Here is a 51,650-nt window from a genome sequence, read left to right on the forward strand (position 1 = left end):
ATGAGCACATTCAGCTAAAGACTGGAGAGGCGCCGCTTGCGCGTCGCCTCTCCACATAACACTCAATAGTTCCTGCCAGGGTCCCTTTTTGTACGGTCCGCACAACCTGGGGCAGTTCAGCTGTTCCCACGGACTCTTTTATGAAGTTCAATTGGAAAGGCTCAGCTGATTACTGTTCATAAAGCTGTTGATACAGTCGATGAAAGGCGGCGCCGCTGGATTGGGGTTGCCCTTCTTCCAAATCAGAGCGGCCCCATCCTCCAGAATTTCGTTTTGACTGCCCTCAAAATCCAGGGGAATAAAGCGCAGATCGTAATTACAGGAATCCTTGTGGAGCAGGAAATGGATGCTTACTCCCATGCCTGCGGCAATGAGCATGAACATAGTGCTCAAAGAGTTGGTTTCTTTCACAATTTTGGGCCGGAAGTTGCCTTTGGCACAGATCTCCTGGATACGGTTGACTGCGCGGCTGGAGTTGCGGTAAATGGAGAGAAAGCTTTCATCCCTGAGTTCGCTGATCCGTACCACGTCACGATTTGCCAGCGGATGGCTGGGTGGTACTACCAGCATCAAAGGGGAAGGGTAATATACCCGGGATTGAAAGCCCTTGGCGGGAACAGCGTAAGAAATCACCACCCCAAAATCCGCTTCTCCGGTGCTCACCGCATCCAGCAATTCCTCCGGGTTATAGCGCCGGATCGACAAGTTACACAGCGGATGGCGTCCGGTAAAATCATTGATGATCTGTGGGAGATAGCGATTCTCGTTTAAGTCTCCTATACCGATTGTTAAGCTGCCTGTGAGGGAAAGGCTGTCTTGCGGATTGTGGGAATTGAGGGCCTCGCATTGCCGGATAAAGTCCCGGCAGATTACGAGAAACTGTTCTCCTGCCTCCGTCAAACGAACGCTTCGGGTACTGCGGATAAACAGATGCACCTTGAGATCGTTTTCCAGGTTGGAGATGATTTTGCTCAGGCCGGGCTGAGAGATATAAAGGCGATTGGCCGCCGTGGTAAAATTCAGGCACTCGGCCACGGCAACGAAGCACTGTATTTCCTGAAGAAACATAACCGGACCCCTCCCATAGTCAAGCGGCGGCAAGGCTCATGATTGATTGTTATTATACCACATGGCGCAAGTTCGTCAAATGGGATTGCGCATCTTCGAGGAAAAGGTACTGGAAAATAGAGGACAAAAAGGAAGCGTAAGATACCGGATGGCGGACAGGTGAGTGATCCGGCAGACCAGAGCGCGCCCCCAAGCCAAGGGGGATGGAGAATGCTGAACCGGCAGGGGTAAACCGCTGGTTCACCTGGATGGAAGGGGGCGGCATCAGACCGCGGCACCCTTTGCCCCACGCCCGTCCTTACCGGACAAAGCGGATTAATAATTTGAAGGAATTAATCTGAACTCATGATTTCGTTTCATTATTTCTCTTTTCAATTGGAAGATGTTATGATGAACGTGCCGAAGGGGATGCTGGATTTGTGCAAAGTGATAAGGAGGGGGTAAATCATGTATTGCGGCTGGCGGGCGAGGATCGGCTTGATCATGCCGGGAAACGGTACCAATCCAGAGTACGAGTTCCATAAATATGCGCCGGAGGGCGTAACGGTAATGACACAGAGAGTGCTTTTTGAGCGCGTAGACCCGGAAGGGCTCAGGGAAATGGGCGGTCGGATCGACAGCGCCGCCAAGCTTTTGGCAACCGCCCACCCGGATCTCGTACTGTTTGGGTGCACCAGCGGAAGCCTGATTGGGGGGTTCGGCTATGATCTGGAACTCATCAAACGGATGGAGGGCCAATGCGGTGCCAAGGCGCTGACCACCTCTTCGGCCGTTCTTATGGCGCTGAAAGCCTTGGGGGCCGAACGGGTCGTGGTCGCTACGCCTTATGTCGACAGGGTCAATGAAATTGAGAAAAAATTTCTGGAGGACAACGGTTTTGAGGTCCTGAACATCAAGGGCCTTCAAAACCTGGATCCGGACCTGATGCCGCGTACGCCTTTGCGGCAGATGTATCACTTGACCAAAGAGGTTCTGAACCCAGCGGCGGACGCCATTTTTGTCAGTTGCACGGGCTTGGGTATTGCCCATGGCATCAATATGATGGAACGAGATTTCGGCCTGCCGGTCGTTACGAGCAATCAAGCTTCTCTTTGGGGGGCGCTGCGCAGCTTGTCCATTAAGGACGATGTGGGTCTTGGAAAGCTGTTTACCCTGTAATGTGCGCAGCAAAACGTTAATTCGGATTTGGAGTGAATTGGAATGGCGCAGGTAGCAGTATTAGGAGGCGGAGGGACAGGCTGTTACATCGCGGCCGAGCTTACGCTGCGGGGATATTCAGTCAACCTGTATGAAGAGAAAGCCTACTGGAGCGAGAATATAGACGGCATACTCCGCAGAGGCGGGGTGAAGATGACCGGGCTGGGCCTCAATGGATTTGCCAAACTGACGCAGATTACGGACGATTTGGCCAAGGCGGTAGAAGGCGTGGAGTTGATCCTCGTCTCCATGGTAGCTTGGCGGCATAAAAAGCTGGCCCAGGAACTGAAACCCCTGGTGAGAAACGATACCGTTATCGTATTTTCTGCCGGCAACTTTGGCTCTATCGTGTTCAAGCAGGTATTTGGACCGGAATGCAAGGCAGTGGTGGGGGAGACGCTGGGCAATCTGTTTTCCTGCCGTATGTTGGGAGAGGGTGTGGGCATTGCCGCAGGGCGGTATCAGGCGAAGATGGTGGCGGCTTTCCCGGCCCGGGATAACAAAAGGCTGATGGAGCGTTTTTCGCAGTTCTATGACTGTGAAGAGGCTAAAAACGTCTTTGAAACCGCGCTCAACGCCCCCAATGTGGTTATCCACTTGGCTGGAGCGGTCCTGAACACCTGCGCGGTGGAACGCAACCCCAACTTCGCGCTGTATCAGGACGGCCTGTCTGCCGGCGTGCTTCGCTGCCAGAAAACGGTGGAGGCGGAAAAGAAGCGGATCATGGATGCCATGGGATACAAGATGGTGATCCATACGGAGCATATGGAACACGTTTCCCAGTATGATAAGTATCCGGAGCTGGACTGTTTCCGCAGTCTGGCAGGCCCCAGCAGCATGAAGCACCGCTATGTGGTGGAGGACGCCACCATCGGAGACTCCATTCTGATGCAGCTGGGAGAGCGGCTTGGCATCCCAACACCCACCGTACATGCGCTGGTCCAGGTCGCCGGTGCGATCAATGGGGAGAACTACTTTGCCAAGGGGCTGAAACTGTGGGATCTGGGGATCACCGGAAGCACCCCTGAGGAAATGAATGGATACTTGTTCACGGGAGATTAAGAAGGTATCATGGTAAAAGAAATAAAAGGAGGAACAAAAATGAAGAAGATCTCGAAAGCTGTTGCCCTGATCCTGACGCTTGCCCTCATGCTCACGATACTGGCCGCCTGCGGCGGCGGTACCACAACACAGTCCCAGGCTCCCCAGACCAGCGCACCCGAGACCGGAGCACCGGAAAGCAGTGCGCCCAGCGGCGCGGCGCAGGATCCGGTCACCCTTCAGTGGGCCTTCACCCCGCCCTCCGGAAGTATGGATGAGAAGTGGCATATGCACATCGGCGACCTGATCAGCGAGTACACCAGCGGCGCTGTGACCTATGAGTACTACCCCAACAGCACGTTGGGCAATGAGAAGGTGGCGCTGGAGGGCGTCCTTTCCGGTACGATCACACAGGCGTCGATTTCGCCCAACGTGATCGCAACGGTCCTGCCGGAGTTCAACATTCTGTGCCTGCCCTTCGCCTTCGATAGTTTGGAGCATTTCAACAAGGTGATTTCCTCCGACGAGTATTATGAAAAGATGAATGAGGTTGCCAATGCCGTCGGTCTGCAGTATCTGGGTGTAGATCTTGCGATTCCACGCAATATTTCCACAGATAAACCGGTGTACACTCCCGCTGACGCAAACGGGGAAGTCCTGCGCGTTATGGACGGCTCCATCTATACCGATATGATGGCCCTGTGGGGCTTCGGCAGTTCGGTTATCTCCTATGGCGAGGTTTATACGGCGCTGCAGCAGGGCGTCGTGGACGGCGTTGAGAACTCCAACGACGGCAATCTGACCATGAAATTCTACGAAGTCGTAGATTACACCACCAATACTTACCATGTCTATCACGGCCAGCACGCTGTGATGAATCTGGATGTCTGGAATTCTCTGACCAAGGAGACCCAGGAGTCTATCCGTCAGGCATGGAAGGACACCTATCCTGCCCTTTTGGAAGAACTGGTTCCTTACGTTCAGGAGGCTTCTGATTCGATTGCCGAGAAGGGCGTTACCATAATCGATCTGGACGAGGAGCAGCGCCAGGCCTGGATCGATGCCTCCCAGCCCTTGTATGAGAAGTACAGCGGCGTGATCGGCGAAGACTTCTATAACTGGTTTATGGAATTTGTGGACTCCATGCGGTAAGGGGTTGCGCAAGGGACAGCGATTAGGGCAGGAGCCGCCTTGCGGCGAACGAGAGGCTCCTGCCCCGGCCGCAACCAAGGCGGCAAAGGCCGCGCTTGGTTGACGCGAGGGGAGATGAGACATATGAACGCCTTGAAGAAGGCTTACCGCGTGTTTTCCACTGCGGAAAAGTATTTCCTGTTTGTGATCTTCTTTTTTGCCACGGTAATGGTGGTCGTTAATGTGCTGGGGCGGAAGCTGTTTGGCTTCAGCTTCAATTGGCTGGAAGAGCTCAACCGATACATCCTGGTGGTCTGCACCTTTATCGGCTCCGCCATTGCCACCAGTGACCGGCTCCACCCACGAATGGATATGGTCGTCGGAATGCTCAAGGGAAAGGCAAAGCTGGTTCTGGAACTGATTGCAGCGGTGGTCTTAACGATTTTCCTCGCCGTGATGACTTACTATGCCTTTGGACAGCTGGGCAAGATGCTCAAGATCAGTGCGATGACCGCTACTTTGCACGTACCGGTCTATGTGTTCTTTGCATTTATTCCGATCGGCTTCTGCGGTATGACGCTTCGCTCACTGATCCATACAATCCTAATGGTCGCGGACTTTCGCAGCTCCGGCAAAGCGGATGCGGATGTGACACGGTCCAAGGAAGGAGCTGAGAAGTAATGGCTGTCATTATTGGCTTTTTTGTCCTGCTGGTGATCGGCGTGCCCATCTATGCTGTGGTTATGATGTGCGCGGCCGGCGGCGTACTGATGTATACGCCCACCAGTTTGCTGGTCATTTCGCAGCAGCTGTTTACCGGTCTGGACTCCACAACGCTTTTGGCGGTACCCTTTTTTATCGTGGCAGGGACCATCGCCTCCCGCGGAAAGACATCCGAGAGTCTGGTCAAATGCATGAATGTGATTTTTGGGCGGCTGCCTGGCGGGCCGGTGATCGCGACCATCGCCACCTGCGCGTTCTTTGCCGCCATCAGCGGTTCCTCAATGGCCACGGTGGTGGCGGTAGGCAGCTTGATGATTCCGGCACTGAAGGAGCAGGGCTACCCGGAAGACATGAGCGTGGGCGCGGTCTGTTCCGGCGGTTCGCTGGGAATCCTGATCCCGCCCAGCGCGCCGATGGTCATGTTCTGTGTGGCTATGGGGACCTCGGTCGGCAAGCAGTTCATGGCCGGCTTTGTGCCCGGGATTCTGCTGGCGCTGGCCTGGTGTGTGTATGTGTTTGTCCGATGCTCTACCAAAAAGTTGGGTTCCCGTGTAAAGTACTCTGCCCGGGAGGCCGTCAAGATCTTTGTGCAAGGCATCCCGGCGCTGATGTTCCCCCTCATTGTGCTGGGCTCCATTTACACGGGCTGGGCTACGCCTACCGAGGCGGCGGCCATCTCTACCGTTTACGTGCTGCTGATCGAGAAGTTCGTCTACCATACCCTGAAGCTGAAAGATATGGTGGGATACTTCTATAGGGGGATCGTACAGTCGGCATCTTTGCTGCTGATCATCGGCACGGCCACTGCCCTGAGCTACCTGATCACCGTCAAGCAGATTCCGGCCCTGGTGGTGGAGGTGATCTCCGGCATGGTCAGCTCCCAGTTCATGCTGGTTTTGGTGGTTATGATCATCCTGTTCATCGCAGGTTGCTTTATGGATACCATTGCACTCATCGTCATCCTGGCGCCTATCCTGGTCCCCCTGCTGAATATGTACAATGTGGATCTGATCCACTTCGGCATCATGGCGATCCTGGCCTCTCAGATCGGCTATATCTCACCGCCCTTTGGGACCAATCTGTTTGTTACCATGCAGGTGTCGGGGAAATCCTTCGGATTTGTGGCAAAATCCATCGTACCCTACATCATCATCCTGATTGCCATGACCCTGTTCATTTGCTTTGTACCTCAGATATCCCTGTTCCTACCCGGCTTGATGAAATGACAGGCCTGTTTGTGCAGTGAGCGTTTGAAGCAGGAGATAGGTCGGCTCGTCCCTGTGGGAAGCAGGCCTGGATGTAGCGGAGATGACCAAGCCTCTGCACCGCTGAGACCAAAAAATCAATTTTTAGGAGGAAGGTGAAGACATGGGCTTCCGTGTCAACGCAGATCAGATCAAAACAAATTATACCGATACCCTCTCCCGGTTTACGGCCGATCTGAAGTATGAGGATATTCCCGCCGAAGTACGGGAACGGGCCAAATTCATCGCAATGCAGACGGTGGGCGTGGGGCTGGCCACGAAGGGCACCCCCATCGCTGATCGCAGTGTAGCGCTGGGCAAGTTTACCGGCGGCGCAGTCAGCGAGGGCGGAGCCACCCTTTGGACCACGGGGTGCAAGTCCTCTGTAGTGGGCGCTGCCTTCTGCAACAGCACTCTGGCCGACGCGCTGGACTGGGAGGACTGTTCCTGGACCGGACATCCGTCCGCCAGCATCATTCCTGTGGCCTTTGCCGTGGCAGAGGCCGAACATAAGAGCGGAAAGGATTACATCACTGCCATCGTGGCGGCCTATGAGGTTTATCAGCGCATTGCCATGGCGGTACAGCCCCCGGAAAATTGGCCAAACTACAAAGGCTGGGGATTGACTTCCTGGCAGATTTTCGCCGGGGTGATCCCTGCCGCCAAGCTCTATGGACTGAATGCCGAGCAGGTCAATCAGGCCATCGGTTTTGGCGCCACCAACTGCACCATTCCAGGTCAGCTCCACCACATCACCATGTCGGACGCGTACCACTACGAGCATGGCTACCGCTCGATGGACGGAGTAGTCAGCGCGATGAACGCAAAGCTGGGAATTTCCAATTATATGGACGCCCTGGACGATCCTTGGAGCTTTGAAAATCATATGTGCGTCTCACCCTTCCCTGAGTGGTACACCAAGGACTTGGGCAAACGCTGGCTGACCATGGAAACTCTGCTGAAGCACTGGCCGGCCAATATGTGGATTCAGACGCCTCTGGAGTTGACGGACAGGCTGCTGACCGAGCATGATATCAAAAAAGACGATATCGCAGAAATCATTGTTGATCCGCCTACGTATCTGCGTATGTACTACTCTCCTGATGGCTATTCCTCCATGATGCAGGCACAGTTCAGCATCCCTTACATGCTGGCCTGCCTGATCCTGGATCATACCCCGGGTGCCAACTGGTGTGACGAGACCAAACTGAAAGATTCGGAAATCCTTGCGCTGGCCGCCGAGATCCACGGCGGAAACAGTGACATGCTCTATATGCCGCAGTGTTTCAAAAACTTCCAAAAGGGACGCCATCCCGTCATTACCGTTACCATCAAGACCTTCAGCGGCAAGGAATATTCCGAGACGATGGAGGGCCACCTGGGTCATCCGCGGATGATGATGACGCCCGAGCAATTCAAAGACCGCTTCCGTATCCAGGCGGCACCCACGCTCAGAGGAGACAAGTTGGAGCAGGTTGCTGACCTTCTGGCCAATGTGGAGCGCTGCGACGACATGGCTAAGGTGGGCGAGCTGCTGCGCTGAGACATACAATAGCGCCAGAAAATACGCACAGCGCGTTTCGTGGGCGCCTGCGGCATGAAACGCCACAGACTTGAAAATGGAGGTTCTACAATGGAAAGCGAGATCAAGAAATACGGTTGTTTTGTCAAGGGCGTGGAACAGAAGTATCCCAACGTTGCGCCCGGCACCCCCATCTACGCCAACGCCGTGGTGGTGGACAACATCGTGTATGTGTCGGGGATGACCGCCCAGAAGTTTGAGGACGGCAGCTGTACCACCAACACCATGCAGGATCAGATGTGGGTGGCCCTGAGCAAGATGAAGCAGGTCTTGGAGGAGGCGGGCAGCTGCCTGGAGAACGTGTTCAAAACGTTTATCATGCTCAAGGACATCAAGGATTACCCGGTCATGCGCGCCACGGAGCTGAAGTTCTATCAGGAATACGCCCCCGAACTGGCGGAGCATCCCGCCGCCAGCACCATCCTGCAGGCGGGCTGCCTGGCCCGTCCGGAATTCCTGGTAGAGATCGAGTGTATGGCGGTGCTCAATAAAAAGAAGGACTAAACGCGCCATAGTTGAGCAGGTTTTGCATGCCGGGATGGAACCGGCATGCAAAACCTGCTTTTACAGGAGGAACTATGAAAAACTATGCCATCGTAGGGTTTGGCTGTGCGGGCTTTCATGCGGCCAGAGCCATTCGGCAGCTGGATCCGTCGGGCCGTATCGCTGTGTTCAGCGATACTGGGCAGCCGCCCTTCAACCCCATGCTGACGACTTACTACGCCTCAGAGAAACTGGAACTGGATGGGGTATTTCCCTTTGGCGGAATGGAAGAAATCCAACGGAAGCTGTCCCTGGAGCTCTATTCTGACATGCGGGTACGTCGTGTTGATACGGCCCATAGGAGCATTGAGCTGGAAGGAGGTCAGATGCGTGGCTTCGACGCCATCCTTATCGCCACCGGTGCCAGCGCGCTGGTGCCGGGGCCGCTGCGGCGGGGGGGCGGAGATTTCTTCCTGATGCGTACGCTGAACGATGCGCAGAGACTGCGCCGGCGCCTGGAGCAGGGTGGAGTGAAGCGTGCGGTGGTCGTGGGCGGCTCGATGGTGGGCATCAAGGTAGCGGAGCTGCTCTACCGCCGCGGCGTGGAGGTGACCCTGGCCGACGGCGCACCCTATCTGTTTCCGCTGGCTGCGTATGAGAGTACTGCCCATGCCATCCAGCAGAGGCTGGAAGAGCGGGGCCTGGACTTAATTTTCCGGGCCCAAGTATCCGCTGTTACGCCGAAAGGGGTGACGCTGGCGGATGGACGGACGCTGGAGGCCGACTTGGTGTGCCTATGCATCGGGACCCGGGCCAATGTGGAGCTGGTAGCAAATACTCAGGTACTGGAGGGAGAAAACGTGCAGATCGAGCGGGGGATCGTAGTCGATGAGGGCATGCGCACCAATGTCCCCGGCATCTACGCGGCCGGCGACTGCTGCGAGGGCGTGAATCTCCAGACCGGAAAGACTGCCGTCATCGGCCTGTGGGCCAACGCGGGAGCTCAGGGAGATTGTGCGGGACGGAACATGGCCGGGCAGTTCTGCCGGTACTATGGGAATATCCTGCACAATATTACGCACTTCTTCGATATGGATTTTATTGGACTGGGCGATCCCAATCTGCCTGGCGAACGCTGCAGTTTCCGGGAAAAGGGGTTTACTGTGGAGGCCATACTGGAGGACGGAAAGCTCAACAGTATAAATCTCTTCGGCAATTACCGCATCAGCGGTATTTTGAAAAACCATCTGACAAAGCGTCTGCTGGGAGGAGAGGCGCGGCTGACTCCGGCCCAGCAGGGACTGCTGGCGGCCGGCGGACTGAGCCGGGCGTTCATCCGGCGCATAGGAGGCGAATGACAGCTATGAGTGAATTGGAGCAACTGGTCCATGCCAAAATCCCGGGCCCGGAGACGGGCATCGAAGTCCGTCATACCATGTGTGATATCTGTACTCCGGGTCCCCAATGTGGTGTAGACGCCTATATAAAGGACGGCGTAGTGATCAAGGTGGAGGGAACTGCCGGCTTTCCTACCAATAATGGAGCCCTGTGTACCAAAGGCGCGGCCAACCGTCAGTACATCTACCGGAAGGACCGTATCCGCACGCCTATGCGCCGGACTGGACCCCGTGGATCGGGCAAGTTCGAATCCATTTCCTGGGACGAGGCGGTCGCCGCCGTCGCTATGGGGCTCAATGGGGTCAAGGCCCGCCACGGAGCGGAGGCCGTGGCCTTCATGACGGGTTACCCCAAGTGGTATCGCCCCTTCCTGCACCGACTGGCCTACTCGTTCGGCAGTCCCAATTATCTCACGGAGTCCAGCACCTGCCATCGTTCGGAGGTCATGAGCTGGCAGCTGACCTACGGCAGCGAGATGCGCCCTGATGTGCTTGGAATGCCGGAGGTGTTGGTGGGATGGGCCTGTAATCCGTTGGTCAGCGCCTACCCCATGGGGCGAAACTACTACCAGTACAAGGAAAAAGGGGGCAGGGTGGTCATCATTGATCCGCGCCGTACGCCCACGGCCGTCCAGTGTGCCGATCTGTATATCCGCCCCCGTGTCGGGACCGACGGTTATCTGGCCAATACGGTGGCCAGGCTTATCATCGAAAACGGCTGGGCGGATATGGACTTTATCCAGAAGCATGTCCACGGCTTCGCCGCCTATCGGGACATGGTCATGGGCTATACGGTGGAGGAGGCGGTGCGTATTACCGGCGTGCCGGAAGGAGAAATCCGGGAACTGGCCCAGCTCATCGGCACGGCAAAGACCGCTATCATCCAGCCCAGCAACGGCCTGAGTCACCACGCAAACGGCCTGCCCAGCCACAGAGCGGTGATCTGTCTGAATGCTCTGACCGGAAATGTGAATAAGCCGGGAACCATAGTTCCGACCTTCGAGACCTTTGCGGATATGGCGGCGGGTTTCCGTACCCGGGAGGATGAGTTCGTAGAAGAACGGTTCCCGCGGAATGCCCGGCCGAAGATCGGCTCAGCACGGTTCCCCTTGTGGTCTGAGATGCTGCCCGAGGCCCAGGGCATGGATTTGGTGCGGCAATGGGAGAAGGGCGAGCCCTATCCCATCCGTGCCATCTATGCCCATGGCGTCAACAACCGTATGTACCTGGAGTCCTCCAGACTGCTGGAAATGGCGGCAGATCTGGACTTTGTGGCAGCAACCGATTTGTTTTGGACCGATTTTTGCCGGTACGCCGATATTGTCATGCCTGCCTGTACCTCCTTTGAGCGCAGTGAGGTCAAATGTTATGGCGGAGGCTTTGTCAACTACACCAGTCCAGCTATTGCACCGCTCTATGAGAGCCTGGATGACGTGGAGATCATGTCTCGGGTGGCCAGCGCCCTGGCGCTGGATGATCCTCTGCTTTGCAGTGGTTATGATACGTGCGTCAAGCATATGTTCCGGGATGTAGACGTGGACCTAGATGCGGTGAAGGCCGGTGGAGTACCCCTGAAGATCCCCTGTCCAAAGACGCCAGACTACTTTTCTGCGCCGCTGGATACGCCCAGCGGAAAAATCGAACTGTACAGTGAGCGGATCGCCAAATATGAACACTCACATGGACTCAACCCTCTGCCCGTATTTGTGGATGGCTACGACAGTCCGGAAAACGGAGAACTTCCCATGACACTGATTACGGGCGGGCGTATCCCCAATGCGGTCCACTCCCGTCTGCACGACGTGCCTTGGCTGCGCAGCCTGCGGCCCGACCCGGCGGCCGACCTGAATCCGGAGGATGCTAAACGGATGGAGATCGGCCAGGGAGATGAGATCTATTTGACCACCCGGGTGGGCCGTATCAAGGTCAAGGCCAATGTCAGTGCCATTTCTGCGCCCGGAGAAGTCAATATGTATCACGGCTATTCGGAGGCCAACGTCAATCAAATCATACCCAGAGATCACCTGGATCCCTATTCCGGCTTCCCGGGCTTCAAGCAGGTCCGCTGCCGTGTGGAGAAGGCGGAGGTACGGAAATGAGCTATATTTTCCTGCTGGATACCAGAAAATGTATCGGCTGCGGCGCATGTGCCGTGGCGTGCATGGACCAGAACGATGTGCAGCCGCAGGAAGGAGACGAGCCCTTTCGCCAGTGCTTTGTCATAGAGCAGGGAAGTGGAAAGGATGCCCCCGTGCGCTACCTGTCCATGGCCTGCATGCACTGCGCACAGGCACCCTGCGTACAGGGCTGTCCCGCCGGGTGCCTGAAGAAGGATACGGATACCGGCTTTACGGTCTATGATCAGACAAACTGCATTGGCTGCCACAGTTGCGCCATGGCCTGTCCCTTTGCCGCGCCCTGCTTTGACCGGGCGGGCAAGATGGTCAAGTGCGACGGCTGTATCGAGCGGGTGCGCCGCGGTATGCAGCCAGCATGTGTACGGGTATGCCCCTATGGAGCCCTGCAGTTGGTAGAGAAGGAGACCTTCGGCGCCGGGCAGAGGGGAAAATCTGCACGCCTGCTGGCTTACACGGCGCTGGACGGAGAGAGGACCGACTCCGAATGAAAAAGGTAGCAGTACTAGGTTGCGGCCGCCTGGGCACTTTGATTGCCGGGGCCCTGGCCCAGGGAAGGGTGGAAGGCGTGGCCCTGTGGGGGGTGTTCGGCCGCACGCAGAGGAGGACCCACGCCCTGGCCGAGAAGTTGTCCTGCCCGGCCGCGGACAGCATCGCATCCCTGCTGGCCTTCGGACCGGATTATGTGATCGAGGCCGCTGCAGGTCAGGTCGTGCGGCAGTATGCCGTGGCCGTTTTGGCCGGGGGAGCCGATCTGATCGCTTTGTCGACGGGTGTATTCAGCGATCCGGTGTTCTATGAACAAGTGGAACAGGCCGCCGTGCAGTATGACCGGAGAGTCCACCTGGTCCCTGGCGTGGTGGGAGGCTTTGATATTATGGCGGCGGCCCGGCTGATGGGGCCGGTGGAGGTCTCCTTCACCAAACGCAAGCACCCCCGCGCATCCGGAGAGGGAGACCCCGCCCTGCGGACGATGGCCGACTTTTGCTCCGGCAACGCGGGGGAACTCTATCGACGGTATCCGGATCATATGAACGTGGCGGTTTCGGTAGCGCTGGCCACCAACGGGGTGGAGGACACGCCCGCATCAGTGGAGCCGGTACGGCCCGGCGAGAATGTCAGCTTCACCACACAACTCTCCGGGAGCTTTGGAAACGCAGAGATTCGAACTGAACTTGGAACCATAGGACCCGATTTAGCCGCATGGAGCGCCTTAGCGGTCCTGGAACGGTTGACACGCCGTATTGTCCTTTAAGCAAAAAGTACTAAGCGGAGCGAACAAAGGGCTCCGTCGTGCATGATTCTCCGCATTCCTCTGCACGCTCAACGGGGCCTGAGCTGCCAGAAAGCGACCGCGCTGGCCGCAGCCACGTTCAGCGAATCCACGTCGTGAGACATGGGGATCCGCACGGTGTAATCACAACAGGCGAGCGTGCGGGGCGACAGACCGTCGCCTTCCGTGCCGAACAGGACCGCCAACTTCTCCTCTGCCATCAGCCGCGGATCGTCGATGGGGACGGAGGATTCGCTCAAAGCCATGGCGGCGGTCTTAAAACCCAGCTCCTGCAGGCGCGCGATCCCAGGCTGCGGCCACTGGGAGGCGTCGCTTCCGATCCTGGTCCACGGGATCTGAAAAATGCTGCCCATGCTGACCCGTACCGCACGGCGGTACAGCGGGTCGCTGCACGACGGGGTGACCAGCACGGCGTCCATATTCAGTGCGGCGGCGGAGCGGAAGATGGCGCCGATGTTGGTCGAATCCACGATCCCTTCCAGGACCGCAACCCGGCGTGCGCCGGAGCATACCTCCTCCACACTGGGCAGGGGGGGACGGCGCATCGCGCACAGCACGCCGCGGGTCAATGGGTACCCGGTCAATTGGGCCAGCAGCTCCCGGGCAGCGGTATAGACGGGGATGGCTCCGCAGCGGGCAATGACGCTCTGGCCCTGTCCATCGATGTGCCTGCGCTCCATCAAAAGGGCGACGGGCTCATATCCGGCGTCCAGGGCCCGCTCGATCACCTTGGGGCTTTCCGCGATAAAGATCCCCTTTTCCGGCTCCAGTCGGTTGCGCAGCTGGGCTTCCGTCAGGCGGGCAAAGAGATCCAGTTCCGGCAGTGTAACGTCGGTTACCTCAACGATCTTAGGCATTGACAGCTCCTTCCGCAGAGTACGGTCCTTCCGTGCGCCGGCCAGCGCGCCGCAGCCGCAAGGCCTCCGGCCCGGCCGGAGGCTTATTCCTTGCCGCCGGAGAGAAGCGCCCAGAGGGCGGCGGGGTTGTCCGCAATGGTCTGGGCGCCGTGTGCGGTGAGAAAAGCGGCGTCCCGAAATCCCCAGCTGACCGAGATACAGGGCAGACCGGCGTTCTGCGCGGTCTGGATATCCACATCGGAATCCCCCACGTAGACCGCCCGCTCCCGGGCGGCGCCCAGCTCCTCCAACGCGCGGAAGACCGTATCGGGGGCGGGCTTTCGGGCCACGTTGGGGGATTCCCCGATGGCGACCGGGATACGCTCCCCCAGATACGTCAGGCACAGTCCCTTGACCGCGCCGTCAAACTTATTGGAGACCACCGCCGTCTGGATGCCCTGTGCCCGCAGCCGGTCCAGCAGCTCCAGAATACCGGGGTAGGGAGCGGTCCTGTGCTCCATATTCAACAGGTAGTGGGCCCGAAAATCAGCCAGACAGCGCGCCTCCAGCTCCGGCGGGGTACCGCGGGGCACGGCCAGATGGAGCAGACGGGCCACGCCGTTGCCCACAAACTGACGGACCTCCTCCAGCGTGCGCGCGGGCAGGCCGTGCAGGGCCAGGGCGTAGTTGGTGCTGTCGGCCAGATCCCCAAGCGTGTCGAGCAGGGTGCCGTCCAGGTCAAAGATAACGGTGTCATAGGGTCTCATTGCCATTCAGAGCCTCCAGTTGTGGGATCGGGCGCCGCGGCGGCGCCGCCGGAAAAACCGCATTGCATCTGCTTCAGCAGGCGTTATTAGAATGTCTGCTGAAGCAACCGCCAAGCGGTTTATTGGTGCGGCCGCCGCCGCATCATTTCATCAAAAGGGCTATTTGTAGCCCCTTTGATGAAATTGAGACATTGTTACAATGCGTATTTCCGCTGGAGTGCCGTATTGCTCCAGCGGAAGGGGCAAGGTTTTCTGGCTCATTTGCCAGAAAACCTTGCGCCTGAACAAAGCCAATTGGCTTTCTTCGGTACGCATTATTATAACACCGTTTTCTTAAGGATGGAAGAGCCGGGCCAGCAGAAACCCAAGCGCCCCGCAGCCGGGAAAGGTGAGCAGCCAGGTCAGGGCGATCCCGCCCGCGACGCCGCGGTTCACCGGGCCGCCGGAGGCCGCGCCCACGCCCAGGATAGCGGCAGTTTTGGCGTGGGTGGTGCTTACCGGCAGTCCTGCCAGCGTACAAAACAGGAGACACGCCGCGCCGCCCAGGTCGGCCGCGAAACCCTCCCCGGGGGAGAGAGACACCATATCCCGGCCCACAGTGTTGATGATGCGCCTGCCGCCGATACCGGTGCCCAAGGCCATCACGCCCGCGCAGAGCAGCATCAGCCAGCCCGGAATGGAGAATACCCCCTCGGCGCGGCCTCCGTCCGTCAGCGCGCAGCCCAGCAGGAACACGCCCAGGAATTTTTGCCCATCCTGCGCCCCGTGGAGAAAGGCCATGGCCGCCGCTCCGGCGACCTGCCCCCGGCGCAGCAGGCCGGCGCCGGGCCGCAGCCGGACCAACAGACGATGACAAAACCCGCCGGCCCAATACCCCAGAGTTACGGACAAGCCCAGCCCCAGCAGGACCCGGCCCCACGCCGCCCCCTGTACGTTGGCCCACCCGCCGGGCATCGCCAGGGCGGCCCCGGTGACTCCGGCCACCAGCGCATGGCTCTCGCTGGTGGGGATGCCGAAGCGCCAGGCCAGCGCGGCCCACGCCACAATGGCGCACAGGGCCGCGCACAGAGCGGACAGAGCGGCCCTGCCATCCCCGCCGAAGTCTGCAATGGTGTATAATGTCTCGGCCACCGTGGCGTTGTATGCGGTCATACCGGCCACGCCCAACAGATTGCACACGGCCGCCAGCACCGCCGCCCGCCGGAAGGGAAGCACTCCGGTCGCCACCGCGGTGGCGATGGCGTTGGGCGCGTCCGTCCAGCCGTTGACCAGCACCACCGCCAGCACCAGCAGGGCGGTCAGCGCCAGAATCGGATCCCCTGCCGCCCGGGCCAGAAAGTCCCCAAAGGAAGAAACCAAACGAACACCCCCCGTCCAGTGTACGGGGGGTGCGGGTGAGATATGAACGGATGGGGGTCGGCGGATCAGAATGCCCAGGATGCGGGCGGCTACCGCGGCCTGAGCGGCATCCAGAGTGGCCCCCTTGAGTTCGGCGCAGGTCTCCGAGAGCGTGATGTGATCAATGGTACATTCGGACAGGTCCACGCCCTTGAGGCAGGTGCGGAAGAAATCGGCTCCGGTGAAGTCCACCCGCTCCAGCTTCAGGCAGCGCAGCCGCAGTTCGGTCAGCACGCTCTCACTCCAGTTGGAGTCCGCAAGCTCCACGTTCTCCCAAGCGCCGCCGGAGAAGTTGGCGTAGCGAAAGCGGGAGCCTGAAATACGGGTCGAGCGGAGACGGCTGCGGCGGAAGTCGCAGCCCTCGCCCTTGCAGCCGGTGAGCGCGCAGTCCCGCCAGTAACTCTGGGCAAAGCGGCAGCCGGAGAAATCACACTCTTCCAGCCGGACGCCGTAAAAGCTGGTCCGGGTGAAATCGCACTGTGTAAAGCGGCAGGCTTCAAAGGAAAGCGCCTTCAGGTCCAGCTCGGAGCAGTCCAGCCCCCGCAGCGTCTCGCCCCGAAAGCGTCCGCCCGCCAGAAGTCCGTCCTCCCGGGCGCGCTCCAGCGCCGCGGAACATGAGGGGGCCATGCCGGTCATCTCCTTTGCATCGTCAATACAGCCCGATGGTCGCCAGAATGCGCTGCACATCCTCGGCCCGGCGGCTCCAGGCGGCCTGGGCCCCATGCTCCCGGCGGCGCAGGCGGGCCCAGTCCCCGGTCTCGGCCAGAGCCCGTCGGCAGAGCCTGGCGTATTCCTCCGGAGAATGCGCGCCGTAGACCACGTCGGGAAAGGGTTCCACCTGTTCGCTCCGGTAGAGGGCCACCACGGGTTTTCCAGTGGAAAGGTACTCATACAGCCGGGAGGGCACCACGTCGTTCTCCGGGTCGCCCCGCCGGGGAAGGTCCAGGCACACGTCAAACCGGGAGAGGTAATCGGGTACCTCTACCGGTGGCACCGGGGACAAAAAGCGCACGTTGGGCAGCCGCTCCAGCGCCCGCGCCGCGGGATTCTCCTCCCGGCGGCCCAGAAAAACAAAGGAGCACCGGGGCAGAAGCTCGGCGGCGCGGAGAACGGGGGTCAGATCCAGGTCATGCCAGAGCGTCCCCGCATACCCCAGCACGGGGCCCTCCAGGCGGCGCAGGGAGGCAGGGCATTGGCAGCCCTCCCGCACGAACATGGGGTGGTTGACGCCGTTGGGCAGCAGGGCAATGTTGTCGTTGCAGGGCGAGAGGTGATCGGCAAGCCCCTGGGAAGCCGCAAAGATCACGTCGGCGGCCAGAGCCAGATCGCTCTCCCAGCGCAGGGGAAGGCCGGGCCAATCCCGGTCGCAGTCATACACCAGGGCCCGGAAGTTCAGGTGCTCCAGCAGGTGTACCGCCTGGGGAGCGGTGCACCAGAGCACGGGTTCCCGGAAGCGGTGGCGGTCCAGCTGCTGCTGAATAAAGCGGGCCTGCCGGCGCCAGACGCCCCGGAACAGGAGCTGATAGCGTTCCTCGACCGCGGGTACCGGGGGGAGGGTATAAACCGTCAGGCCGGGGCGCAGTTTGCGCCCCGGCTTCCGCCAGCGCCTGCCCGGCGGCTCAAAATAGAGCACCTGGGCGCCCTTCAGCCGGGTCATCAGCTGCTGGGTGCGGGTGGGTACGGCCTGCCACGGAGCGCTGGCCAGGCATACATATTGGTTCATGGCCGGGTCACCTCGCCTCCAGAAGCCGCCGGGCGGTCTCCTGGTTGCGGCGCTCCACCTGGCGCAGCCGGTCCACGCCGCCGGAGAGGAATTCCGTATCCCCGATGCGCGCGCAGGCGGCGTCGATGTGGGCGCACAGGGCTTCCAGCGTCACCTGGTCCAGATCGGTATACAGATCCTGGCCGATATAGGACAAAAAGGAGCTGATCTTCTGGTCGTACACCACGCCTACCAGGGGCACCCCCTGTCCGGCGGAAAAGACCAGCGCGTGCAGGCGCATGGACACCACGGCCTGCATCCGGGCAAACAGGCCGATGGTGTGGTCGGAGCGGCCGGTATCCTCCAGAATGTGATAGGGCGCCTTCATGTCCCGGGCGGCCAGCCGGGCGGCGCTCACATCCAGCCGCCGTTCGATGGGCAGAAACACGGGGATCAGGCCGTAGGCTTCCCAGGCGTAGTCCGCCGCCGCGCCGAAGAGCGCGGCCTTCTCTTCAAAGCCGGGCCAGGGCCGCAGGGCAAAGCCGATGTAACGCCCCTGGGGATCCAGTCCCTGCCGTTCCAGCAGGCCGTCCACCACCTGGGGCGGGGCCGCGGGGAGGATAACGGTGGGGTCGGCGGAGAGGACGACCTCCGGCCGGGTGACGCCCATATCCTCCAGCTCCGCCTTGGAGTGGGTGTCCCGCAGGGTGATGGCGTCCACATGCCGCTGGAGCACCCGGGCCGCCCGCCGGCGGTTGGCGGGGGCATGGATGGGGCCGATGCCGCAGCCGTACATCATCACACGGTTGCCCAGCAGTTTGGCCGCAGAGATGGTAAACAAATAAAACCACAGGGAGCGGTGGCTGGTCACGTCCTGCATCAGAGAGCCGCCGCCGTTGATGTAGAGCCGGGTCCTGTGCATCCGCCACAGAAAACGGGGGAAGGCGAAGGTGTAGATCGAGTTGACCCGATAGGTCCGGCGGGTCTCCTCCGGATTGCGGGAGAGGACCCATACCGGAAGATCCGGGTCGATCTGCCGCAGCTCGGTGACGATGGCCTCCAGAATGGCGTCGTCTCCGGCGTTGCCGCGGCCATAGGCGCCGCACACCAAGGCCCCGTCCCGCCGGTAGGCGCGTTCCTTTCGGCGCAGGATGGTCTCATAGATCGTGAGCTGCCGCTCCAGGGTGCTCTCCAGGGAGTAGTCCTGTCTGGCCCGCTGGTAGAGCCGCTCACCCAGGTGTTTCCGCAGGACGGGGTCCCCGGCCAAAGCGGCCAGATGGCGGGAGAGCCCCTCCGCATCCCCGGCCTCGAACAAAAGGCCGTGGATCCCGTGCTCGATCAGATAGGGTACGCCGCCCACCCGGCTGGCCACCGTGGGCAGGGCGGCGCGGGCCCCCTCTGTGAGGGAGTAGGGAAAGGTCTCCGACAGGGAGGTGAGGGTATTCACATCGATGGCGTGATAAAAGCTGTCGGTATCGGTGATCCACCCGGCGAAGCACACCTGCCGCTCCACGCCCAGCTCCCGGGCCAGGTTTTTGAGCATCTCCATCTCATCGCCGTCTCCGGCGATGAGCAGCCGCAGATTGGGACACGAAGAAGCGGCCAGGGCGAAGCCGCGGACCAGGGTGGCCACGTCCTTTACCGGGTTGAGCCGGGCGGCGATACCGACAACGACGGAGTCTTCGTCCGCTTGCAGGCCCACCGAGCGGAAATACTCCGCGCGGGAGAGCGCGGGCGTGCGGGGGGTGAAGTCGATGCCGTTATAGATGGTGAAGAGCCGGTCCGGATCAAACCCGCGGGAAATGAGCAGATCGGTCATGGCGTCGGACACGCCGATGCGGTAGTCCAGCCGGCGCAGGGCAAACGCGTTGATGCTGCCATAGGTCAGACGGGAGAAGGGGCGGCCCAGATAATCCAGCCGCCAGTCCGAGTGGACGGTGGTGACCACCGGCAGTCCCGTAGCGCGCCGCAGCAGGGCGCCCATCATGTTGCCCCGTGCCCCGTGGCAGTGGATGAGCTCATAGCCGCCCGTGCGGATCAGGCGTTTGAGGGCGGAATAGGTGCGCAGCAGATTGCGGCCGGGGAAGACTACGGTAGGGATGCCGAGCGCCCGGGCCTCCTGCGCGAAAGGGCCCTCCATAAAGCAGACCATGGTCACGTCGATGCGCCGGGACAGGTTCTGAAGCAGGGAATGGACGTGGGTCTTGGCGCCGCCGCTGTCGCCGCCGGAAATCAGGTGGATGACCTTCATCAAGAGGACCTCCAAAAAAGACTTGTGAATCAGTGGCCGGATATGGTACAATACCGGAGTGCCCCTGTATTGTACCAAGTATTATGTCAATTTACAACCTCGGAGGATGCAAAAGATGATGGATGAAAAGGGCCGTCTGTTCGGCAAGATCAATATCGTGGACCTGCTGGTGATCCTGGTGATCATCGTGGCGGCGGTGGTGCTGGGCGTGAAGTTTTTGGGCGGGAACAACAGCGCCATCAATCCCAAGACGTATAAGGTTACGTATACCGTGCTGGTGGAGAATGTGGAGCCGGAAGTCTATGAGAATATCCAGGAGCATATCCCCTCCACGCTGATGGCCTCCGGCGAACTGCTCAACGGTCAGGTGACCGGCGTGACCGCCGTGGAGCATGAACAGCGCGCCCGGCTGAGCGATACCGGCAATGCGCTGGTGCTCCCCATCGGGGATGGCAAGCTGGATCTGACCTTCACCATCGAGTGCAATGTGGTCAACGTGATCACCACGGAGATCGGCACCCAGGAAGTGCGTATCGGCAAGACCCATATTGTCAAGACCGATAAGTTCGAGCTGGCCAACGGCACCATCCTGAGCTGCGTCTGGGAGGAAAACTGAACCTGCGGAAGAAAACGAGCGGGGCGGCGGTTTTACCGCCGCCCCAGTTTGGCTGTCTGGAGGAGATCGGATGCCCCAATGGTTTTGGACGGCGGACGGCGCCGTTTTGCTGTGGATCCAGGAGACGCTGCGCTGCGCCCTGCTGGACCCCATTCTGATCGGGTATACCCACATGGGAGACGTGGGGCTGTTATGGATCGCCCTGTCCCTGCTGCTGCTGGCGTTCCGGCCCACCCGAAAGGCGGGGATGCTCGGCCTGCTCGCTCTGCTGATCGGCATGCTCTGCACCAACGTGGTGCTGAAGCATCTGGTGGGCCGGGCGCGGCCCTGGCACACGGTGGCGGGGCTGGTCCCGCTGATCGCGGAGAACGATCCCAACTCCTTTCCTTCCGGCCATACCTGCGCAGCCTTTGCCGCCGCAGGCGCCTGGTGCCGCACGCTGCCCCGCCGGTGGATGAAGCGCGCCGCCGTGGCGCTGGCTGCGCTGATGGGCTTCTCCCGGCTGTATGTGGGGGTGCATTTCCCCAGCGACGTGCTGGCAGGCCTTTGCGTGGGGCTGCTGAGCAGCGCGCTGGCGTGGCTGCTGTGGCGCCGCTTTACCGCCTGGAGGGACTTGGAGCGGAAAAACTGACCATTCGGGGGACGCGCCCCCATGCAACGGCATGGTCCGGTCTTATTTCTCGTACTCCGGGCACTGATACCGGGGCTTGCCCCGGCTGGCCGTTCCATACTCGATGGCCCCGGCCGGGCAGCCGCAGATGCAGGCCATGCAGTGGGTGCAGCGGCCGCCCCAGACGGGCGTCCCGTCCCGCAGCCGGAGGTTGCCCAGCGGGCAGGCGTTTTCACACTTGCCGCAGCGGATGCAGGCGTCGGAAACCGTGAAGGGCTTGGCCCTGACGATAAACCGGTAGAACGCGGCGTTGACAATGCCGGACTTCAGCTTGTCGGTCAAACCGGCCTTGACTGCGGGGAAGTCCCGCCCCGACCGGATGCAGCCGATACCGCGCTCCAGCGCGGGCTGGGCGGCGGCGATGATCTTGCGGGCCTCTGCCTCCTCCGGGGCGTCGAACAGGGCGATATAGTTTTCCGGCATGACGACAGGGAGGGTTCCGCGATGGCGGAGCCCTTTTTTCCTGCAGAGTGCCTGGTTGTACCGCGCTGCATTGCCGATCTCGCTGCCGCAGGTCATGACGAAGTAAGCGTCCCGGCTGCCCGCAAAACTGCCGTTTTGGATCAGCCGGGCGAAAACCCGGGGCAGCTGCCAGCCGTAAGTCGGAGCCGCAAATACCCAGGGCTTCTCCGAAAACAGCTCCGCCGCGATGCCGTCCCGGATGAAGGGAACGGCGTCCAGCAGCGTATCCTCCAGTTGGTCCGCCAGCTGCTGGGCACAGTACCGGCTGTTGCCGGTGCCGGTAAAATAAACGATCAGATGGATCCCTCCTCAGATGACGATTCCCTCGCAGTGGCCGCTCCCATGCTGGATGATCCGGGCCGTCCGCCCGGCGAAGGTCTGGAAGCGTACCTGGAATTTTTCATTGCCGTTGCAGACTTCTCGGGCCCTGTATGCTTTTCCTCCCAAGCGTTCAATACCGCAAGCTGTTCGGGCGTGTGGAACCAGTGCTCGCCGCGCTCCATGACGGTCAGGCCGCAGCCGAACCGGCGGGCGAAGGCGTCCGCCGTATCCCGATCTGTCAGGGTGTCCCGCCCGGCATATAAGATCTCGGTGGCGGCGTTCCATTTCGTGATGGGGTGGGCCCGGACGTATTGCAGATACCGCCAGGAGAGCGTCTCGCCGAAATCAGTGGCGATCTCGCCCTCACGCTCCAGCCGCGTCTCGTCGACCAGGGCCAAGCCCATCCGGTTCCGGATCAGCTGTTCCATGTCCAGCACCGGCGATACCAGCAGCGCCTGCTCCGGCGGCATGTCCGCCAGGGCCAGCAGGGAAAACCACGCGCCGATGCTGTTGGAGCGCAGGCTGATGCGGCCCCAGCGCCCGCGCAGGTACGCCATCACGCCCCGCAGTTCCGGGACGACCTGCCAGGGGACGAAGCCCGATTCCTCTTTCCGTGCGCCGTGTTCGGGCAGGTCAATGGCCAGCACCTGCGCGCCCTTGGGGCAGACGATCTCCCCGAAGGCCGCCCCCTCTTCCTTGCAGCCGCATTTGCCGTGGACGAACAGCCAGACCCGGTCGGACGGCTCGCCGTATAACACGGCGGAGATGCGGCCGAGCAGTAATACGTTCCGTTTCATGGCGCGGCCTCATGGAAGGATTCGCTTTAAACCGGCGACATCCAGTAAATTGACGGTTTGGAACTTTCCCTGATAAAACACCGCCCAGTTATTGAATACGCAGGGCAGCTCCTTTGCTTTTTGCAGCGTATCCACCTGAAGAAAGGATGCCGGGACCCCGTTCTCCTCACAATAGGTCTGGAGCCGCTCCACGCTTTGAACAACAAAGGGACACTGAAAATCATAGTAAACGGTCAGTTCCCTGGGCTCAATTTCCTGCCGCTTTGCGTTTGGGGCGAACTTCGGCATGGTCCCATCAAAGGAAAGCGCCAGCAGCGCATAGCCGTTTTCCGTGGTATCGGCCACCTCAAAGCCATATTTCTTCGCAAAAGTCTGGTCGGAGAGCCAGGCTTTTTGCTTGGCCGCTCCCAGCATGCAGACGCCGGATTTTCCCTGCGCCCTGGCATCCGCCAGGCAATACTCCATCAGCGCCGTTCCGTAGCCCTTTCCCTTTTGTTCGCCGTTCACCCACAGGCAGTACAGGTAGAGGTAATTGTCCCCGGTGACCGGGACCCAAGCCGTCTCCAGGGGTGCGTATTCCACGAACACCGCAGCCCTGGCGTTGAGCTTTCGAAAGACATGCCCCTCCCGCAGGCGCTCTGCAAGCCATTGCCGCTTGGCCTCCACACCCGGATGGGGCTTTTTGCTGCGGATGATACAGCACAAATGCTCACTTGCCAGGTTCTCCGGCGTCAAGTTGATAAAGTCCGCGCACATGTGATCGTTCTCCTCTCCACAGACGGGGGGGGGGGTTCCCCGTTCTTCTGCTGTACAAAACACAATGCAGGAGGACCGTTTGCTTCCAAGGTCGGGTCAACCTGCTTCGGTTCGTTCCGGCCCGCGATGGCGGCAAAGCGGAAACGCACCAAGGCCATCCGTATCCCCAAACCGCTTCTTGCCGCGGCCCCTTTTTCCGGCCCCGCTACCGGGCTCCTCCCGATCCCCGTCCCCCGAACATCCGGAGTGATTTGCCAAGGGAAGAGGCGCATGGGGCTATAGGGTCAGCCGGTTCATTTCATCCTGCAGACGCGCCAGGAACTGTGCGGCAGGAGCGCCGTCCATCTGGGTATGGTGAAATTGAAAAGAGACGGGAAGCGTTGTGCTTAAAAATCGCTTGCGATATCTCCCCCAAAGCAGAAAAGGATTGTTGTAAAAACCTGCATAGAGATTGACCATACCGTCTATTTCATAGCCGGCCAGTGCAGAAGTGCCGATCACCATCCAATCTTCCCCCAGACAATACGCTTCCCCGGTCGCGCAGACTGCTTGGGTCAGCCTGAGATAATCCAGGTTGAATTGCTCCAGGTGGTCGGAATAGGGAATGTCACAGGTGCTTAACTCGCCATCCCGCGTCGTAACGACGGTATTGACGGCGAGCTTGTCATACTGCATGAGCTTATCCCCGACCGGGAGAATATAAAATTCCTCCGTCTGCGCGGCCGCCTTGCCGATGCACCAGCACATGAGCATATGGAACTTACAGCCGCTTTTGCGGCTTACCCGGACAAGGCGCGTTACATCCAGAGTTTTGAACAGCGTCACCATCGGCATGGGCGCTTTCATCCATAGCTCGAACGCCGGAGCGCGTTTTGTCTGTTTCGGATCGATTTCTTTTGCCATTCCGTTTCCTCCGTCAATCAACACGGGCCAAGCCGTCCGGGACGGCGCCGCTTTTTTGCCATGCCCCGCATGCCGATAAAAAACGGCCTGCCGGCGTTTCCAATCTTGCGGGGATGGGCCTGTTTCCACTTTTTGAAACAGGCGTTAATCCTCGCAATCCCGTGACTTGCGCCGCCTCTTTGCCTGAACCAGCGTATAGCTCATGTCGATCAGGTTTTTGATCTCCTCGTTCGAAACCGTGCCGTTCAGCAGGATACTGACCCAGCTGCTCTTGTTCATGTGATACGCGGGCAGAAATCCCGCCTGCAGCCACAGAGAACCAACAAGCAGTGGGGCACATTTCACATTCAGTACCTCCGCGTTCCCCGTGCCGGCCAAACCCAGTTTGTCCCTGGGTACGTCCATCATCACGCCATACCATTTACCGCGGGGCTTCGCAGCACTGCATAGCGGGGATAACGGGCCCACGGATCGTCCGGAAGCGTCACTGCCGCTGCACCCATTCCAAGACCGCCTGTCGATCCATGAAGGAACCACTCCTTATCTTTTTTCCCACAGACCGCGCCGGTCCGGCGCCCACTGTTCCGCCCTGCACTCGATCACCAACTCCTCCAGCGACGAGAGGCTGGCCGCGATGAGGACGATGACCAACGTCCAGCGGGACCCGGTCAGCACCAGCGCAAAGGGGTACAGAGCCAGCAGAACGCCGGTACACTTGTTTCCCCAGGTGTGCAGAAAGCCAAAGCGCCCGAAGCGCAGCCGGGCGGCCAGCGCCGCGGCAAGACGGACCGCCGCGGCGACGCAGATCCACAATGTCAGCCAGGGATCCGGGGCGGCCAGGGGCCAAAGCCGCCATACCAGTACCGCCGTTACCGCCAGATCCGCCGCCGAATCCAGCCGCGCGCCGAACGCGGAGCAGGCATTCAGGCGCCTGGCGGCCAGGCCGTCCAGCACATCGGTCAGGCAGCAGAGCAGGTACAGCGCCAGAAACCGCGTTGAGACCTCGGCGGCCAGCAGCCCCAGGGCCAGCGGGAACCGTGCTGCGGTGAGCAGGCTGGGCAGACGGTTTCTCATGGAAGCTGCCCCAGCACGGCTGTGATATCCTTTAAAATCAGCGGCTGCATGCTGTCGCGGTAGCGGCTCAGGTCGGCGTGCTCAAGCGTCCGGCGGATGCGGGGGATCAGACGGGGCTGGGCCGCGGCGATTTCCGGCAGCGCCTGAATGCACTGCCGGGCGGTAATGGGCTTCTCGTCGGTGACGTGGCGGAAAAATTCGTCCATCAGAGCCTCAAAAGCCTCCGCGCTTGCCCACCGGGCATTGGCGGCGAGAAGGGAAATGGCGCGGTTGCGCACCAGAGAATTTTTGTGGCGGAGGAGCGCTGCGAAATCCGCCAGGTAGGGCGCCCAGCGGCTGCTTTCCCGGCTTTCCGCCGCGATCTGGTCTGCCCAGGCGCGGGCGTCTTTCGCGTCCCTGCTGGTCAGACGGGCGATATAGTTGGATGGTTCCATACTGGCTCCCTCCTATTTCGCACGTGCGAAGTCATGTGCCTCCCGCAGCCAGCCCGTCTGCGCCCCGGGCGGCTGCGCCGCTTCCAATACGATGACGGGGCGGGCCCGGCGGTTGGGATAGGGCGCCGCAGCAGCAGCCGCCCGGGGCGAATCCGTCCGGCAGGAGAGACCGAAGAACAGCAGTTCGCCGGTTGCCGCCGGAATCGCTCCTTTGCTGCCAGTATACCACGCAAATCCTTGCAGGGAAAGACTTGTGTACCGGGCTGTGCGCAAATCCGAGACAAATCTTGCGTTTTGGCAGCGACAGGGTTATAATCACCTCGTGGTCCGGACCCGCGGTCCGGCCAACATCAACGGTTAGGAGATTGCTGTTTGAAACACAACGCCTTGGAGATTGTGGGCTGACCGGGAGGTTTGCCGGACACGATCTCACGAACCTCCCATCATTGCCATGCTACAATTTTGAGGAGGTAACCCCTATGAACCAAGATTACACCATCCGTTTGGAAACGAAAAACGACTACCGCGAAGCGGAACAGCTGACGCGCGAGGCCTTTTGGAACGTGTACCGCCCCGGATGTCTGGAGCATTATGTCCTGCACGTCCTCCGGGACGATCCCGCCTTTGTCCCGGAGCTGGATTTCGTGATGGAGCGGGACGGCAGGCTGATCGGCCATGTGATGTATCTGCGCTCCGAGATCCATGGGGACGACGGACGGGTCATCCCCATCATGACCTTCGGCCCCATCAGCATCGCGCCGGACTGCAAGGGGCAGGGCTACGGGATCCGTCTGCTCCGCTGCTCCATGGAGGCGGCCCGGAAGCTGGGAGCAGGCGCCCTCGCCATTACCGGCAACATCGGCTTTTACGGAAAATCCGGCTTTGTGGTGGCCTCGACCTGCGGCATCCACTATTTTGCGCAGCCGCGGGAGGCGGAGGTGCCCTACTTCCTGATCCGGGAGCTGGAGCCCGGCTTCCTGGACGGCGTCACCGGCGTATACCGTGACCCGGAGGGCTATTTTGTGGACGAGGCGGCCGCGGAGGCGTTCGACGCCCTGTTCCCGCCCAGGGAAAAGCGGAAGCTGCCGGGGCAATTGGTGTAGCGAACAAGGGAGCGGCCCATTCGGGCCGCTCCCTTGCCGTATGGCGCTCACGGTTTCTCTTTTACGGCGATCCAGATCTCGCAGGTATAGTCCGGGTTTTGGACGTCCGCCGAGGGATAGACCTCCAGCTCCACGCCGCTGCCGTACTCGTAATTGCTCTGGGGGAAGAACTCGGTGCAGATTTGCTGATAGGTCTTTTGGAACGCATCGGGCATCTTGCCCTTGCAGGTGAAAACCGCGTAGGTGTGCGCCGGGATCTCGATGACCTCCAGCCCCTCGTCCTTCACCTCGGCCCCGTTGTAGGGCGCGCCGATCCCGTAGGGGAATGCGGAATCGTCCATCTCGCCCGAGAAGCAGATGCCCATCAGGCCGTCGATCAGATGGAAATCGGCATACTTGCAGATGGCCTCTATGGTCCCGTTCCGGCCGCATTCGTTCCAGAATGCCGAAATGTCGGCGGTGGCCATGTCGCCCTGGGGCTTGAAGACCTGTTTTTTCCTGCAGATTACCGGAAACGCGTCCTTCGCCACAATTCTGTAATCCATCGTGTTGCCTCCTGTTAAAATCAATTTGACGGACAACCTGGAAAAGGATTTGACCGTTCCGCCCCGTCGCGCGTCGGTGGGGCTGATGCCGTGGAACCGGGCGAAGGCTCTGGAAAAACTCTCCGGGGTGTCGTAGCCGTACTTCATGGCGATGTCGATGACCTTTTCGTCCGTCTGCTGCAGCGCGCAGGCGGCCAACGTCAGACGCCGCATACGGATGTAGTCCCCCAGTGTAAAGCCGCAGAGCATCCCAAACATTCTCTGGAAATGAAAGGCTGAGGAGCAGGCCTGCTTTGCCGCCTGCTCATAGTCGATCGCTTCCGTCAAGTGGGCTTCGGTGTAGTCCAGCGCCCGCTGAATCCCGGTGATCCAGTCCATGGCAGATCCCTCCTCCGTCTGAATGGATTATCGCAGATTTCGGCAGCAAAAGCCTGACATTCTGTGCTTTGTGTTGTCAGGCCTCGGAACGTTTCACCGCCCGCAGTTCGATGTACCCTCTGCCGCCCCGGGGCTCCAGCTGGATACGGGGATTTTCGTCGTCCCAGCGGTAACCGATGAGGCCCGGGTCGTAGCGGTCCATGGCCTCCTGCACCGCCTGGATCGCCTCGCAGAAGTCCTCCTCCGCAAAGGGCTCTCCCTGGAACATCAGATAGGACGCGGCGGGCAGCCGGATGACGTCGAAGCCTTCGGGGACGGGGCCGTCGTAATCCTGCGCCACTTCCACGCCCTGCACGTAGGAGGAGGTGCCGGGCGTCTGGTAGGGCGGGCGCAGCCACAGGCACACCGGCTCGCCGCAGAGGGATTTTATGCTGGTGAGCACGCCCCACACGTCGCAGCCTACTTCTTCACAGTAGCCCATGTACTCCTCCGCCTTTACGCCCCGCTTGAGGATGACCTGACGCTCAGGCTTCTCCACCACTTGGATGAACACGTTTTTGATCCCGCTCATTTCACATCGCTCCTTATGCAAATATTCCCGGAATTTGACGCCGTAGGCGGTAAAAAGAGCGAGAGGGACCGGGCGCATGGCATATTCCTTGGGGTTGCAGCCGAACTCCCGCAGAAAGGCCCGCTGGTAGCCGTCCACGCTCTCGAAGCCGCAGTCATAGGCCGCGTCGATGATGCGGATGCGCTCGTCCCGCAGCCGCAGGGCGGACTTGGAAAGCCGCAGGCGGCGGATGTAATCGGCAGGGGAGCAGCCGGTGTGCTCCCGGAAGATGCGGCGGGCGTACCAGGGGGAGAACAGCGCCGCCCGGGACAGGCCGGCCAGGGTGATCTCCTCGGCCAGGTGGGCTTCAATGTAGTCCTGCATCCGCTGGACGGCCAGAATCGGTTCCTTCACGCGCTTCACCTGCTTTGACGTGCTGATCCGGATGCGCAGGCGGTCAGGCGAAAATCCTTGGCCCGACCGCGGGGGGCAGGGCTGCGGGGCCAAGGCCCTGCCTCCTCAGGGAAACGCATCCGTGTTTCACCTGAAATACGCATTGTGACAATGCCCGCATGCTCCCAAACGTCTCTGGCGCCCTGCGGCCAAAGCGTATTGCGCTTTGGTTCACAGGCATTATTATAACAAAGAGCAAAGGAATTTTCTCGACGTTTTTTGCTCCGTCAAAAGGCTCTGCTGGGTCCGGGCGTTTTTTCAAACGCGCCGAGACGGCGGAAACCGCATTGTTGTGGCGGAGGGGGCCGGCTTCCTCACGGCGGCGGCGGAACAGACCCATCGGTGCGCGGCCGTTGGGGCGTTCCAGCATATAGGCGCTGCCGTGCCGGCGGAGGTGCGGTTCTTTCAGGCCGGGAAAACAGCGCCGCTCCCAGCGGTGCAGAACAGGCGGAAACTTGCATGGTCCGTTGCATCGTTCCTCTCTGCGCAGACGTTGAAACGGAGATGACGCATGCCGCCGCTCCTTCTGCTGATGGGCCGGTTGGGCGATACCCCCGGTTGGTGATGCCTGCGGCTGCCCCGCCTTTTTTCTATTGTACCATAGGTTTAGGCGTCTGTGCGTACTTTTCCGGCAACTTTATGGCAGGATCTGTTTTGGTACTTCCTCTCCGACCCCTCCAACGCGTTGGAGGGGTCGGAGAGGCCGGGAGCCGAAGCCCCCGGCCTCTCAGTCGCTAGTTATTCACTCCGCATCGGAAACAGGGTTTTCAATCATATTGCCGCCAATGGTAAAGACCACATCAAGCAGCTTTCCCTCACGTGTCTGGTCAAGGGAGCCATAGCCGATATCCATAGCGGAAGTACACCACGCGGTGGGGTCCTCATTCCAGTAGCCCTGCAGCTCGACAACAGCAGGGTCACCGGCCTTAGTGCCGGTGGTGTTAACGGAAGCATCAATTGCGCCTGCCAGCATATAGGCATGGTGACCGGTGCCGATACCTGCGGCGGCGGTGCCGCCCACAGCAACGATTTTGGAGTCTCCGGTGATGTAGATGGTTGTTAAATGGTTTGCGGCTTCATTCGTGTAACCGTTATAGCCGGAGCCGATACCGGCGCCATAGCATCCACCTTTTGCTTCCACCGTGGAATCATTGATTGTAATCGTTGACGTATAGCCGTTAGCATTGATGAGAGAGCCGCCCACACCGGCACTGTCAGTGCCGCCTTGAATATTGGTCAGCGTGCAGCCGTCTATTTCGATAACGGGATTGCTCCAGTATTGGCCGCCGATGGCCGCGGACTTCGCGCCACCCTCTGCCCGCTTTACGGTCGTATTGTTCAGGATAATGGTGTTGCTGGTTGCACTCAGGCCAATACCGATGGCAGCGCCGCCCTCGGGGGACTTTTTGTGCCATGTATCATCTTCATCGCACACGCTCTTTACCCAGCCGCCCTTGGCATACGCAATGGCAGTGCCCTCAATTTTCAGCGTGCCGGTCATGTTGCCGCCGATGCCGAAAGCGTGGTTCCCATAGCCCTCGGCGGTCAGGGAGAGCATATCGTGGATGTAGATGGAGCCAACCGTATCCTTGGCGTTGCCAATACCGCTGCCGTATTTCCCGCTGTTATTTTCTCCGTCGGTCCCGCCATTTCCTAGGGCGGTCAGCGTATCGCCGGTGAGCTCCAAACTGGAGCCGGAAGGGACCTCGATGCCGTCGCCGCCAGTGGCCCCGGCGGCGGTGATGCTGCCCTTAACGGTCAGCATCACCGTCCCGTTGATTACAATGGCGGATTCGACCTCGGTGGAGGGGGCGATGCGGGAACCGTTGGCCGCGCCCACCAGAGTAGTGCTGCCGGTCAGGGTCAGGGAATCGGCGTAGCTTTCGGGGAGTTTCAGGGTCATGGAACCTTCGGCCTCGGACACATCATTGCCGCTCACCGCTGCACCCAGGTTCCTGCCGACCTCATAGCTGGCATTGACATCCTTTGCCCCGTAGAAATTGGTCTGCTGGTCCGCGGTAATGTGGGCATGGAAAACCATGTTTCCGGAAACGGCGGTTTCGTTCTGGGCGCAGCCCACAATTCCGCCCACATCACGGTAGGCGGAGAGGTTCACATCTTTCACGGCGTTCCCGCTGACGGTGTTGCTGCCCTCTCCCAGATAGCCCGCGATGCCCCCAACCTTGTCGCCGTTGTCGTAGGAGCCGGTCAGGTTGTCCGGGGTGGCGCTGATGGTGGAGTTCTCCACAGTACAGTTTTTGATCTGTCCATAGACATACCCGGCGATACCGCCCACATAGCGGTTGCCGTGGATGGTTGCGTTCTTCACGGTCACGCCCTCGATGGAGCCGCTGTTATAGATGGAGCCCGCCACGGCGGCAATCCCGTTGCTGGTGGAACCAGAGGCGGCACCGTAGGAGACGCTGTCAATGGTCACACCATCCAGAGTGAAATTCCTGGCTGTGCCGTTCAGGGCGCCAAAGAAGCCGGTGGCTCCGTATTCGACGGCTGCCTCCACGGTCAGATGGGAAATGGTCTTGCCGCTGCCGTCGAAGGTGCCCTGGAACTTATTTGAGCTGTCCGCATTGCGGCCAATGGGCGTCCACGTCTCGTTATTGAGGTCGATGTCGCTCATCAGAGTCACGGTCATACCGGAATAGGCGGCACCGTTGTTGACGTTGTCCCGGAAGGTTTTAAGGCCGGCCACGCTGTAAATCCCATAAGCGGAGGCCGCCTCGTCGTAGACGATGCCGTTCTCCGTCCAGTCCTTGCCGTCCACAATGAGCTTGCCGGTGCCTGCCGTGCTGTACGCAGCGCCGACCAGGCCGTTATAGTAAAAGTCGGTCACATTTGTTTTCGTCACAACATCATAGCTGCTCAAGGTACCGGTATAAGAGCAGTTGGCCAGGGTAACGTTGGTGTTGTTCTGGTTGTGCCACACACCAGCGATTCCGCCGATCTCATAAGCATCGGAAGAAGAGGAATGATCTGTGTTGCCGGGCCCGGTCAGATAAACGTTGCCGGAGCAGGCGCAATTTTCAAAGCTGTTATTATAATGGGCGATGCCGACGATTCCGCCCACATCGCTGGTGGTCCCGTAGACGTCGATGTTGGAGGTCACATTCTTTACGGCGACGCCGCCCTCGCCCATGAAGCCGGCCACGCCGCCCACATAGGTGCGGTAGTATTCGGAATCCGCCTTGACATAGCTGCCCTGGCTGGCGTTGATGGTCAGGTCGGTCAAGGGGGCATAAGCGTTTTTGCCCAGCATACCGCCTACATAGGCATAACCCTCCACCTGGATCGAGCCGGTCAGCGTGAGGTTGGTGTATTTAGAGGTGTAGGGAGTGCCGGCCACGACACCGACATTCAAGTAGCCCTTCACGCTTGCGTTGCTGATGGTCAGATCTTTGACCTCGCCGTCTGTCGTAAAACCGAACAGTCCAACATTAGTTTCACTCGCCCGGTCAATGGTCAGGTTGGAGATGGTCTTTTCATTGCCGTCGAAAACACCCTGGAAGGAATGGCTTCCGTCACCGATGGGATTCCAGTTTTCCACGTCGCTCAGGTCAATATGATCCATCAGCGTCACGGTCAGGTTTTTATAGGTGGTCCCTTTATCGACCGCATTTGCAAAGTCCTGGAGTCCCTCCAGGGTATAGATGTCCAGATTACCGCTTTCGTCGGCGGCGCTCTTTACCACCATCAGGCCGCCTGCGGTATCCGCCTCAAAGGCCGCCGTCTTGTCGCCGATCTTGACCGTCAGGCCATCGCCCACGGAGGTCAGCTTGACGTTCTCCACCGCAGCATACGCCAGCGTGCCGGTCAGGGTCCTGCCGTTGGTATTGAGGATGATGGCCTTGGAAATGGTCAGATCCACATTCTCTGCATCTGCCAGCAGGACCACGGCGTCGCCGTCCTCGGCGGCGGCAATGGCACTGGATAGATCGGTGTAATAGACCGCGCCCACGCTGGCCACATAGGTCTCGGCTTTTTTTGCGCCGCAGGCGGCGCAGGTATAGGTCCCCACATAGGTTTCGGTGTCCAGCACCATCTCGCCCCAAATGTGGCCGACAGACTCGGAATAGCGGCAGATCTGGCAGTTGTGGACATGCTTGCTGCTGTCGTCGGGATCGGGTGTCCAGTCGTCAAAAGTACAGATCGCCGTTTCCGCTGCGGTGCACCCTGTTGTCTGGCAGGTGCGGCTGTGGGTGTTTGCACTTTCATCATGTGACCAATCGTTCCAGTTATGGCTGCCGGTGCCGGATTCGCTCCTGCGCTCGATGGAGCCGCAGACAGCGCAGGTACGGGTCTGCTCGTCCGTGACGCAGGAAGCCGCAGAGGTTTCCCATGCGCCCCAGGTGTGGTCTGCCCGTTCGATTTCTTGGGTATAGGTGCCGCCGCAGTTATCGCAGGTATATGTCATGATGCCGGTGCTGGAACAGGTAGCCGCTTGGGTTAGTTTGCCCTCGTCCCATTTGTGGCCCAATGCAGGGATCTCGACGCTGTTCTGAACCGCTCCGCAGGCCGAGCAGACCTCATACTTCTCGCCTGCCTCCTGGCAGGTGGCGGCCTTCAGCACAGTCTCCGCATAACTATGTCCGGTGGCCGGAATGGCCTCTGTGTAACTGTCGCCGCAGGAGCAGGTATACGTTTTCACGCCCTCTGTGGTACAGGTGGGCTGGGTGGTTACCGTCCCGATATAACTGTGCCTGTGGCTGGAGCCGCCGGAGGAACCGCCGCCGCTGTTGCCGGACCAATGGGCGTACAGAGTCAGGTCCGCGATAATCGCATCATCAAAATCAAACTTCGTGCCGCCGGTCGTTTTGGTGTACCAGCCGTCAAAGTCATAGCCGCTGCGGGTCGGATTCTTAGGCTTCTCAACAGTCTCGCCAGCATCGACCTTCACAGTCTCGTAAGTACCCTTGCTGCCATAGTTATACTCGAAGGTAACAGTGAACTCACCTTCCGTCTCAATACCGCCCAGGATCTCTTCGCAGAAACGATACAGGATCACTGCGGCCTGTGCGCGGGTGGCGCTGCCTTGTGGAGAAAGGGTAGTGTCACTGGTGCCGTTCACCAGGCCGGAATGATTGGCCCACTGCATGGCGACACGGGCATAGCTGCTGATGCTGGATGCGTCCGAATAGCCGGACAGGTCGGCGGCTCCGCTCACATCATACTCCTTATACGCGGCGTAGCGGTACAGAATGGCCGCCATCTGCTCCCGGGTGATGGGGTCGTTGGGGCCGAACCTGCCGTTCCCATAGCCGCCTACAATGCCGTTTGCTGAGGCCCATTCCACGGCGTCGGTATAATACCGGCCTGCCGTCACATCCGCAAAGGTACCCGATGTGGATACGGCGGGGGTGCCCTCCAGCCGGTGGAGGATGGTCACGATCATGCCGCGGGTGGTCGTGGTGTCCGGGCTGAAGGTCGTGGCGCTGGTGCCGCTCATCAGCCCGTTTTCATAGACATACTGCACTTCATCATAATACCAGTCTGTTGACTGGACATCCCCGAAGGGGGAGACGCTGGCCGCTGCTGCAGATGCAGGCAAAAAGGTCATTGCCATGCAAAGCACAAGCAGGCTTGACAGGAATCGTTTCATGTTTTTCGCTCCTTCATTTGCGTATTTTTTGCCCCGCGCTCCGGGGCTGGGATAACGAATCGATCAGACGCGCTTTTGCATCCTCCGGCGTCTGCCGGGGCGGTTCATTGATCAGGTATTGCAGCGCATCGTTCCACTCCGCCAGACTTGCTTCCTCCGGGCCGATCTTTTTCAGGGCCCGTACCAGCCGCACCTGCTGGATGCCGTCCAGAAACCGCAGGTCGGAAAGATACTCGCATCCAATCCTGACCGCCAGGGCGTCCAACAGGGAAATCGTTACCTTCAGAGTCTCGCCTCCTCCCGCTGCCAGCCGATGGTGAGCGGTTCTGTCTCTACATCCGGCCAAGGGCTTGCCCCGCCGGCAAGTCCATACCGGCCCGGATACCTGCCTGAGTCTCCAGGATCCATTTGCGCAGGCGCCGGGGCTTTCCCCCGTCACAAAGAGCGGACCGGGCTGTATGTCCGCACCCCACGCAAAGTCAATGTCAGCTCCTCCACGGGCCGCGCTCTGGGCCGATGGCTCGGCACAATCGTCTTTACCGTCCTTACTCCTGCCACCTGCTCGCCCTCCCTTATCAACCAAATCAACATTTGGTCCTTTCTCATGGGGCGGATTTGGGGATAAGCGGAGAAACGAGGCAAAAATAAAACGTCTGTTCCCCCATTCAAAGGGGAAACGGACGTGAAAAAGTAAGGCCGCAGAAAATGGAACCGTGCGGCCTGGATTTTTGCACGCAAAAGCCTGAAACTGCCTTGCATTTCAAGGATCAGGATGGTATAATTTGTGTACGATATGTAGCCGAAAACAGCGGGATGTCTGCGGCTTTTGCGGCGAAATGTTGAATTTGCCTATGAGACCAACCCCAGACGGTCGAGCTGCTTCACTTGCTCGGCCCCGGTAGTCAGGAGATAGACGCGCGTGGTTTCGATGCTGGAGTGGCCCAGCACATCCGCCAACTTGGCAATATCCTTGTAGGCCCGGTAATACGTCGTTGCGAATAGGTGCCGCAGGTTGTGCGGAAAGACCTTCTCCGGGGCCACACCGGCCGCCTTACACAGCCGTTTCATTTCCGCCCAGATCTGCCGTCTCGACAAACTTTTTCCGCTTCGGGTGACAAAGAGCTCACCAGAAGCGATTTTTTCTTTTCGGGCGTACTTCAACAGCTTCCGGCACAGCTTATTGGGCAGCAGAATTACCCGGATTTTACCTTTCAGCGTGATTTCCGCCCGGCCCCGCTGGGCGGCCTCCACGGTAAGATACTTTACCTCGCTGACCCGGACGCCGGTACCGCAGATCGCCTCCATCAGCAGGGCAAGGCGCTCTTTGCCGCTGGCCCTGGCCGTATCTACGAGCAGGTCATACTCAGGCCGGGTCAGTTCCCGGGTGGAATCCCGGAACATCCTGCGCTGCACCTTCAGGAACTTTACCCGGAAGTCCCGGCCCTGGAAGCGAAACAGGCTGTTGATTGCGGCCAGCATGGAATTGACCGTGGCGGGAGCATGGTTGGTGGAAACCAGATGCTCCTTCCAGGCAGCCGCAAGGTCTTTTGTCACGGTCCGCTCCTCCAGCCATGCGGCAAAGGACCGCACGTCCCGCAAATATTTTTCGATGGTGCCGGGCGCGTGTTCCTCCGAGCGCAGATACAGGGCATAGGCCGCAATGGTCTCTGGGGTCAGTCTGTTTATATCCATTCAAAAAGCCTCCGATCGTTGTGGTACCTGTATTTTACCGGATTCAAGGGGGACTATACGGATAGAGGTACTGGCTGCGTATGGGGATATGACCGCCAAACAACCACGCTGACCGCTGTACTGGAAAAGCTGACGGCGGAGCGGGCTGAACTGGCAAGCGGCGTGGACAATGAACACCCGGCGCTGGCGGCCGTTATGAAGTACCAGAACATCGAATGTCTGACCCGTGACATTCTGGTGGAGCTGCTAGACCACATCAAGGTTTACGAAAACGGTAATATCAGCGTCCGCTTCAAGTTTGCCGACGAGCTTCGTAAAATCGTCGAGTACATCGAACTCAACGCCGAACCCCACGCACAGGTTGTTTGAGCAGGTTCTACCCCACCGCGACAGCCTGTTTTCCTAATAGCGGTAATCATATGGAAAGAGCACCCCAAATAAAAGACCGCTGCGTTACAACGATCTTGCGTTTGGGATGCCGGGGCGGTTTGAAACATTATGGTTCAAGCCGCCGGGTTCCGTCTTGAACGACTGGAATACGGCTGGCGCAATAAGCGTACCGTTCAAGAGCGCGGCGGTATCCGGGAGAGAGCGCCGTGTTTGGGGAGCCTCCCCGAAAGCGTTTGGCGGCCCGGTCTGCCAAAACAGCGCGTACGGCCACACCCGCTCTGCTGCCCGGCGCGCGGACAGGAAACAGCGGCGGATACAGGCCTGTCTCTGATTCGGACGGGAAACCGTCCAGCCAGGGAGGAAAACGGACGATGAAAGAATCGAAAATTTATCCCCGGACGGGGGATCGCCAGACGGTCTATCTGAAACAGGTCGTTACTGATCCCGGCATCACCGTGGGCGATTATACCATGTACAACGACTTCGTAAATGACCCTGCGGAATTTGAAAAGAACAATGTCTTGTACCACTATCCCATCAACCATGACCGGCTTGTGATTGGTAAATTCTGCTCCATTGCCTGCGGAACCAAATTCCTCTTTAACAGCGCCAACCGCAGCCGGACCTCGCTCTCTACATACTCCTTTCCCATCTTCTTTGAGGAGTGGGGGCTCAGCCGGGAGCGTGTGGACGACGCATGGGACAACAAAGGAGATATTGTCGTCGGCAGCGATGTCTGGATTGGATTTGAGGCGGTCGTTCTGGCGGGCGTGACCATCGGAGATGGGGCCATTATCGGCGCCCGGGCTGTCGTGACAAACGATGTTGCGCCCTATACCATCGTGGGCGGCGTCCCGGCCAAGCCGATCCAAAAGCGGTTTTCCGACGCAGTCGCTTCTACCTTGCTTGCGCTGCGGTGGGGATTGGCCGGAGGAAAGGATCGCCGCCAACCTGAGTGCGATCCAGTCGGGACGCATTGACCAGATCCGGTAAATATTGAAAAGAGCCAGATGAAACGCCGCAGAGCCAAACACGACAAACCGTCGTATTTGGCTCTGCGGCATTGCGTTGCGTTCAATTGCTTAATCGGTCCAAAAGCCCGCCCGGCTAACAGGGTCAATCCGGCGGCGAATGGGAAATAGGGCAGCACATAAATTTTAGGCATCACCGGACAATTCCCCACGCACGTCCTGGCGGCCAATTTGCCCCACAAATGCGTTGCAAAACCTTGCAATACACAAAGTATTCCTGCGGTTTTACGCCTTTTTGCGGCACAAATTTTCGCGCCAATCCGCACGCGTTGAATCATGCGGTAATGCCTTAATTTCGTGCGCCTGCGCGTCGCTGTGTCACGCAAGACCGACTTTGGCAACGGATTAATTTTGTTTTGAAGCGGCCATTTGCAATTATTAATTGTTGAATAGGACAATTAAGTTTAGTATAATCATTTTGAAAGATATAGAAGCAAAGTAGAATTGACCGGGCTGAGCATGAGAGATACTGCAGATGAGCAGGCGGAAAACGGAAGTGTTCAAACAAACTGCATTACACCATTGGTGAATAAACTTTATACAAGATGGACGATAGGAAATGAAGAAAAAAAGAACAATATACGAAAGTGCGATCATCGAAAACGCCCTTGATGTGATTTTTGGGCAGAGCGATGCTGCGTCTGCCATTCATACTGTTCTTGGAATGCTGGGCGAGCATTTCAGCGCTGGCCGTGCATACATTTTTGAGGACGGCATCGATAATCTGGGCGGCAAGAACACCTATGAATGGTGTGCTGCGCAGGTTGCTCCACAGGAAGATAATTTTAAACATGTGAGCTACAAAGATGTTTTAGATTGCCCTATATCTGAATTATTTGAAGAAAACAGCGTCTGGTACCGATCGGACCTTTCAAAAATGGAGGACGGTCCGCTAAAAGAGCTTCTTTTGAACCAGAATATAAAAGCGGTAATTCTTGTTGCGTTATTTGAATATGGGGATTTTGTGGGATTTATTGGACTTGATTTTTGCGACGCACCGAAAGAGCTGTCAAGCGAGCAAATAGAAATTCTTCGGGTTATGGCAAAGATTATTTTTTACGTGATATCAGGAGCAAAATATGCCGAGTTGAGAGGGCTTGCCTCTTCGTTGCAAGAAAGGAGCAGGGACCTAAAGAATCAACTTTCTACCGAAAGAAAAGCATTTTTTGATGTCATGGGGAATAATGCGTTGTTTACGGTGCATTCCGACTTGACAGATGGGCTGATCATTGAAGATATTCTTGCGCCGGATGGAAGCAGCCTTCTTGCAGCCCTGGGGTTCAGTGTTCCTGCCCCCTATGATGAAGAGGGGCGTGCTTTCATCGAGAACAATCAGGTTGAGATGATTACTCCAAATGCCGCCCGCTGCTTTCAACACAAAGAGGCAATAAACATATTTTATGAAGGAATAGGTTCTGCTCCGTATGACATTTATATTGGCTCTACCGATATGTATGTCCGCATGAATGTTATCTTTTATAAAAACCAGGATAACGGGCATATCATGTGCTACTGTATGTGTACAGATATTAGCGAACAATATAAAGAAATCCGGCAGCTCAAAAAGCTGGAAACGATAAATGAACAGCTGAAATATGAATCGACTCATGACGGAACTACAAGGCTATTGAATAAATCAGCTGCGCAAGAACAAATCAAAACTTGCATCAACAGGAAGGACGGCAAAACAGGGGCATTGGTTTTGATAGATATCGATAGCTTTAAATCCATTAACGACCGTTTTGGCCATACTGTTGGAGACAAAGCTATTCTCAGTGTTGCCGAAACAATAAGAAAGAGGTTTCGGCAAACAGATGTATTAAGCCGTTTTGGCGGAGACGAATTTGTTGTTTTCATAAAAGATGTCTCCAATCCTTCGGGGCTCATGGATAGGATTGCAGACTTCTTATCGCATGTGACCGAACTGGTGATCGAAAAAGATAGGTCTGTTTACTTGACCTGCAGTGCTGGGATTGCCATCGCCAAGAATGGTGAAACGGATTTTGATACGCTTTACCGTCACGCAGACACAGCCCTGTACGTTTCGAAAAATAACGGGAAAAATAGATATTATGTATATTCAGAGGAAATGAGGCTTGAGGATGCGTCTGTTGGCTCGGTAGAGCTTAGCCCCCAATAGACTATATACAAAGCAAATAAAATTATAGATGCCAACAAATATGAGGTAAAAGGTCCGGACATTCCAAGGCGGCGGCTGTATACAGCCGCCGCCTTTTGCAAAACGCCCCCGGCTATGTCGATCGGGAAACATAGCGCTACTCCTTCAAAAATCTTCCGTCCTGCCCAAACGTGAAGCGGCCGCCCGCCGCCTCGGCGAAGTGCAGCTTGGCGATGCCCAGGTCGATCCAGTCCATCGCCCGGCTGGCGTCCACCGCCGCCGTGACCGTGCCGCCATCATAGGTAAAGACCGGTTTCTGGCGGTTCACCGCGCTGGGAGCCAGACGCACGGCCTCCATGGCCGCCAGGACCCACGCGGGCGCGGTTTCATAGCCCCGCAGCCGCTGGGATACCGGCTTTCGTTTGCGGCTGAGGGCATGTCGAATCAGCTTCTCCTTCGTGGACTGCTCTGCCACATGGCCCACCGTTATCACGCACAGCATGGTTTCCCCATTGGGGATTGCGAACTGCCCCCGGTCAAAGGTGCCGCCGACCCAGCAGGTGCCAAGGCCCATGTCCGTCAAATCCAGCATCAGCTGCTCGCCGTAATAGCCGAGCTTTTCGGCTAGGTCAGGCAGGTCCGCCGCCCCCTTCAGAACGATGACGGAGCGCACGCCGGAGAACATTCCGTAGCTCTTTCGCATGGAGGTGAACGCCTTCCCGGCGTCCTCCGCAAAGGCGAAGGCCAGCCCGGATTCCCGGTTCAGTCCGTCGACCCCTGCGCGGATGTCCTCCTGCAGCTCCGCCGCGATGGGCGTTTGCAGATAGCTCCGCCTGGAGATGCGATTGCGGATGGCCGCTCTCATATAATGATCCCCTCGCAGTGGTCGATCTCGTGCTGGATGATCTCCGCCGTCCAGCCGGTGAAGGTCTTGAAGCGCACCTGGAACGCCTCGTTCTGGTACCGCACCTTGATGGACCGGAACCGTTTCACCGTCCGGGCACCGGTGAGGGACAGGCAGCCCTCCTCCGCCTGATAAGGCCCGGAGCATTTGACGATCTCCGGGTTGAACAGGACCATGTGAGTGCCCCCGTTGTCGAAGGCGATGATGCGCTTGTTCGCGCCGATCATGTTGGCCGCCATGCCCACGCAGCCATCCTTGTGAGCTTCCAGCGTTTCCAGTAAATCCTGCGCCACGCAGAGGTCGTCCGCCGTAGCCGGCTTGGCCTTCTGGGCGAGAAACGCTTCGTCCTTGCAAATTTCCCGAATCATATACGGTCTCCCCCGTGTGTTTATTCTCCTGCCAGCCACTTCAGGGCGCTGAAGGCGTGGAGCGCCGCGCCCCGGGTCAGAATGTCCTCGTTGAATACGACGTTTTCATTGTGCATGGGTTTTCCGAACCGCGGGTCCTCTGCCGCCGTACCGGCGCCCAGCAGCAGATAGGCGCAGGGCAGCTCGTAGGTGTAGGACGCGAAATCCTCCGAGCCCATTCCGCCCTCGTCCAGGGGGTAGACAGAGCGCTCCCCGAACAGCTCTCCGGCGAACCCCGCCATGCTGTCCACCAACTCCGGATCGTTGATCAACGGCGGCGCAGAGGCCAGCTCCTCCGCCGCAGCGCTGCCCCGGAAGGCCTCCGCCGTACCCTTGGCGATGACCCCGATGCGGTGCATGATCTTCGCGGAGAGCTCCCGATCAAAGGTGCGGATGCTGCCCTCCAGCACAGCCTCCTGCGGAATGATATTGGGGGCCTCGCCGCCGCTGAATTTCCCGATGGTCACAACAGCGGGCGTCTTTGCGGCGATCTCTCTGGCGGTGATGGTCTGGAGCGCCAGATAGACATGGGCGGCGATGTTGAGGGGGTCCACGCCGGTCTCCGGCATGGCGCCGTGGCAGCCCACGCCCCGGACGGTCACACGGAACAACGTGCAGCCTGCCATGAAGGTTCCCCGGCCGCACAGCACCAGACCGGAGGGTGTGCCGGAGTTGACGTGCAGCGCCAGTCCGGCCTGAGGTCTCGGGTCGTTCAGAACCCCTGCCGCCAGCATGGCCTTGGCTCCCGTAAAACCCTCCTCATCGGGCTGGAACACCAGCTTAACGGTACCCTTCAGCTCGTTTTGATGCGCTCGCAGAAGCCGCGCCGCCCCCAGCAGCATGGCCGCATGCATATCGTGGCCGCAAGCGTGCATGGCGCCGTTTTCAGACCGAAACGCCAGATCCGCCTGCTCCGTGATCCTCAGGGCATCCATATCGGCCCGCAGCAGGATGCACCTGCCCGTGTCCTCGCCGGTGATGGAGGCGATGATGCCGCTCTCGCAGATCTCCTCCGGCTCGTAACCAAGGGCGGTAAGCCGCCGCTTCACATATGCGCTGGTTTCCGGCAGGCAGGTGCCCACCTCGGGACTTCGATGGAGATTCCGCCGGTCGGCAAGGATCTCCGATCGGAATTGCTCCGCGGAATCCAAAATTGCTGTTGCATCGATCATGATATCATACTCTCCTTACAGTTGTGTTTATCCCGAATCATGTCATGTTCTCCCGGTTTTCTTGCGGAGCTTTAATTCCACATTTCTTCTGCCGGCGATCGTTTGAAGTACCTCCGCCGCGTATCGGCTCTTTTCCTTCATGGGCAGTTCCCCGGCGGTGTACAACTGCTCCATGGCCTCCCGCAGCTCGGACAGCTCCAGCAAATTGACCGCCAAGCAAAAGAAGGTCTTTCGGCGGCCGTCGTTATAGTGTTCCAACAGCTGGTTCAAAATCTGCACCTTCTCCGCCTGCTCGCGGTTGTACGCGCAGACGCCGATCTTCCGCGCCCGTTCCAGATCCGCTTTCTGCCGTCTGTGGGTGATAAACGAGTCGAATTCCTCGCATCCGCTGTATTTTTCACAAGGGTATCGCCCGCATTCATGGCAGTATTCCACTTTTCCATGCTCCAGGCTGCACCGGGCGATGGCGCAGGATTGGTTCCCGTTCCCGCACCCGCCGCAGTACTGCCCCAAAAACATGGGGCACAGGCCGCAGTTCAGCCCGCAGAGGGAAAGCAACTGATTTTTTCGTTCGAACCCTTTCATGCCGTCAACTCCCCGAGAAAGGCTTTCACCGTTTTCTGCACTGCCGCAGGCGCCTGCTCGTCGCCGTATTGGATATTGATGCACCGCTTGCCCGCCTTGCAGGAGGGCAGCTCCGCCCCCCGGCCGGGCCGCATAGTCCGCGCCGGAACAGCGGATGCTGAAATGGTTTTTGCCGCCGAGAAGGCTGCATGGCCCTCATTCCTCTTTCGGCCCACCCGCCGTATGGGCAGGGAGAAGGAGAGATCCGGACGCAGACCCGGGAACTCCCGCGCCAGGAAGGCGGCAAACTTCCTGCCGTAGGCCTGCCCGTTCCCGTTCTGGGTCTCGAAATATTCCGAAATTGCTCCAGACGCCATGGCGCGGCTCCTTATCGGTTCACAGCCGGATTCCCCAGTCGCCATAGTCGAAGGCGCCGCTGCCGTGATGAAGCTTTCCCTCCGCCTTAAGCCGCCGCAGGGCCTCCCGCATACGAATCAGGATGTCCGGCTGAATCTCCAGTGAATGGTGTGCGGGAAATACCTTTTTTACAGGCAATGCCGCGATCTTTTCCAACGAGGCGAGATAGGCCTCCGGGTCGGTGGAGGGATAATAGGCAAACAGCACATCCTTGTAAACCAAATCGCCCGTAAATAAATACCCGTTTTCCTTCTCCCAAAAGCATAAATGTCCCGGCGCGTGTCCGGGTGTATGCAGCGCTTCAATTTGCCGCCCGCCGATGTCAATCACAGCATGGTCGGCCAGCACCTTTGTCGGTATCCCCTGGAAGAACTCATAATTGCTTACGTCAAAGCCCTCGGGCAAATCACAGCGGTCAACGACCATTTCCCGGATTGTTTCCATGGACAGGGGAAACCCGCCGTTCAGCCAGTCCAATTCCGCAGAGTGGGCATAGAAGTCGGGGAAATACCTGTGTCCGCCTATGTGGTCCCAATGAACGTGCGTCGCCACCGCCGTAACGGGCTTATCGGTGAGCTTCACCACTTCGTCGTAGATGTTGCAAATACCAAGCCCCGTATCAATCAGCAGGCTCCGTTCCCTGCCGTTCAGCAAATAGCAGTGCGTTTCCTCCCAGTGCCGGTATTCACTGATGATGTAAGTGTCCGCGTCGATTCTGTCTTTTGTAAACCAGTCGTTCATGGTTCTGCGCTCCTTTGACCTCTCGTTTTTCCGGTTCATAAAATTGGGCTGTATCCGCTCCTGCGCCGGTAACGGCAGTCACAGAACGGGCCGCCGGATGCGACGAACAAATTCACTGTTTTCCATAAGGCTTGCTTGATACCTTATGCTGTAGCTCTTTTCAAGGCTTTTTATCAACCTGCACGGATAATCGGAACACTCAAAGCAATAGGACAATTCCTTGGTTTTGACACAATCCTTTATTTTGCACGTGCGGCAATGTTCCGGCTTTCCTCTGTCGCTGTTTAAGCAGCCTGCGCATGGTTTTTTGTGATAGCAATGCTTATAGCAAACCAGGCAATTCATCCCGCAAGGAGCAAACATCATCTTATCAATTAGTCCTTTTGACATTTTCATACCATTTACCACCGCTCAAATTCCAACTTTACAGCTCGTCCAACCGGGGTTGCTCTGAGAAAGGATGCTCCTTTTCGTATAAGGCGGCTATCTCCTGTACCCTGCGTTTCATTTCCGCGCGGATATGCGGCGGCTCCAGACACTCACATTTACTCCCAAAGCTCATCAGAATGTCGTAGTAATAATCCTTCTCGATGAAAGGGAAGGTCACAATGTAGTGTTCCTCACCATCTGGCAGAAAGTGTTCATATGAGCAAAAATCCAGCACCCGTTCCATGACGGATTGATGAATGCGGATTTTGATTTCCATCTGCATCGTTTTCAGAAGATCCGCAACGTCCAGCTGAGGCTTTTCGTAATCCCGCGGCGTGAAAACGTCCTCCCGCATCTGCAGGTTCGACATGCGGGATAGCTTGAATAAACGGAATGCATTCCTTTTGCGGCAATACCCTTGCAAATACCAGTGATTGCTTTTCAGCACAAGCTGATGCGGCTCGGCTGTTCGCTCGGTCTCAATTCCGTGGCGGTCCGTGTATGCAAAGGAAAGCAGCCTGCTTTCCTGCAACGCGGTTTTGATCATTTCTACATACGGCTGTATGTTCTGATTGCCCATCCACGGACTTAAATCAATGTGAAGCTGATTCGCTTTTAATGCGATATCGTTTGCCTGGGCGGCAGGAACAAAGCTCTTGACCTTCGCAAGCGCGTTTACCAGCTCATCCCCTCGCATCACGCTGGAAAGGTTGGAAAGCCCCATTAGGATGGCGGAAAGATCAGCGGTCGAAAAAACACGTTTATCAAGCTTGTATTCCCGCATGATCTCAAAGCCGCCGCCCACTCCCGAAGTGGAACAAACGGGAATCCCAGCCATATTGATCGTGTCCATGTCACGGTAGATCGTGCGGGGCGAGACTTCGAACATCTCTGCCAGCTCCTGTGCGCCGACCCGTTCTTTTTCAAGGAGTATCATAATCAAACTGACAAGCCTGTCTACCCGCATCCGACGGCCGCCTCCCCAAACTCCCTTTTCATCGTGGATTATTGCCACACTATTGTCAACGATCGCATAGTACAATAAGATCATCAAAAACACAATGAGAACGGAGGAATTTTATGGTTACAGTCTATGTCTACATTCTGGATACGTTAGCTGATTGGGAACTGGGTTATGTTACCTCAAAGTTGCATTCCGGACGTTTCTTCAAAAAAGGCGCCCCTCAGTTATCCCTCAAAACAGTTGGTAATGCCAAAGATCCGATTCATACGATGGGCGGGCTGACGGTGGTGCCGGATTGCCTGATTGACGATGTTGCTGTGTGTGAAACCAGCGTGCTGCTGCTGCCGGGGGCGAATACATGGAACGACCCCAAACAGGGGGCGATCATCGAAAAAGCAAGCGAACTTCTCTCGGCAGGCGCTACGGTAGGTGCGATCTGCGGGGCTACCGCAGCCCTTGCCGGTTTCGGGCTGTTGGATGGGCGTCCGCATACCAGCAATGGGCCGGGATTCCTTGAAATGGTTGTTCCAGGTTACAAGGGACAAGGCTATTACATCGACCAGCCGTCTGTCTCGGATCACAACCTGATCACCGCAGGCTCCACCGGAAGCTTGCTGTGGGCGAAGCAAATTATTGCGCATTTGGGCGTTTTTGAATGGAATACGCTGGAATCCTGGTATGCATACTTCAGCACCGGTAAACCGGAATACTTCTACGCCCTCATGCAGACGTTGCCGTCCGGTGATGAGGCGTGATTTGCCGCTGCCTTGTTTGTGGCTGCCTGCAGTCAGCGCACTCCTTCTTTCACCAGCGCAAAAGCGTGAGCCTCCCGCAGCCAGCCCATCAACTCGCCGTCCAGCTGGTCCGGCTCGGACACGATGGTGTGGTGGGTCCAGCGGTTGGGGTACGGCTCCACGGCCGCGGCGATGCGGGGCGAGTCCAGCCGGTGGGAAAGGCCGAAGGTCACGATTAGGAACACCTCCGGGCAGCCCTTCATCCGCCGCAGGGACACAAAGGCATAGCCGTACTTCACCTTGAAGGTGATTTGGGATTTTTGCACCTGCAAAGTGGTATCCGGGCACTCGGTCAGCAGCTTGTTCCGCAGCACCTCATACAGCGGTAATGCGCCGGGCGTCGTATTGAAAAACATCCGTTCATCTGATGTCATAATGAATCCTCCCTCATTCCGCCCGTGCCGCGCGGCCCCATCAAAACAGGCTCAACTGCTCCTGCCGGTTGGCTTCAAACTCTCTGAGGTACTGGAAAACCGCGTCGTTATCATGTAGAATTCCGGCCTCCTTGCAGCGTCGGTGGAACAGCCGCATCAGCGCTCCGCCATTTGGGCTGTCCAGCAGATAGGCGCTGCCGTACCGGCGGATATACTGCTCCTTCAGGCCCGGGAACTGCCGGTCCAGCTGTTTGTAAAAGTATTCCCGGCTGCCCTCCCGCAGCGTCAGGCCCATGCCGAAGCAGATGACGCCCGTCACGCCCGCCTCAATGCAGTAATCCAGAATCCCGTTGACGTTCTCCGCCGTGTCGTTGAGAAACGGAAGGATCGGGCAGAGCCAGACCACCGTGGGAATGCCGGCCTCCCGCAGCGTTTTCAGCGCCGCGAACCGTTCCCGCGTGGTGCTGACATTGGGCTCGATTTTGCGGCAGAGGGCTTCGTCGTAGGTGGTCATGGTCATCTGGATCACGCACTTGGTCCGCTCGTTGATGCGTTTCAGCAGGTCAATATCCCGCAGGATCCGGGTGGATTTCGTGATAAGGGTCGCGCCGAAACCGTATCGCAGGGCAAGCTCCAGCGCCTGCCGGGTGTGGCAGAGCCGTTCCTCCAGCGGAATGTACGGGTCGGTCATGGCGCCCATGCCGATCATGCAGGGCTTGCGCTTGCGGCGCAGAGCGTCCTCCAGCAGCGGAATGGCGTTTTCCTTGACCTCGACGTCCTCAAAATCGTGCTCCATGTGGTAGCAGGCGCTCCGGGAGTCGCAGTAGATGCAGCCGTGCTGACAGCCGCGATACAGGTTCATGCCGTTCTTGGCCGATAAGATTCCTTTTACCGTTGTGTAGTGCATCCCGCGCCCCCTTTCCCGGTGAGCCCATTATAGCAGAATCGCGTGCCGGCCGGTATCATATTTCTGCGGATATTTCCACCTTTCTGTGGTATGTGCTTGTACTGCAAGGATTGAGAGGATACAGGATATAGTCATAACCACCGGCTGTGCCTAATCTCATTAAGATAGCCACCCCAACGAAACCGCTTCCGGGAGAGAATCTCGGAGGCGGTTTCGTAAACACATACATCAGAAAAGAGGACACGGCAAAAGCGCGGAGTTTCCTCCGCGAAAAACGAATGTGAAATAACCTCAAATCATCCGGTACTGAAAACCGGTCGGGCGCTTCACACGCATATTCCTCGGTTTTTGCTGGCCAGGCCGGATGGGAAGCAGGAACTTTGCAATCAAAGACTCCACATTATAGAACGTCATTCTGGAAGATATCTCCTGCTTGATGAATGGGCGCTTTTTGGCATGAAAGTGTGTCAGCGCTTCAAATCCCGGAAAGATGTCTCGATGCCCCAGCATTTGTGGTAAAGCTTACGGAGCAGCAGAGGCGGGAACTGGTCTGCGGGAAGGTTGGTGATTACGGTTTCGTACATGCCCTCTTTGACCGCAAATCTGACCATACGTAAGGAGATCGGATACAACGCATCGCTTGCGTCCCTGATATAGTCGAAATGAACCTTGCTGAGGATCCAGCGGTACTTCCAATGGCATTGGTGGTATAAATCAGCCGCCGGACTTCCTGAGGAAACTTGAAATAGGTACTCAGATTGGGCCTGTTGTCCTGCCAGGAGGCCGAAATCTTCGGGTATTTCTTGTCCCACCGCTGGGCAAATACCTCCAGTGCTTCCAATGCAGCAGCCTCGTCCACGGCTGCATATACCGCTTTCAAGTCTGCCATCAATGCTTTCAGATCCTTGTAGGAAACGTACCTGGTGGAATTGCGAATCTGGTGGATGATACGGTTCTGGATTTCCGTTTTTGGGAAGACTGCTTCAATGGCAGCCGAAAATCCAGTCAGATTGTCCGTGCAGGCAATGAAGATATCTTTCACACCTCGATTGCGCAAACCATTCAGCACAGCTGCCCAAAACTTGGCGCTTTCGTTTTCACCGACCCACATTCCCAGAACGTCTTTTCGCCCGTCAAGGTTGATGCCAATGGCAATATAGACTGCTTTCTTGACGATCTGCCCTTCGCTTCTAACATGAAAGTGGATGGCATCCAGAAAGACTACCGCATAGACAGGCTCCAGTGACCGTTGCTGCCTGAAATCAAGGCTATGCCGGCAGAGGGAAAAACGCAGCGGGAAGTTGCAGAATACTATGGCTCCCAGAATAAGCGGGTGGGGAAAAGGCTGCTTGAGCGGGAGCGGAGAAAAGAACGCAAGCTGGAAGCCGGGATCCTTCCACGTCCAAAAGGACGGCCAAGGAAAGATGCTGCTCCCAGAGACATTGCAGCAGAGCAGGCCTGTGAGATCCAGCGACTGCGCATGGAGAACAAATTGCTGCGGGATTTTCTGCGGTCCGCAGGAAGGAGGTGAGGGCAAGGGTAAAATACCACATCATATTATCGTCACAGCGGCGTGTATCCGGTGCCCGTCATGTGGGCGTTTTTTGCAGTATCCAGAAGCGGCTGCTACGCCTTTGTCCATCGCCCGGGCAGGCCGGAGAAGGAGGCTGCTCTTGCAGAACGCATTGCACAGCAGCAGGAACGCAGCTTCCAAACTTACGGCTATCGGCAAATGTGGCTGTGGCTGAAAAGTCAGAACATTTTCCGCAATCCCAAAACTGTACTGAGGATCATGAAGAAGTATGATCTGCTGTCTGAGATTCGCCGCCGCAGGAAATGGACGCAGATGGGACAGCAGCTTCACAAATATGAGAATTTGCTCAGCAGAGATGTTCATGCGGACAGTCCCAACCGCAAATGGGTAACGGACATCTCTTATATCCACACCAAACAGGGGGTGCTGTATCGTTCCATGATTCGGGACCTCTGCGATAACGGCATTGCAGCCTGCAAGACCGGGAGGCGGCAGACTGTAAATCTGGTCCTGGACACCATTCGTCCGGCGATGAAGAAAGAGAAAAAGAGGGTCGCTGCGGGACTCTGCCTCCACAGCGGCCAGGGATTTCAGTACGCCCCACAAGCATACTTCAATCTGACTCAAGCATACGGCATTACGCTTTCCATGTCAAGGAAAGGCAACCCATATGATAATGCCATGGCGGAAAATCTCTTCTCCCTTCTTAAAACAGAGTGCATTTACCGCCGCAAACCGGCGACTTTCGGTGCCGTCAAGGTTTGAACCTGTTGACAAAAAGAAAAACTGGGCCGAGGAAACACTTCCTCAGCCCACATAAATTGAATTTTTAGTTTATTGAAGATGGCCCTAACCATCCGTTTCAGGTTTAAGGCCATGACAGCCAGGAGGCATTCCTCGGTTGCTGCTGAAATGCCTCTCTTGCGGATTTTTGAAATGCAGTGTTCCCGTTTTAGAACAGAGAAGCTGCCCTCTGCCCAGATTTTTCGTAGCCGCATCATGGAGTAAAACTCCGGCGTTCCAACACGTTGGTGCCCTCTGTAAAACGCTGGATAACAGCTGCCGGCCAGGATTCTGCGCCGAATACCGGACTTGTCAAAACAAGTCGGTCGGTTGGGGCAATGCACGCAAGTATTGCCCTCTGTTTGGTAGCAGCGCAGATACTTGCCGGTGGATTTGTTGCAGTTCAGCCTATGGTAAGTGAGTGGCACTCCTTTTGGACAAATAAATGTGTCTCGCTCCAGATCGTAAGAAAAGCCGTACTTTTCAGGGAGATTGGAGAACTGAATAGCAGGAATATATCCAGTAATCCCCAGTAGTTACAAACCACGATGAACAGCGCCGGTCTCATAGCCGCAATCCAGCGCAATGTTTCTCATGGGGACACCACGCTTTATTTGTTTCTCCAGATGGCGCAGAACTTGAATACTCTCCTTCTTATTTGCGCTATACACATCAACTCCGGTCACAATACCGTGTTTGCAATCCACAGTTGACTCTATCAGATACCCAATACCACATTTGCTGCCGTGGTTGATATAGCCGCTATCAGGATCGGTTCGGCTGGTAGTGCGACGTTTCTTTACAGTTTTCACCGGTGGCTTTTTGAATCCCGGTTGTCGAGAGAGTTCTTCATCCAAACAGTCCAGGTAGCTCTGCATACTTTTCTCAATTTCAACTTCTACATCAACCCAGCTTTCTCGGGACACGTTGGCCGGGATATAGCTCCCATCCGCAACCATCGCTTTCCCATCTATAAGGCCGCTGGTAATACACCGTTTTACAATTTCCTGAAATACTTTTTGGAAAAGATCGCTTTGCTGCCATTTGCGTGTTCTGGTTTTGCTGAAAGTGGAGTGATCCGGAATTGCCTCATCCAACTCAAAACCGCAAAACCAACGGTAAGCGAGATTGAACCACACTTCCTCCTCCAACCGGCGTTCTGATTTGATGCCATATAGATAGCCCACCAGAAGCATCTTGAACATACAGACGGGATCCACAGATGGGTGCCCGATAGAGGGATAATATGGTGCAAGCAAGTCGTATATGAACTCGAAGGATATGACCCGGTCAATTTTCCGCAATAAATGTTTCTCTGGGATCAAGGATTCCATATCCACGAAAACCATTGCCATTTGCCCATCTCACCGTCCCATCATGCTCTATCCCTCCTATTATAATATGTTTAGGGTTAAGGCACGGCAGCCAGCCGTGTCTTTTTCCATATCATTGCCTAAGCTACAATAAGGGGAGCAACTGGCTGACCAATCCCTCCTTGGGCTTTCA

The 51,650-nt window shown here is 58.0% G+C and carries 47 protein-coding genes and 3 pseudogenes; 19 read left to right on the forward strand and 31 right to left on the reverse strand.

Annotated features, from left to right (window positions below; translation table 11 throughout):
• Positions 1 to 147: 147 nt before the first annotated feature.
• A complete protein-coding gene (locus H8S57_RS13030; RefSeq protein WP_186908470.1) occupies positions 148 to 1,068 on the reverse strand; it encodes a LysR family transcriptional regulator in 921 nt (306 codons plus the stop codon).
• Between the two features lie 447 nt (positions 1,069 to 1,515).
• Here H8S57_RS13030 and H8S57_RS13035 point away from each other — a divergent pair, with 447 nt between their 5' ends.
• From H8S57_RS13035 to H8S57_RS13085, 11 genes are all read left to right on the forward strand, one after another.
• The gene (locus tag H8S57_RS13035) at positions 1,516 to 2,226 is read left to right on the forward strand and encodes a maleate cis-trans isomerase family protein (protein WP_186908471.1); all 711 of its coding nucleotides are present in this window, start codon (positions 1,516 to 1,518) and stop codon (positions 2,224 to 2,226) included.
• Positions 2,227 to 2,268: 42 nt separating this feature from the next.
• The gene (locus H8S57_RS13040) at positions 2,269 to 3,327 is read left to right on the forward strand and encodes an NAD/NADP octopine/nopaline dehydrogenase family protein (protein WP_186908472.1); all 1,059 of its coding nucleotides are present in this window, start codon (positions 2,269 to 2,271) and stop codon (positions 3,325 to 3,327) included.
• 39 nt (positions 3,328 to 3,366) lie between these two features.
• Positions 3,367 to 4,458 carry a TRAP transporter substrate-binding protein gene (locus H8S57_RS13045; RefSeq protein ID WP_186908473.1) on the forward strand — a complete coding sequence of 364 codons (1,092 nt, stop codon included), beginning with the start codon at positions 3,367 to 3,369 and terminating at the stop codon, positions 4,456 to 4,458.
• Positions 4,459 to 4,581: 123 nt separating this feature from the next.
• On the forward strand, positions 4,582 to 5,118 hold the full coding sequence (locus H8S57_RS13050; protein WP_186908474.1) for a TRAP transporter small permease: 537 nt from the start codon (positions 4,582 to 4,584) through the stop codon (positions 5,116 to 5,118).
• Positions 5,118 to 6,386, forward strand: coding sequence for a TRAP transporter large permease (locus H8S57_RS13055; protein ID WP_186908475.1), 1,269 nt, complete (start codon positions 5,118 to 5,120; stop codon positions 6,384 to 6,386). The genes H8S57_RS13050 and H8S57_RS13055 overlap by 1 nt, the downstream gene beginning before the upstream one ends.
• Positions 6,387 to 6,528: 142 nt before the next feature.
• Positions 6,529 to 7,947: an MmgE/PrpD family protein gene (locus tag H8S57_RS13060; protein ID WP_186908476.1), complete on the forward strand. Its 1,419-nt coding sequence runs from the start codon at positions 6,529 to 6,531 to the stop codon at positions 7,945 to 7,947.
• 90 nt (positions 7,948 to 8,037) lie between these two features.
• The gene (locus H8S57_RS13065) at positions 8,038 to 8,490 is read left to right on the forward strand and encodes a RidA family protein (protein ID WP_186908477.1); all 453 of its coding nucleotides are present in this window, start codon (positions 8,038 to 8,040) and stop codon (positions 8,488 to 8,490) included.
• A gap of 74 nt (positions 8,491 to 8,564) precedes the next feature.
• Positions 8,565 to 9,827: an NAD(P)/FAD-dependent oxidoreductase gene (locus tag H8S57_RS13070; RefSeq protein WP_186908478.1), complete on the forward strand. Its 1,263-nt coding sequence runs from the start codon at positions 8,565 to 8,567 to the stop codon at positions 9,825 to 9,827.
• A 5-nt stretch (positions 9,828 to 9,832) separates the two neighbouring features.
• A complete protein-coding gene (locus H8S57_RS13075; RefSeq protein ID WP_186908479.1) occupies positions 9,833 to 11,965 on the forward strand; it encodes a molybdopterin-containing oxidoreductase family protein in 2,133 nt (710 codons plus the stop codon).
• Positions 11,962 to 12,492 carry a 4Fe-4S dicluster domain-containing protein gene (locus H8S57_RS13080; protein ID WP_186908480.1) on the forward strand — a complete coding sequence of 177 codons (531 nt, stop codon included), beginning with the start codon at positions 11,962 to 11,964 and terminating at the stop codon, positions 12,490 to 12,492. Before H8S57_RS13075 ends, H8S57_RS13080 begins: the two co-directional genes overlap by 4 nt.
• Complete coding sequence (locus H8S57_RS13085; RefSeq protein ID WP_186908481.1) at positions 12,489 to 13,256, forward strand: aspartate dehydrogenase domain-containing protein; 768 nt, start codon at positions 12,489 to 12,491, stop codon at positions 13,254 to 13,256. Before H8S57_RS13080 ends, H8S57_RS13085 begins: the two co-directional genes overlap by 4 nt.
• A 68-nt stretch (positions 13,257 to 13,324) precedes the next feature.
• Here the strand turns inward: H8S57_RS13085 and H8S57_RS13090 are convergent, their stop codons facing one another.
• The 5 genes from H8S57_RS13090 to csaB all read right to left on the reverse strand — a co-directional run bounded on the left by H8S57_RS13090 (position 13,325) and on the right by csaB (position 20,249).
• Positions 13,325 to 14,152, reverse strand: coding sequence for a TrmH family RNA methyltransferase (locus H8S57_RS13090; RefSeq protein WP_186908482.1), 828 nt, complete (start codon positions 14,150 to 14,152; stop codon positions 13,325 to 13,327).
• Between the two features lie 83 nt (positions 14,153 to 14,235).
• The gene (locus tag H8S57_RS13095) at positions 14,236 to 14,898 is read right to left on the reverse strand and encodes an HAD family hydrolase (protein ID WP_186908511.1); all 663 of its coding nucleotides are present in this window, start codon (positions 14,896 to 14,898) and stop codon (positions 14,236 to 14,238) included.
• Between the two features lie 333 nt (positions 14,899 to 15,231).
• Positions 15,232 to 16,923 (reverse strand): inorganic phosphate transporter, encoded by a 1,692-nt coding sequence (locus tag H8S57_RS18085; protein WP_186908484.1) that lies wholly within the window; start codon positions 16,921 to 16,923, stop codon positions 15,232 to 15,234.
• Positions 16,924 to 16,945: 22 nt separating this feature from the next.
• A complete protein-coding gene (locus H8S57_RS13110; RefSeq protein WP_243204822.1) occupies positions 16,946 to 18,019 on the reverse strand; it encodes a glycosyltransferase family protein in 1,074 nt (357 codons plus the stop codon).
• A 7-nt stretch (positions 18,020 to 18,026) separates the two neighbouring features.
• Positions 18,027 to 20,249, reverse strand: a complete 2,223-nt coding sequence (gene csaB / locus H8S57_RS13115) for a polysaccharide pyruvyl transferase CsaB (RefSeq protein ID WP_186908485.1) — start codon at positions 20,247 to 20,249, stop codon at positions 18,027 to 18,029.
• A 115-nt stretch (positions 20,250 to 20,364) separates the two neighbouring features.
• Here csaB and H8S57_RS13120 point away from each other — a divergent pair, with 115 nt between their 5' ends.
• Both H8S57_RS13120 and H8S57_RS13125 read left to right on the forward strand, forming a co-directional pair.
• A complete protein-coding gene (locus H8S57_RS13120; RefSeq protein WP_186908486.1) occupies positions 20,365 to 20,865 on the forward strand; it encodes a DUF4330 domain-containing protein in 501 nt (166 codons plus the stop codon).
• A 70-nt stretch (positions 20,866 to 20,935) separates the two neighbouring features.
• Positions 20,936 to 21,496: a phosphatase PAP2 family protein gene (locus tag H8S57_RS13125; RefSeq protein WP_186908487.1), complete on the forward strand. Its 561-nt coding sequence runs from the start codon at positions 20,936 to 20,938 to the stop codon at positions 21,494 to 21,496.
• A gap of 42 nt (positions 21,497 to 21,538) precedes the next feature.
• Here the strand turns inward: H8S57_RS13125 and H8S57_RS13130 are convergent, their stop codons facing one another.
• From H8S57_RS13130 to H8S57_RS13160, 7 genes are all read right to left on the reverse strand, one after another.
• Complete coding sequence (locus H8S57_RS13130) at positions 21,539 to 22,300, reverse strand: EFR1 family ferrodoxin (RefSeq protein ID WP_352408283.1); 762 nt, start codon at positions 22,298 to 22,300, stop codon at positions 21,539 to 21,541.
• Positions 22,291 to 23,115: an alpha/beta hydrolase gene (locus tag H8S57_RS13135; protein ID WP_243204823.1), complete on the reverse strand. Its 825-nt coding sequence runs from the start codon at positions 23,113 to 23,115 to the stop codon at positions 22,291 to 22,293. Before H8S57_RS13135 ends, H8S57_RS13130 begins: the two co-directional genes overlap by 10 nt.
• A 9-nt stretch (positions 23,116 to 23,124) precedes the next feature.
• Positions 23,125 to 23,871 carry a GNAT family N-acetyltransferase gene (locus H8S57_RS13140; protein WP_186908488.1) on the reverse strand — a complete coding sequence of 249 codons (747 nt, stop codon included), beginning with the start codon at positions 23,869 to 23,871 and terminating at the stop codon, positions 23,125 to 23,127.
• Positions 23,872 to 24,147: 276 nt separating this feature from the next.
• Entirely contained in the window at positions 24,148 to 24,774 is a 627-nt protein-coding gene (locus tag H8S57_RS13145) for a CatA-like O-acetyltransferase, family 2 (RefSeq protein ID WP_186908489.1), read from the reverse strand.
• 144 nt (positions 24,775 to 24,918) lie between these two features.
• Positions 24,919 to 25,182: an MmcQ/YjbR family DNA-binding protein gene (locus H8S57_RS13150; protein ID WP_369807628.1), complete on the reverse strand. Its 264-nt coding sequence runs from the start codon at positions 25,180 to 25,182 to the stop codon at positions 24,919 to 24,921.
• A 132-nt stretch (positions 25,183 to 25,314) separates the two neighbouring features.
• A complete protein-coding gene (locus tag H8S57_RS13155; protein ID WP_186908490.1) occupies positions 25,315 to 25,848 on the reverse strand; it encodes a CDP-alcohol phosphatidyltransferase family protein in 534 nt (177 codons plus the stop codon).
• The gene (locus H8S57_RS13160) at positions 25,845 to 26,282 is read right to left on the reverse strand and encodes a SufBD protein (protein ID WP_186908491.1); all 438 of its coding nucleotides are present in this window, start codon (positions 26,280 to 26,282) and stop codon (positions 25,845 to 25,847) included. Before H8S57_RS13160 ends, H8S57_RS13155 begins: the two co-directional genes overlap by 4 nt.
• Before the next feature lie 479 nt (positions 26,283 to 26,761).
• Between H8S57_RS13160 and H8S57_RS13165 the strand changes: the two genes are divergently transcribed.
• Entirely contained in the window at positions 26,762 to 27,385 is a 624-nt protein-coding gene (locus H8S57_RS13165; protein WP_186908492.1) for a GNAT family N-acetyltransferase, read from the forward strand.
• A gap of 47 nt (positions 27,386 to 27,432) precedes the next feature.
• Here the strand turns inward: H8S57_RS13165 and H8S57_RS13170 are convergent, their stop codons facing one another.
• The 5 genes from H8S57_RS13170 to H8S57_RS13190 form a co-directional block, all read right to left on the reverse strand.
• Positions 27,433 to 28,308, reverse strand: a complete 876-nt coding sequence (locus tag H8S57_RS13170) for an effector binding domain-containing protein (RefSeq protein ID WP_186908493.1) — start codon at positions 28,306 to 28,308, stop codon at positions 27,433 to 27,435.
• A 76-nt stretch (positions 28,309 to 28,384) separates the two neighbouring features.
• Positions 28,385 to 29,272: an AraC family transcriptional regulator gene (locus H8S57_RS13175; RefSeq protein ID WP_287880547.1), complete on the reverse strand. Its 888-nt coding sequence runs from the start codon at positions 29,270 to 29,272 to the stop codon at positions 28,385 to 28,387.
• Positions 29,273 to 30,053: 781 nt separating this feature from the next.
• Positions 30,054 to 34,922 carry an S-layer homology domain-containing protein gene (locus tag H8S57_RS13180; protein ID WP_186908494.1) on the reverse strand — a complete coding sequence of 1,623 codons (4,869 nt, stop codon included), beginning with the start codon at positions 34,920 to 34,922 and terminating at the stop codon, positions 30,054 to 30,056.
• A 13-nt stretch (positions 34,923 to 34,935) separates the two neighbouring features.
• Positions 34,936 to 35,268, reverse strand: coding sequence for a hypothetical protein (locus H8S57_RS13185; protein WP_243204824.1), 333 nt, complete (start codon positions 35,266 to 35,268; stop codon positions 34,936 to 34,938).
• A 503-nt stretch (positions 35,269 to 35,771) separates the two neighbouring features.
• A complete protein-coding gene (locus H8S57_RS13190; protein WP_186908495.1) occupies positions 35,772 to 36,614 on the reverse strand; it encodes a tyrosine-type recombinase/integrase in 843 nt (280 codons plus the stop codon).
• Between the two features lie 18 nt (positions 36,615 to 36,632).
• Here H8S57_RS13190 and H8S57_RS13195 point away from each other — a divergent pair, with 18 nt between their 5' ends.
• From H8S57_RS13195 to H8S57_RS13205, 3 genes and pseudogenes are all read left to right on the forward strand, one after another.
• Entirely contained in the window at positions 36,633 to 36,983 is a 351-nt protein-coding gene (locus H8S57_RS13195) for a hypothetical protein (protein WP_353845876.1), read from the forward strand.
• A gap of 392 nt (positions 36,984 to 37,375) precedes the next feature.
• Positions 37,376 to 37,997 (forward strand): annotated as a pseudogene (locus tag H8S57_RS13200) (CatB-related O-acetyltransferase).
• A gap of 597 nt (positions 37,998 to 38,594) precedes the next feature.
• The gene (locus H8S57_RS13205) at positions 38,595 to 40,175 is read left to right on the forward strand and encodes a sensor domain-containing diguanylate cyclase (protein WP_186908496.1); all 1,581 of its coding nucleotides are present in this window, start codon (positions 38,595 to 38,597) and stop codon (positions 40,173 to 40,175) included.
• A gap of 136 nt (positions 40,176 to 40,311) precedes the next feature.
• Here the strand turns inward: H8S57_RS13205 and H8S57_RS13210 are convergent, their stop codons facing one another.
• The 8 genes and pseudogenes from H8S57_RS13210 to H8S57_RS13245 all read right to left on the reverse strand — a co-directional run bounded on the left by H8S57_RS13210 (position 40,312) and on the right by H8S57_RS13245 (position 45,755).
• Positions 40,312 to 41,019: a nitroreductase family protein gene (locus H8S57_RS13210; protein ID WP_186908497.1), complete on the reverse strand. Its 708-nt coding sequence runs from the start codon at positions 41,017 to 41,019 to the stop codon at positions 40,312 to 40,314.
• Positions 41,016 to 41,426 carry a peptide deformylase gene (locus H8S57_RS13215; RefSeq protein WP_186908498.1) on the reverse strand — a complete coding sequence of 137 codons (411 nt, stop codon included), beginning with the start codon at positions 41,424 to 41,426 and terminating at the stop codon, positions 41,016 to 41,018. Before H8S57_RS13215 ends, H8S57_RS13210 begins: the two co-directional genes overlap by 4 nt.
• Positions 41,427 to 41,446: 20 nt before the next feature.
• Entirely contained in the window at positions 41,447 to 42,637 is a 1,191-nt protein-coding gene (locus tag H8S57_RS13220; RefSeq protein ID WP_186908499.1) for a M20 metallopeptidase family protein, read from the reverse strand.
• 42 nt (positions 42,638 to 42,679) lie between these two features.
• Positions 42,680 to 43,222 (reverse strand): DUF3795 domain-containing protein, encoded by a 543-nt coding sequence (locus H8S57_RS13225; RefSeq protein ID WP_186908500.1) that lies wholly within the window; start codon positions 43,220 to 43,222, stop codon positions 42,680 to 42,682.
• On the reverse strand, positions 43,219 to 43,578 hold the full coding sequence (locus H8S57_RS13230; protein ID WP_186908501.1) for a DUF1801 domain-containing protein: 360 nt from the start codon (positions 43,576 to 43,578) through the stop codon (positions 43,219 to 43,221). Before H8S57_RS13230 ends, H8S57_RS13225 begins: the two co-directional genes overlap by 4 nt.
• Positions 43,579 to 43,597: 19 nt before the next feature.
• Positions 43,598 to 44,359: an MBL fold metallo-hydrolase gene (locus H8S57_RS13235; RefSeq protein ID WP_186908502.1), complete on the reverse strand. Its 762-nt coding sequence runs from the start codon at positions 44,357 to 44,359 to the stop codon at positions 43,598 to 43,600.
• Between the two features lie 102 nt (positions 44,360 to 44,461).
• Positions 44,462 to 44,755: pseudogene (locus H8S57_RS13240) on the reverse strand (DUF3795 domain-containing protein); the annotation flags it as partial.
• A 28-nt stretch (positions 44,756 to 44,783) separates the two neighbouring features.
• Complete coding sequence (locus H8S57_RS13245) at positions 44,784 to 45,755, reverse strand: helix-turn-helix transcriptional regulator (RefSeq protein ID WP_186908516.1); 972 nt, start codon at positions 45,753 to 45,755, stop codon at positions 44,784 to 44,786.
• A 113-nt stretch (positions 45,756 to 45,868) separates the two neighbouring features.
• On the opposite strand from H8S57_RS13245, the gene H8S57_RS13250 reads away from it, so the two are divergent.
• Positions 45,869 to 46,507 carry a DJ-1/PfpI family protein gene (locus tag H8S57_RS13250; protein ID WP_186908504.1) on the forward strand — a complete coding sequence of 213 codons (639 nt, stop codon included), beginning with the start codon at positions 45,869 to 45,871 and terminating at the stop codon, positions 46,505 to 46,507.
• Between the two features lie 32 nt (positions 46,508 to 46,539).
• Here H8S57_RS13250 and H8S57_RS13255 read toward each other — a convergent pair whose 3' ends face one another.
• The 3 genes and pseudogenes from H8S57_RS13255 to H8S57_RS18255 all read right to left on the reverse strand — a co-directional run.
• A complete protein-coding gene (locus tag H8S57_RS13255) occupies positions 46,540 to 46,920 on the reverse strand; it encodes a DUF5655 domain-containing protein (RefSeq protein ID WP_186908505.1) in 381 nt (126 codons plus the stop codon).
• Positions 46,921 to 46,960: 40 nt separating this feature from the next.
• Positions 46,961 to 47,827 carry an SPL family radical SAM protein gene (locus H8S57_RS13260; protein ID WP_186908506.1) on the reverse strand — a complete coding sequence of 289 codons (867 nt, stop codon included), beginning with the start codon at positions 47,825 to 47,827 and terminating at the stop codon, positions 46,961 to 46,963.
• Between the two features lie 694 nt (positions 47,828 to 48,521).
• Positions 48,522 to 49,082 (reverse strand): annotated as a pseudogene (locus tag H8S57_RS18255) (IS256 family transposase); the annotation flags it as partial.
• A gap of 318 nt (positions 49,083 to 49,400) precedes the next feature.
• Between H8S57_RS18255 and H8S57_RS13275 the strand changes: the two are divergent.
• Complete coding sequence (locus tag H8S57_RS13275; RefSeq protein WP_369807627.1) at positions 49,401 to 50,126, forward strand: IS3 family transposase; 726 nt, start codon at positions 49,401 to 49,403, stop codon at positions 50,124 to 50,126.
• On the opposite strand, the gene H8S57_RS13280 is transcribed toward H8S57_RS13275, so the two are convergent.
• Together H8S57_RS13280 and H8S57_RS13285 are read right to left on the reverse strand one after the other, a co-directional pair.
• Entirely contained in the window at positions 50,084 to 50,677 is a 594-nt protein-coding gene (locus tag H8S57_RS13280; RefSeq protein WP_369807629.1) for a transposase, read from the reverse strand. The two genes, H8S57_RS13275 and H8S57_RS13280, sit on opposite strands and share 43 nt — an antisense overlap.
• A 3-nt stretch (positions 50,678 to 50,680) precedes the next feature.
• Complete coding sequence (locus tag H8S57_RS13285) at positions 50,681 to 51,478, reverse strand: transposase (protein WP_186908510.1); 798 nt, start codon at positions 51,476 to 51,478, stop codon at positions 50,681 to 50,683.
• Positions 51,479 to 51,650: the final 172 nt, after the last annotated feature.

This window comes from Lawsonibacter hominis (assembly GCF_014287895.1).
In the GTDB taxonomy this organism is placed as follows: domain Bacteria; phylum Bacillota; class Clostridia; order Oscillospirales; family Oscillospiraceae; genus Lawsonibacter_A; species Lawsonibacter_A hominis.

What these genes read in the sequence shown, in the direction of transcription:
- H8S57_RS13045 (WP_186908473.1), top strand. Translation starts at nt 3,367, where the DNA reads ATGAAGAAGATCTCGAAAGCTGTTGCCCTGATCCTGACGCTTGCCCTC.
- csaB (WP_186908485.1), bottom strand. Translation starts at nt 20,249, where the DNA reads ATGAAGGTCATCCACCTGATTTCCGGCGGCGACAGCGGCGGCGCCAAG.
- H8S57_RS13125 (WP_186908487.1), top strand. Translation starts at nt 20,936, where the DNA reads ATGCCCCAATGGTTTTGGACGGCGGACGGCGCCGTTTTGCTGTGGATC.
- H8S57_RS13165 (WP_186908492.1), top strand. Translation starts at nt 26,762, where the DNA reads ATGAACCAAGATTACACCATCCGTTTGGAAACGAAAAACGACTACCGC.
- H8S57_RS13030 (WP_186908470.1), bottom strand. Translation starts at nt 1,068, where the DNA reads ATGTTTCTTCAGGAAATACAGTGCTTCGTTGCCGTGGCCGAGTGCCTG.
- H8S57_RS13220 (WP_186908499.1), bottom strand. Translation starts at nt 42,637, where the DNA reads ATGATCGATGCAACAGCAATTTTGGATTCCGCGGAGCAATTCCGATCG.
- H8S57_RS13205 (WP_186908496.1), top strand. Translation starts at nt 38,595, where the DNA reads ATGAAGAAAAAAAGAACAATATACGAAAGTGCGATCATCGAAAACGCC.
- H8S57_RS13145 (WP_186908489.1), bottom strand. Translation starts at nt 24,774, where the DNA reads ATGGCAAAAGAAATCGATCCGAAACAGACAAAACGCGCTCCGGCGTTC.
- H8S57_RS13140 (WP_186908488.1), bottom strand. Translation starts at nt 23,871, where the DNA reads ATGTGCGCGGACTTTATCAACTTGACGCCGGAGAACCTGGCAAGTGAG.
- H8S57_RS13160 (WP_186908491.1), bottom strand. Translation starts at nt 26,282, where the DNA reads ATGGAACCATCCAACTATATCGCCCGTCTGACCAGCAGGGACGCGAAA.
- H8S57_RS13215 (WP_186908498.1), bottom strand. Translation starts at nt 41,426, where the DNA reads ATGATTCGGGAAATTTGCAAGGACGAAGCGTTTCTCGCCCAGAAGGCC.
- H8S57_RS13155 (WP_186908490.1), bottom strand. Translation starts at nt 25,848, where the DNA reads ATGAGAAACCGTCTGCCCAGCCTGCTCACCGCAGCACGGTTCCCGCTG.
- H8S57_RS13055 (WP_186908475.1), top strand. Translation starts at nt 5,118, where the DNA reads ATGGCTGTCATTATTGGCTTTTTTGTCCTGCTGGTGATCGGCGTGCCC.
- H8S57_RS13235 (WP_186908502.1), bottom strand. Translation starts at nt 44,359, where the DNA reads ATGAACGACTGGTTTACAAAAGACAGAATCGACGCGGACACTTACATC.
- H8S57_RS13245 (WP_186908516.1), bottom strand. Translation starts at nt 45,755, where the DNA reads ATGCGGGTAGACAGGCTTGTCAGTTTGATTATGATACTCCTTGAAAAA.
- H8S57_RS18085 (WP_186908484.1), bottom strand. Translation starts at nt 16,923, where the DNA reads ATGGCCCCCTCATGTTCCGCGGCGCTGGAGCGCGCCCGGGAGGACGGA.
- H8S57_RS13225 (WP_186908500.1), bottom strand. Translation starts at nt 43,222, where the DNA reads ATGAAAGGGTTCGAACGAAAAAATCAGTTGCTTTCCCTCTGCGGGCTG.
- H8S57_RS13170 (WP_186908493.1), bottom strand. Translation starts at nt 28,308, where the DNA reads ATGGACTGGATCACCGGGATTCAGCGGGCGCTGGACTACACCGAAGCC.
- H8S57_RS13285 (WP_186908510.1), bottom strand. Translation starts at nt 51,478, where the DNA reads ATGGAATCCTTGATCCCAGAGAAACATTTATTGCGGAAAATTGACCGG.
- H8S57_RS13250 (WP_186908504.1), top strand. Translation starts at nt 45,869, where the DNA reads ATGGTTACAGTCTATGTCTACATTCTGGATACGTTAGCTGATTGGGAA.
- H8S57_RS13040 (WP_186908472.1), top strand. Translation starts at nt 2,269, where the DNA reads ATGGCGCAGGTAGCAGTATTAGGAGGCGGAGGGACAGGCTGTTACATC.
- H8S57_RS13180 (WP_186908494.1), bottom strand. Translation starts at nt 34,922, where the DNA reads ATGAAACGATTCCTGTCAAGCCTGCTTGTGCTTTGCATGGCAATGACC.
- H8S57_RS13060 (WP_186908476.1), top strand. Translation starts at nt 6,529, where the DNA reads ATGGGCTTCCGTGTCAACGCAGATCAGATCAAAACAAATTATACCGAT.
- H8S57_RS13260 (WP_186908506.1), bottom strand. Translation starts at nt 47,827, where the DNA reads ATGCACTACACAACGGTAAAAGGAATCTTATCGGCCAAGAACGGCATG.
- H8S57_RS13135 (WP_243204823.1), bottom strand. Translation starts at nt 23,115, where the DNA reads ATGAAACGGAACGTATTACTGCTCGGCCGCATCTCCGCCGTGTTATAC.
- H8S57_RS13190 (WP_186908495.1), bottom strand. Translation starts at nt 36,614, where the DNA reads ATGGATATAAACAGACTGACCCCAGAGACCATTGCGGCCTATGCCCTG.
- H8S57_RS13150 (WP_369807628.1), bottom strand. Translation starts at nt 25,182, where the DNA reads ATGATGGACGTACCCAGGGACAAACTGGGTTTGGCCGGCACGGGGAAC.
- H8S57_RS13090 (WP_186908482.1), bottom strand. Translation starts at nt 14,152, where the DNA reads ATGCCTAAGATCGTTGAGGTAACCGACGTTACACTGCCGGAACTGGAT.
- H8S57_RS13255 (WP_186908505.1), bottom strand. Translation starts at nt 46,920, where the DNA reads ATGACATCAGATGAACGGATGTTTTTCAATACGACGCCCGGCGCATTA.
- H8S57_RS13080 (WP_186908480.1), top strand. Translation starts at nt 11,962, where the DNA reads ATGAGCTATATTTTCCTGCTGGATACCAGAAAATGTATCGGCTGCGGC.
- H8S57_RS13070 (WP_186908478.1), top strand. Translation starts at nt 8,565, where the DNA reads ATGAAAAACTATGCCATCGTAGGGTTTGGCTGTGCGGGCTTTCATGCG.
- H8S57_RS13120 (WP_186908486.1), top strand. Translation starts at nt 20,365, where the DNA reads ATGATGGATGAAAAGGGCCGTCTGTTCGGCAAGATCAATATCGTGGAC.
- H8S57_RS13075 (WP_186908479.1), top strand. Translation starts at nt 9,833, where the DNA reads ATGAGTGAATTGGAGCAACTGGTCCATGCCAAAATCCCGGGCCCGGAG.
- H8S57_RS13085 (WP_186908481.1), top strand. Translation starts at nt 12,489, where the DNA reads ATGAAAAAGGTAGCAGTACTAGGTTGCGGCCGCCTGGGCACTTTGATT.
- H8S57_RS13210 (WP_186908497.1), bottom strand. Translation starts at nt 41,019, where the DNA reads ATGAGAGCGGCCATCCGCAATCGCATCTCCAGGCGGAGCTATCTGCAA.
- H8S57_RS13095 (WP_186908511.1), bottom strand. Translation starts at nt 14,898, where the DNA reads ATGAGACCCTATGACACCGTTATCTTTGACCTGGACGGCACCCTGCTC.
- H8S57_RS13050 (WP_186908474.1), top strand. Translation starts at nt 4,582, where the DNA reads ATGAACGCCTTGAAGAAGGCTTACCGCGTGTTTTCCACTGCGGAAAAG.
- H8S57_RS13065 (WP_186908477.1), top strand. Translation starts at nt 8,038, where the DNA reads ATGGAAAGCGAGATCAAGAAATACGGTTGTTTTGTCAAGGGCGTGGAA.
- H8S57_RS13230 (WP_186908501.1), bottom strand. Translation starts at nt 43,578, where the DNA reads ATGGCGTCTGGAGCAATTTCGGAATATTTCGAGACCCAGAACGGGAAC.
- H8S57_RS13035 (WP_186908471.1), top strand. Translation starts at nt 1,516, where the DNA reads ATGTATTGCGGCTGGCGGGCGAGGATCGGCTTGATCATGCCGGGAAAC.
- H8S57_RS13110 (WP_243204822.1), bottom strand. Translation starts at nt 18,019, where the DNA reads ATGAACCAATATGTATGCCTGGCCAGCGCTCCGTGGCAGGCCGTACCC.